This is a genomic window from Streptomyces sp. NPDC024555, from assembly GCF_055559335.1.
The window spans coordinates 57,672-114,751 of the sequence record NZ_JBVHKV010000011.1 but is presented as its reverse complement, the minus strand read 5'-3'; the positions used below and the strand labels follow the sequence as shown (position 1 = coordinate 114,751).

Annotated in this window: 48 protein-coding genes and 1 riboswitch (2 of these 49 cut by a window edge); of the genes, 18 read left to right on the top strand and 30 right to left on the bottom strand. The window is 73.6% G+C overall.

Annotated elements, in window-relative coordinates:
* Nucleotides 1–350 carry the 5' portion of a DUF2330 domain-containing protein gene (locus ACZ4FH_RS20335; protein ID WP_467306339.1) on the bottom strand. 823 nt of this gene lie to the left of the window's left edge, so the window shows 350 of its 1,173 coding nt (coding positions 1–350); the start codon lies at nt 348–350; the stop codon falls past the left edge of the window.
* A gap of 325 nt (nt 351–675) precedes the next feature.
* Between ACZ4FH_RS20335 and ACZ4FH_RS20330 the strand changes: the two genes are divergently transcribed.
* On the top strand, nt 676–2,631 hold the full coding sequence (locus tag ACZ4FH_RS20330) for a bifunctional glycosyltransferase 87/phosphatase PAP2 family protein (protein WP_467306561.1): 1,956 nt from the start codon (nt 676–678) through the stop codon (nt 2,629–2,631).
* 111 nt (nt 2,632–2,742) lie between these two features.
* On the opposite strand, the gene ACZ4FH_RS20325 is transcribed toward ACZ4FH_RS20330, so the two are convergent.
* Nucleotides 2,743–3,693, bottom strand: coding sequence for an AEC family transporter (locus ACZ4FH_RS20325; protein ID WP_467306337.1), 951 nt, complete (start codon nt 3,691–3,693; stop codon nt 2,743–2,745).
* A 71-nt stretch (nt 3,694–3,764) separates the two neighbouring features.
* Nucleotides 3,765–5,015 (bottom strand): cytochrome P450, encoded by a 1,251-nt coding sequence (locus ACZ4FH_RS20320; RefSeq protein ID WP_467306336.1) that lies wholly within the window; start codon nt 5,013–5,015, stop codon nt 3,765–3,767.
* A gap of 317 nt (nt 5,016–5,332) precedes the next feature.
* Between ACZ4FH_RS20320 and ACZ4FH_RS20315 the strand changes: the two genes are divergently transcribed.
* A complete protein-coding gene (locus ACZ4FH_RS20315; protein WP_467306334.1) occupies nt 5,333–6,502 on the top strand; it encodes a steroid 3-ketoacyl-CoA thiolase in 1,170 nt (389 codons plus the stop codon).
* A 43-nt stretch (nt 6,503–6,545) separates the two neighbouring features.
* Here the strand turns inward: ACZ4FH_RS20315 and ACZ4FH_RS20310 are convergent, their stop codons facing one another.
* On the bottom strand, nt 6,546–9,656 hold the full coding sequence (locus ACZ4FH_RS20310) for an alpha-N-acetylglucosaminidase (protein ID WP_467306333.1): 3,111 nt from the start codon (nt 9,654–9,656) through the stop codon (nt 6,546–6,548).
* A gap of 237 nt (nt 9,657–9,893) precedes the next feature.
* On the opposite strand from ACZ4FH_RS20310, the gene ACZ4FH_RS20305 reads away from it, so the two are divergent.
* Nucleotides 9,894–11,162 (top strand): alpha/beta hydrolase family protein, encoded by a 1,269-nt coding sequence (locus ACZ4FH_RS20305; RefSeq protein ID WP_467306332.1) that lies wholly within the window; start codon nt 9,894–9,896, stop codon nt 11,160–11,162.
* Nucleotides 11,163–11,237: 75 nt separating this feature from the next.
* Here ACZ4FH_RS20305 and ACZ4FH_RS20300 read toward each other — a convergent pair whose 3' ends face one another.
* From ACZ4FH_RS20300 to ACZ4FH_RS20275, 6 genes are all read right to left on the bottom strand, one after another.
* Nucleotides 11,238–11,666 carry an aggregation-promoting factor C-terminal-like domain-containing protein gene (locus ACZ4FH_RS20300; protein WP_467306330.1) on the bottom strand — a complete coding sequence of 143 codons (429 nt, stop codon included), beginning with the start codon at nt 11,664–11,666 and terminating at the stop codon, nt 11,238–11,240.
* Nucleotides 11,667–11,970: 304 nt separating this feature from the next.
* Nucleotides 11,971–12,789: an ECF transporter S component gene (locus ACZ4FH_RS20295; RefSeq protein ID WP_383632715.1), complete on the bottom strand. Its 819-nt coding sequence runs from the start codon at nt 12,787–12,789 to the stop codon at nt 11,971–11,973.
* On the bottom strand, nt 12,786–14,516 hold the full coding sequence (locus ACZ4FH_RS20290) for an ABC transporter ATP-binding protein (RefSeq protein WP_467306328.1): 1,731 nt from the start codon (nt 14,514–14,516) through the stop codon (nt 12,786–12,788). Before ACZ4FH_RS20290 ends, ACZ4FH_RS20295 begins: the two co-directional genes overlap by 4 nt.
* Nucleotides 14,513–15,685: an energy-coupling factor transporter transmembrane component T gene (locus ACZ4FH_RS20285; RefSeq protein ID WP_467306327.1), complete on the bottom strand. Its 1,173-nt coding sequence runs from the start codon at nt 15,683–15,685 to the stop codon at nt 14,513–14,515. The genes ACZ4FH_RS20290 and ACZ4FH_RS20285 overlap by 4 nt, the downstream gene beginning before the upstream one ends.
* A complete protein-coding gene (locus ACZ4FH_RS20280; RefSeq protein ID WP_467306325.1) occupies nt 15,682–16,371 on the bottom strand; it encodes an SCO2322 family protein in 690 nt (229 codons plus the stop codon). Before ACZ4FH_RS20280 ends, ACZ4FH_RS20285 begins: the two co-directional genes overlap by 4 nt.
* On the bottom strand, nt 16,368–17,624 hold the full coding sequence (locus ACZ4FH_RS20275) for a prenyltransferase/squalene oxidase repeat-containing protein (protein ID WP_467306324.1): 1,257 nt from the start codon (nt 17,622–17,624) through the stop codon (nt 16,368–16,370). The genes ACZ4FH_RS20280 and ACZ4FH_RS20275 overlap by 4 nt, the downstream gene beginning before the upstream one ends.
* A 117-nt stretch (nt 17,625–17,741) precedes the next feature.
* A riboswitch (cobalamin riboswitch) is annotated at nt 17,742–17,860 on the bottom strand.
* 357 nt (nt 17,861–18,217) lie between these two features.
* On the opposite strand from ACZ4FH_RS20275, the gene ACZ4FH_RS20270 reads away from it, so the two are divergent.
* Complete coding sequence (locus ACZ4FH_RS20270) at nt 18,218–19,243, top strand: C40 family peptidase (RefSeq protein ID WP_467306323.1); 1,026 nt, start codon at nt 18,218–18,220, stop codon at nt 19,241–19,243.
* 79 nt (nt 19,244–19,322) lie between these two features.
* On the opposite strand, the gene ACZ4FH_RS20265 is transcribed toward ACZ4FH_RS20270, so the two are convergent.
* On the bottom strand, nt 19,323–20,363 hold the full coding sequence (locus ACZ4FH_RS20265; RefSeq protein WP_467306321.1) for an MBL fold metallo-hydrolase: 1,041 nt from the start codon (nt 20,361–20,363) through the stop codon (nt 19,323–19,325).
* A 268-nt stretch (nt 20,364–20,631) separates the two neighbouring features.
* Between ACZ4FH_RS20265 and ACZ4FH_RS20260 the strand changes: the two genes are divergently transcribed.
* The gene (locus tag ACZ4FH_RS20260; RefSeq protein WP_467306320.1) at nt 20,632–22,095 is read left to right on the top strand and encodes an aldehyde dehydrogenase; all 1,464 of its coding nucleotides are present in this window, start codon (nt 20,632–20,634) and stop codon (nt 22,093–22,095) included.
* Nucleotides 22,095–22,328 (top strand): ferredoxin, encoded by a 234-nt coding sequence (locus tag ACZ4FH_RS20255; protein WP_383632691.1) that lies wholly within the window; start codon nt 22,095–22,097, stop codon nt 22,326–22,328. Before ACZ4FH_RS20260 ends, ACZ4FH_RS20255 begins: the two co-directional genes overlap by 1 nt.
* 21 nt (nt 22,329–22,349) lie before the next feature.
* On the opposite strand, the gene ACZ4FH_RS20250 is transcribed toward ACZ4FH_RS20255, so the two are convergent.
* Genes ACZ4FH_RS20250 through ACZ4FH_RS20240 form a run of 3 tightly spaced genes read right to left on the bottom strand, consistent with a single transcriptional unit; the run spans nt 22,350 to nt 26,121 of the window.
* Nucleotides 22,350–23,252, bottom strand: a complete 903-nt coding sequence (locus tag ACZ4FH_RS20250; protein ID WP_467306318.1) for a LysR family transcriptional regulator — start codon at nt 23,250–23,252, stop codon at nt 22,350–22,352.
* A 49-nt stretch (nt 23,253–23,301) separates the two neighbouring features.
* Nucleotides 23,302–25,269, bottom strand: coding sequence for a helix-turn-helix domain-containing protein (locus ACZ4FH_RS20245; RefSeq protein WP_467306316.1), 1,968 nt, complete (start codon nt 25,267–25,269; stop codon nt 23,302–23,304).
* Nucleotides 25,270–25,302: 33 nt separating this feature from the next.
* Nucleotides 25,303–26,121: a 3-hydroxybutyrate dehydrogenase gene (locus ACZ4FH_RS20240; RefSeq protein ID WP_467306315.1), complete on the bottom strand. Its 819-nt coding sequence runs from the start codon at nt 26,119–26,121 to the stop codon at nt 25,303–25,305.
* 257 nt (nt 26,122–26,378) lie between these two features.
* Here ACZ4FH_RS20240 and ACZ4FH_RS20235 point away from each other — a divergent pair, with 257 nt between their 5' ends.
* Nucleotides 26,379–27,860 (top strand): extracellular catalytic domain type 1 short-chain-length polyhydroxyalkanoate depolymerase, encoded by a 1,482-nt coding sequence (locus ACZ4FH_RS20235; RefSeq protein WP_467306314.1) that lies wholly within the window; start codon nt 26,379–26,381, stop codon nt 27,858–27,860.
* A 55-nt stretch (nt 27,861–27,915) separates the two neighbouring features.
* On the opposite strand, the gene ACZ4FH_RS20230 is transcribed toward ACZ4FH_RS20235, so the two are convergent.
* The 7 genes from ACZ4FH_RS20230 to ACZ4FH_RS20200 form a co-directional block, all read right to left on the bottom strand.
* Nucleotides 27,916–28,800 carry an alpha/beta fold hydrolase gene (locus tag ACZ4FH_RS20230; RefSeq protein WP_467306313.1) on the bottom strand — a complete coding sequence of 295 codons (885 nt, stop codon included), beginning with the start codon at nt 28,798–28,800 and terminating at the stop codon, nt 27,916–27,918.
* Entirely contained in the window at nt 28,797–29,912 is a 1,116-nt protein-coding gene (locus ACZ4FH_RS20225; RefSeq protein ID WP_467306311.1) for a branched-chain amino acid ABC transporter permease, read from the bottom strand. The genes ACZ4FH_RS20230 and ACZ4FH_RS20225 overlap by 4 nt, the downstream gene beginning before the upstream one ends.
* On the bottom strand, nt 29,909–30,796 hold the full coding sequence (locus tag ACZ4FH_RS20220) for a branched-chain amino acid ABC transporter permease (protein WP_383632670.1): 888 nt from the start codon (nt 30,794–30,796) through the stop codon (nt 29,909–29,911). Before ACZ4FH_RS20220 ends, ACZ4FH_RS20225 begins: the two co-directional genes overlap by 4 nt.
* Nucleotides 30,796–31,536 (bottom strand): ABC transporter ATP-binding protein, encoded by a 741-nt coding sequence (locus tag ACZ4FH_RS20215; RefSeq protein ID WP_467306309.1) that lies wholly within the window; start codon nt 31,534–31,536, stop codon nt 30,796–30,798. The genes ACZ4FH_RS20220 and ACZ4FH_RS20215 overlap by 1 nt, the downstream gene beginning before the upstream one ends.
* Nucleotides 31,533–32,315, bottom strand: a complete 783-nt coding sequence (locus tag ACZ4FH_RS20210; protein WP_467306559.1) for an ABC transporter ATP-binding protein — start codon at nt 32,313–32,315, stop codon at nt 31,533–31,535. Before ACZ4FH_RS20210 ends, ACZ4FH_RS20215 begins: the two co-directional genes overlap by 4 nt.
* Nucleotides 32,316–32,327: 12 nt before the next feature.
* Complete coding sequence (locus ACZ4FH_RS20205) at nt 32,328–33,566, bottom strand: substrate-binding domain-containing protein (protein WP_467306308.1); 1,239 nt, start codon at nt 33,564–33,566, stop codon at nt 32,328–32,330.
* Between the two features lie 134 nt (nt 33,567–33,700).
* A complete protein-coding gene (locus ACZ4FH_RS20200; protein ID WP_383632658.1) occupies nt 33,701–34,312 on the bottom strand; it encodes a TetR family transcriptional regulator in 612 nt (203 codons plus the stop codon).
* A gap of 257 nt (nt 34,313–34,569) precedes the next feature.
* Here ACZ4FH_RS20200 and ACZ4FH_RS20195 point away from each other — a divergent pair, with 257 nt between their 5' ends.
* The 3 genes from ACZ4FH_RS20195 (at nt 34,570) to ACZ4FH_RS20185 (ending at nt 37,809) form a co-directional block, all read left to right on the top strand.
* The gene (locus ACZ4FH_RS20195; protein WP_467306307.1) at nt 34,570–35,904 is read left to right on the top strand and encodes a glycosyltransferase family 4 protein; all 1,335 of its coding nucleotides are present in this window, start codon (nt 34,570–34,572) and stop codon (nt 35,902–35,904) included.
* Between the two features lie 79 nt (nt 35,905–35,983).
* Nucleotides 35,984–36,736, top strand: coding sequence for a class I SAM-dependent methyltransferase (locus ACZ4FH_RS20190; protein WP_467306306.1), 753 nt, complete (start codon nt 35,984–35,986; stop codon nt 36,734–36,736).
* Nucleotides 36,733–37,809 carry a prenyltransferase/squalene oxidase repeat-containing protein gene (locus ACZ4FH_RS20185; protein ID WP_467306304.1) on the top strand — a complete coding sequence of 359 codons (1,077 nt, stop codon included), beginning with the start codon at nt 36,733–36,735 and terminating at the stop codon, nt 37,807–37,809. The genes ACZ4FH_RS20190 and ACZ4FH_RS20185 overlap by 4 nt, the downstream gene beginning before the upstream one ends.
* Before the next feature lie 13 nt (nt 37,810–37,822).
* Here the strand turns inward: ACZ4FH_RS20185 and ACZ4FH_RS20180 are convergent, their stop codons facing one another.
* Nucleotides 37,823–38,113 (bottom strand): hypothetical protein, encoded by a 291-nt coding sequence (locus ACZ4FH_RS20180; protein WP_467306302.1) that lies wholly within the window; start codon nt 38,111–38,113, stop codon nt 37,823–37,825.
* A 133-nt stretch (nt 38,114–38,246) separates the two neighbouring features.
* Here ACZ4FH_RS20180 and ACZ4FH_RS20175 point away from each other — a divergent pair, with 133 nt between their 5' ends.
* The 3 genes from ACZ4FH_RS20175 (at nt 38,247) to ACZ4FH_RS20165 (ending at nt 40,738) form a co-directional block, all read left to right on the top strand.
* Nucleotides 38,247–38,804 carry a hypothetical protein gene (locus tag ACZ4FH_RS20175; protein WP_467306300.1) on the top strand — a complete coding sequence of 186 codons (558 nt, stop codon included), beginning with the start codon at nt 38,247–38,249 and terminating at the stop codon, nt 38,802–38,804.
* A gap of 40 nt (nt 38,805–38,844) precedes the next feature.
* Nucleotides 38,845–39,621: a maleylpyruvate isomerase family mycothiol-dependent enzyme gene (locus ACZ4FH_RS20170; protein WP_467306299.1), complete on the top strand. Its 777-nt coding sequence runs from the start codon at nt 38,845–38,847 to the stop codon at nt 39,619–39,621.
* An 88-nt stretch (nt 39,622–39,709) separates the two neighbouring features.
* A complete protein-coding gene (locus ACZ4FH_RS20165; protein WP_467306298.1) occupies nt 39,710–40,738 on the top strand; it encodes a PHP domain-containing protein in 1,029 nt (342 codons plus the stop codon).
* Here the strand turns inward: ACZ4FH_RS20165 and ACZ4FH_RS20160 are convergent.
* From ACZ4FH_RS20160 to ACZ4FH_RS20130, 7 genes are all read right to left on the bottom strand, one after another.
* The gene (locus tag ACZ4FH_RS20160) at nt 40,728–41,738 is read right to left on the bottom strand and encodes an LLM class F420-dependent oxidoreductase (RefSeq protein ID WP_467306296.1); all 1,011 of its coding nucleotides are present in this window, start codon (nt 41,736–41,738) and stop codon (nt 40,728–40,730) included. The two genes, ACZ4FH_RS20165 and ACZ4FH_RS20160, sit on opposite strands and share 11 nt — an antisense overlap.
* Nucleotides 41,739–41,858: 120 nt before the next feature.
* Nucleotides 41,859–42,662 carry a hypothetical protein gene (locus ACZ4FH_RS20155; RefSeq protein WP_467306294.1) on the bottom strand — a complete coding sequence of 268 codons (804 nt, stop codon included), beginning with the start codon at nt 42,660–42,662 and terminating at the stop codon, nt 41,859–41,861.
* A gap of 196 nt (nt 42,663–42,858) precedes the next feature.
* The gene (locus ACZ4FH_RS20150) at nt 42,859–43,803 is read right to left on the bottom strand and encodes an N-acetylmuramoyl-L-alanine amidase (RefSeq protein WP_467306292.1); all 945 of its coding nucleotides are present in this window, start codon (nt 43,801–43,803) and stop codon (nt 42,859–42,861) included.
* Between the two features lie 65 nt (nt 43,804–43,868).
* Nucleotides 43,869–44,456, bottom strand: a complete 588-nt coding sequence (locus ACZ4FH_RS20145) for a class I SAM-dependent methyltransferase (RefSeq protein ID WP_467306557.1) — start codon at nt 44,454–44,456, stop codon at nt 43,869–43,871.
* A gap of 205 nt (nt 44,457–44,661) precedes the next feature.
* Nucleotides 44,662–45,987 carry a M20/M25/M40 family metallo-hydrolase gene (locus ACZ4FH_RS20140; protein ID WP_467306291.1) on the bottom strand — a complete coding sequence of 442 codons (1,326 nt, stop codon included), beginning with the start codon at nt 45,985–45,987 and terminating at the stop codon, nt 44,662–44,664.
* The gene (locus tag ACZ4FH_RS20135) at nt 45,984–47,381 is read right to left on the bottom strand and encodes a cytosine permease (protein ID WP_467306289.1); all 1,398 of its coding nucleotides are present in this window, start codon (nt 47,379–47,381) and stop codon (nt 45,984–45,986) included. Before ACZ4FH_RS20135 ends, ACZ4FH_RS20140 begins: the two co-directional genes overlap by 4 nt.
* Nucleotides 47,381–48,334 carry a DUF1177 domain-containing protein gene (locus ACZ4FH_RS20130; protein ID WP_383632623.1) on the bottom strand — a complete coding sequence of 318 codons (954 nt, stop codon included), beginning with the start codon at nt 48,332–48,334 and terminating at the stop codon, nt 47,381–47,383. The genes ACZ4FH_RS20135 and ACZ4FH_RS20130 overlap by 1 nt, the downstream gene beginning before the upstream one ends.
* 151 nt (nt 48,335–48,485) lie before the next feature.
* On the opposite strand from ACZ4FH_RS20130, the gene ACZ4FH_RS20125 reads away from it, so the two are divergent.
* Nucleotides 48,486–49,313, top strand: coding sequence for an IclR family transcriptional regulator (locus ACZ4FH_RS20125; protein WP_467306286.1), 828 nt, complete (start codon nt 48,486–48,488; stop codon nt 49,311–49,313).
* A gap of 53 nt (nt 49,314–49,366) precedes the next feature.
* Nucleotides 49,367–50,095, top strand: a complete 729-nt coding sequence (gene pepE / locus ACZ4FH_RS20120) for a dipeptidase PepE (RefSeq protein WP_467306285.1) — start codon at nt 49,367–49,369, stop codon at nt 50,093–50,095.
* Here pepE and ACZ4FH_RS20115 read toward each other — a convergent pair.
* Entirely contained in the window at nt 50,058–51,869 is a 1,812-nt protein-coding gene (locus tag ACZ4FH_RS20115) for an MFS transporter (protein WP_467306283.1), read from the bottom strand. The genes pepE and ACZ4FH_RS20115 overlap by 38 nt on opposite strands.
* Nucleotides 51,870–52,140: 271 nt before the next feature.
* Between ACZ4FH_RS20115 and ACZ4FH_RS20110 the strand changes: the two genes are divergently transcribed.
* From ACZ4FH_RS20110 to ACZ4FH_RS20100, 3 genes are all read left to right on the top strand, one after another.
* Nucleotides 52,141–54,336 carry an acyl-CoA dehydrogenase gene (locus ACZ4FH_RS20110; protein WP_467306281.1) on the top strand — a complete coding sequence of 732 codons (2,196 nt, stop codon included), beginning with the start codon at nt 52,141–52,143 and terminating at the stop codon, nt 54,334–54,336.
* Between the two features lie 11 nt (nt 54,337–54,347).
* On the top strand, nt 54,348–55,544 hold the full coding sequence (locus ACZ4FH_RS20105) for a lipid-transfer protein (protein WP_467306555.1): 1,197 nt from the start codon (nt 54,348–54,350) through the stop codon (nt 55,542–55,544).
* Between the two features lie 131 nt (nt 55,545–55,675).
* Nucleotides 55,676–57,080, top strand: the 5' portion of a protein-coding gene (locus tag ACZ4FH_RS20100) for an MFS transporter (protein ID WP_467306280.1). It continues 17 nt past the right edge of the window; only the first 1,405 of its 1,422 coding nucleotides appear in the window; its start codon is at nt 55,676–55,678; the stop codon falls past the right edge of the window.

Here is a 57,080-nt window from a genome sequence, read left to right as displayed (position 1 = left end):
ACCGGGGCGGTCAGGGACTCCAGCTCGGAGAAGAGAGAAGGCTCACCCAGCTCGACCGTCGCCCGGTGCGGCACCGGCATGATCCAGGCGGCCTCGGGGGCGTCCCCGCGCACCGTCAGCCGCATCACGATCTGCTCGGTGGTCCCGTCCCAGCTCACCACGGACGTCTCCCGGCCGACCGCCACCGAGTGCGCGGGATCCACGACCATGGCCCCGCAGCCGCAGGCGTACGCCGGTGCCACCAGCGAGCCCAACTGCGCCGAGAGCACCAGCAGTACCAGCGACAGCGCCCGTGTCGCCCAGCCGCGCCGCCGGTGCCGGTCCCCGCGCCCGTTCCCCGAACCGCGCATCTCTCCTGGCCTCCCCGTGATCGCCGATCAGGGGCTCAGACGTGCCGCCGCCCTCCCCGGTTCCCGCGCGTCGGGCCCGCCCGTACGGCCCCGCGCGAGCCCGTTACACCACGGCCGGGCATTCTTTCGGACAAAAGCCGGATGACAGTCAGGCGAAGAGGGGGTTGATTGGGTCTTCCCCAGAGCGCAATGCGAAGGTTTCAGAGCATGACGGACACGCACAAACGGTGACGGATGTCGGGAGGGTCGGCGCAACGTGGCGAATGCGGAGCACAGGGTGCACGGGGACGCGGTGACGGGAGCGAGGACCGGGGCGGCCCGCGCCGTGCTCTGGCTGGTCGTGGCGGTGCTGGCGGTGCGGCAGATGGCGGTGGTGCTGCGGCAGCCGCCCGGCGAACGGCTCACCGACCTGGAGACCTGGATCGGTGACAACGGTGTGCTCCATGTGACGGGCTCCCTGTACGACACCGACCGCTTCACCGGCACCCCGTTCGCCGGGCTCGTCCTCAAGCCGCTGACCCGCCTGGCCGAACAGAACCTCGGTGTCGTCTGGACCTTCGGCTCGCTGCTCCTGGTCGCCGCGCTCGGCGTCGTCGCCGCCCGCGCGCTGCCCGCCCCCGTCGGCCGCCGCACCGCGCTGCTCGCCGCCCCCGTCGCGATCAGCCTGCTGATGCTCTCGCTGCCGGTGCGCAACGCCCTCCACCTCGGCCAGACCAGCATCCTGCCGGTCCTCCTGGTCCTCGTCGGCTGCTTCGCGGTCCGGGGCGAACGCGCCTCCGGCGTGCTCGTCGGCATCGCCGCCGCCCTCCAGCCGACCGTGCTCCTCTTCGCCGTGCTGTTCTGGCTGACCGGCAGACGGGCCGCCGCCCTCACCGGCGGCGCCGCCTTCGCCGTCTGCACGGCGCTCGCCTGGGCCGCCATGCCGCACGACTCGTGGTCGTACTGGGTGCACCACGTCGCGGGCGCCGGCCTCGGCGACCAGGCCGACAGCCTCGCCAACCAGTCCCTGCACGGCGCGCTGCTCCGCCTCGGCCTGACCGGACCGCTGGAGATCACCCTCTTCCTGGTCCTGGCCGTCGCCGTCTGCCTCCTCGGCCTGCGCCGCGCCGTGCGGTACGCGCGGGACGGGCAGCTGCTGCTCGCCGTCGCCGTGACCGGCTGCGTCGCCGTCGCCGTCTCCCCGACGGCCTGGCAGCACCAGCTGCTGTGGGTGCTGCTCGCCGTGGTGGGCCGGGTCGGGAAGCGGGCCTCCGACCGGCTGGTGTGGCCGGCCGTGGTCGTCCTCGTCCTGACGCTGCCGGGCAAGATGCTGCTGCCGAACATCGAGGCGATGTTCCCGGTCCGCGACAACGTGCTGCTGATCGCCGCGCTCGGGGCCGCCGTCGCCGCCCCCTTCCTGCCCCGCACCTCGCCGTACTGGCAGCACCCGGTCCCCACCGACTACCGGGCCCCGGTGGCCTCCCGCTGGAGCCGGGTACCGCTGCTGCCGTTCTGGCGGCGGGTGACGAGCCGGCCCAACCTGCTGCTCGAACTGCTGCTGATCCGGGTCGTCTACTCCGCGTACCAGCATGTGCGCCTCGCCGCGACGGCCGGCCGCGCCACCGCCGAGCACCACGGACGGCAGATCCACTCGCTGGAGCAGTGGCTGCACATCGACATCGAGCACTGGGTCAACCACGCGGTCGTGAAGGTGGACTGGCTGCGGGACTTCTTCGACTACTACTACTCGACGTTCCACTTCGTCGTGCCGCTCGCCATCCTCGGTGTGCTCTACGTCCGCCGCCCGGCCGACTACCGCTGGGTGCGCAGCTCCATCGGCTTCGCCACCGTGCTGGCCCTGGTCGGCTTCTGGCTCTACCCGCTCGCCCCGCCCCGGCTGATGCCGGGCCTCGGCTTCATCGACACGGTCCACGGAGTCCAGGACTTCGCCAAGCCGGACTACGGCACGCTGACCGGGGTGACCAACCAGTACGCCGCGATGCCCTCGCTGCACTTCGGCTGGTCGCTGTGGTGCGGGGTGGTCATCGTGATGCTCGCCCCGAAGCTCTGGATGAAGGCGCTGGGCGTGCTGCACCCGCTGTTCACGGTCTCCACGATCGTCGCGACCGGGAACCACTGGGTGCTCGACGCGGTGGGCGGGGCCCTGGTGGTCGCCCTCGGCTTCGGGCTCACCCATGTGCTGTGCGGCCCGCGCCGGCTGCGCGCCCCGGTGGAGCAGCCGGCGGCGAAGAAGGACCCGGACCCGCTGGCACCGCCGACACGGGTGCCCGAGAGCGCCTGAACACGGCGTGGTGAGGGGGGTGGAACGGCCGTGGCCGTCCCACCTCCCTCACCGGTGGATCGTCGCCCCTCCAGCATCCGCTCCCGGCCCCGCGACCGCCATTCGGGCGGATCAGCCCGACGGCCCCAGCGCCCAGGCGGCCAGGGACAGCGTCACCATCGACACCAGCGTGGAGACCATCACGGAGTCCCGGGCCGGGCCGGTGTCCAGACCGTATTCGCGGGCGTAGACGAAGGCGTTCTGCGCGGTCGGCAGCGCGGAGCAGATCACCACGGCCAACAGCTGGTGCGGGGGCAGACCCATCAGCGGACCGGCGACGAGGAACGCGGCCAGCGGCTGCGCCAGGGTCTTCAGCCCGACCGCCACCGCCGTCTCCGCCCGCCGGGGGGCCGGGCCCGTGCCGCCCCCGGGGCCCCGGTGCAGCGACAGCCCCAGCGCGACGAGCGCGGTGGGCACGGCGGCGGCCCCGAGCACGTCCAGGGGGCGGGTGAGCGCGGCGGGCGGACGCAGCCCCATCGCGGCGACGGCCACCCCGAGCAGCGAGGCCATGATGATCGGATTGCGGACCGGCAGGGTGACCATGCGCCGCAGCCCCTCGCGGGGCCGCCCGCCGCGCTCTCGGGTGCCCGAGTCCAGCAGGGTCAGGATCACCGGCGAGACCAGCAGCACCTGGAACAGGATGATCTGGGCGACGAACGAGGCGTCCCCCAGCACCTGCACGGCCACCGGGATGCCCAGATTGGCGGAGTTGACGTAGCCGCAGGACATGGCGCCGATCGCCGCCCCGGCCCGGTCCCGGCCGAAGCTCCGCCGGAAGACCGCGTAGCCCAGCGCGGACACGGCGGCCGTACCCGCCCCGAAGGCCACCAGCGACGGATGCGCGAACGTGCCCGGCCGCGCCCCGGACACCATCGTGAACAGGGCGGCCGGCATCGCCACATGGAAGACGAAACGGCCGAGGACGGACTCCGCCTGCTCACCCAGGAGTCCGCCCCGGCCGACCGCGTACCCGATACCGGTCAGCAGCCAGATCGGGGTGAAGGCGGAGAGCACGGCGGACATCCCGCCATGATCTCCGTACGGATGTGCGCCCTCGGCACGGGGGTGCGGGCGCGGCCCCGGGGCGGGGCCGCTCAGCCCGCCGAGGTGCTGACCCTCAGTTCCTTGATGCCGTTCAGCCAGGCCGAGCGCAGCCGGCGGGGGTCGCCGGTCAGCCGCAGGTCCGGCAGGGTGTCCGCGATGGCGTTGAAGATCAGGTTGATCTCCATCACGGCGAGGGACTTGCCCAGGCAGAAGTGCGGACCGCCGCCGCCGAAGCCGAGGTGCGGGTTGGGGTCGCGGGTGATGTCGAAGGCCTCCGGGTTCTCGAAGACCTCGGGGTCGTTGTTGGCGGAGGAGTAGAACAGCCCGACCCGGTCGCCCTTCCTGATGCGCTGTCCGCCCAGTTCCGTGTCCTGGGTCGCGGTGCGCTGGAAGGAGACCACGGGGGTCGCCCAGCGGACGATCTCCTCGGCGGTCGTCTCGGGGCGCTCGCGCTTGTACAGCTCCCACTGCTCGGGGTGGGTGAGGAAGGCGTGCATGCCGTGGCTGATGGCGTTGCGGGTGGTCTCGTTGCCGGCCACGGCGAGCAGGATCACGAAGAAGCCGAACTCGTCGGAGGAGAGGTTGCCCTCGCCCTCGGCCGCGACCAGCTGCGTCACGATGTCCTTGGCCGGGCACTCCTTGCGGGCCGCCGCGAGGTTCATGGAGTACGAGACGATCTCCATGGCCGCCTCGGCGCCGATCTCCTCGGTGATCGCGTACTCCGGGTCGTCGTACGCGGCCATCTTGTTCGACCAGTCGAAGATCCGGGCGCGGTCCTCCTGGGGGACGCCGATCAGTTCCGCGATGGCCTGGAGCGGAAGCTCCACGGCGATGTTGGTGACGAAGTCGAACGCGCCGCTGTCGTCGGCCGAGGCGAGCGCCGCGTCCACGATCGAGCGGGCGCGCCGGCGCAGGGTCTCCTCCAGGGAGCGGATGGCGCGGGGCGTGAATCCGCGCTGGATGATCTGGCGGACCCGGGTGTGTTCGGGCGGGTCCATGTTGAGCATGATGAGCTTCTGCACGTCGATCTGGTCGCGGTTGATCGACTCGTTGAAGCGGATCACGGCGGTGTTGGTGTTCGACGAGAACAGCTCGGGGTGGGTCGAGACGTACTTGACGTCGGCGTGCCGGGTCACGACCCAGTAGCCGGAGTCGTCGAAGCCGGAGATGCCGGTGGGCTGGGTGCACCACCAGACCGGGGCGGTCTCCCGCATGAGGGCGAACTCGGGGTGGGGGACGCGGGCTTGGAGCAGGTCGGGGTCGGTGAAGTCGAACCCTTCGGGCAGATGGGGGCAGGGCATCAGCGGCTCCAGGTCGAGAACTCCGGGTCGGTCCGAGAGCCGTCGGGCGTTGTCTGACGACCCATCAGAAGTTGCCGGGAAAGGTAGTAACGAGTTCTACAACTGACAAGGCCCATGGCCCGATCTGTTGCGTGAAGGCGTGGTGAACCGGACAAGTTCGCGGTGAGGAGGTGTGGTTGGCGGCGGCAAGGTCGGTGCACGACCCTTGCGTACCGGGGGTAAGGCTCATAAGACTGCTGAAAGAACTAGAACGCGTACTAGTTCCTTCCGCCGGCGCCGGGACGCCCCTGCGGAAGAGCGATGGAGAGGACGAGCTCATGGCCGCGGAACCCGTCATCGTCGAAGCCGTACGCACCCCGATCGGCAAGCGCGGAGGCGCGCTCGCCAATCTGCACCCGGCCTATCTGCTGGGTGAGACCTACCGAGAACTCCTCGGGCGCACCGGCATCCAGGCCGACTGCGTCGAGCAGATCGTCGGCGGCACCGTCACCCACGCCGGCGAACAGTCCATGAACCCGGCGCGCAACGCCTGGCTCACCGTCGGACTCCCGTACGAGACGGCCGCGACGACCGTGGACTGCCAGTGCGGCTCCTCGCAGCAGGCCTCGCACATGGTCGCCAACATGGTCGCCGCCGGGGTCATCGACGTCGGCATCAGCTGCGGGGTCGAGGCCATGTCGCGGGTCCCGCTGGGCAGCGGCTCCAAGCACGGTCCGGGCAAGCCCTGGCCCGACGAGTGGAACGTCGACCTGCCCAACCAGTTCGAGGCGGCCGAGCGCATCGCCCGCAACCGCGGCCTCACCCGGGAGAACGTCGACGCCCTCGGCCTCCTCTCGCAGCAACGGGCGGCCGCCGCCTGGGCCGAGGAGCGCTTCAAGCGCGAGACGTACGCGGTACAGGTCCCCACCACCGAGGAGGAGCAGGCCGCCGGTCAGGGGATGTGGCGGCTGGTCGACCGCGACGAGGGGCTGCGCGACACCTCCATGGAGGGCCTGGCCCGGCTCAAGCCGGTCATGCCCACCGCCGTCCACACCGCGGGCAACGCCTCGCAGATCTCCGACGGCGCCTGCGCGATCATGTGGTCCTCCAAGCGGATGGCGCGGGCGCTCAGACTCAAGCCGCGTGCCCGGATCGTCGCCCAGGCCCTGGTCGGCTCCGATCCGCACTTCCACCTCGACGGCCCCATCGACGCGACCCGCGCCGTGCTCGGCAAGGCCGGGATGTCGCTCAAGGACATCGACCTGGTGGAGATCAACGAGGCCTTCGCCTCCGTCGTCCTCAGCTGGGCCCAGGTCTTCGACCAGGACCTGGAGAAGGTCAACGTCAACGGCGGCGCGATCGCGCTCGGCCACCCGGTCGGCGCCACCGGAGCCCGGCTGATCACCACCGCCCTGCACGAACTGGAGCGCAGGGACAAGGAGTTCGCCCTGATCACCATGTGCGCCGGTGGCGCGCTGGCCACCGGCACCATCATCCAGCGCCTCTGACCCGCGGGCGGCCGGGACCCGCGGGCCCCGGCCGCACACGCGCTCAGCCGGTCAGCGACCAGCCGCTGAAATCGGCCCGGCCGCGCCGGCCCGAACCGCCGTTCGCCGCGGTCATGAAGAAGCCGACGTCCTGGACGTCCGCCGCGCCCGGCACCGTCACCGCGCCCAGGGCCCGCCAGGTGGCGCCGCCGTCCGTGGAGCAGGAGCCCGTGAACGTGCCGCCGCTCCGGGTCAGCCGCAGCAGGACGGGGCCGGTGACGCCGGGCACCGAGTCCCGCTTCTCCAGGGTGCCGTCGCCGTTGCCGTCGTAGGACAGCACCACCCCGTTCACCGGGGTCAGCGCCAGATTCAGGAAACCGCGCGAGCCCTTCGTCCCCATCGCGTTGCGGACGACCAGCCCGGCCCGCGCCCAGTTCCCGGTGTTCTCCTGCGCGTCCACCCGTACGGTCGCGCTCGCACCGTCCCGGAACGCCCCGGCCCGGAACACCGCGCCGAACTCGGCCGTCGAGCCCCACAGATCGCGCCCGGCCCCGTCGATCGCGAAACGGCCGCCGGCCTGGCCGAAGGAGGCCGCGTTGGCGTCGACGGTCGACCAGCCGGCGTCCAGCGGCCCGGCCACATAGATCCGCCCCTCGGTCACCGCCGTCACCGGGCGCTCCCCGAGCGGCCCGTAGCGCGCCCGCAGCGTGAACGGGTGCGGCTCCAGCGGCTCCTTCGGGGCGCCCGCCGGGGCGGTGACCCGCCAGCTGGTCCGGGCGCTGCCGCCCGGCGCCACCCCGGACAGCTCCACCGGCTCCAGCGCCTCGGGGTCCAGACCGGGGACGGAGAGCGAGAAACCGACGGGGCCGGTCGCGCGCAGCCCGTTGACATTGCGGAACGCGGCCTCGACCAGGGCCGAGCCGCCCGGCGCCACCGCCGCCCGGTCCGCGGCGACGGTGACCGTGCCCTGGTAGGGGGCGGCGGCCAGCACGTCGTGCACCCGCAGCGCGGTGCGGTGCACGGCGGCCGCGGTCAGCTCGCGCAGCGGATACCTCCGGCGCTCGCGCGTCCACGGCTCCTCCACCGCGTACCAGTCGAAGGTCCGCGGTGCCCGGCCGTGGGCGAGCGCGTCCGCCATCTCGTCCAGATACGTCTGCCACTGCGGCAGATGGAAGTCGCCGATCAGCCCCTGCCAGTCGCGGTTGGCGTAGTTGGCCAGCAGCCCGCCGTCGGCGGCCGGACGGTCGGCCCAGGTCGTGATCAGCGCGCGGGCGCTGTGCTCCAGCTGCGCCGCCTCCTGGGGCGAGGACGCGGCCCGCCGGGCCTCGTCCAGCCACGGGCCGAGCATGAACGCCCGGTGCCCGCCCGTCATCTCCTCGCTCAGCCGCATCAGCCTCAGCCAGAGCGCGGACAGCACCCCGAAGGCCTCGCGGTCCGCGCGGAGGTACGCGGCACGCAACTGCGGCAGCAGCTGCCGGGAGCGGTTGGCGAGCGCCTGACGGGCGAAGTCGGTCAGATCGAAGCGGTACGCCTCCGAGCGGCGCAGCGGCTCCTTCACGCCGAGCAGCGCCGCGAAGGCGGTGTCGAAACCGGCCGAGTCGAACGACAGCTGGGTGGTGCCCCAGTAGGTCGCGTTGACGGCCGCCAGATCGGGCCGGGCCGCGAACAGCGAGTCGTGCGGGCGGCCGTCGGCGCTCTGCACGTCGTACGCGGTGTCGCGCAGCGCCGCGAAGGTCTCGGTGGCCCGCGCGTCCGGACCGCCGTAGCGGAAGCGCGCGTACCGGGCGAACCAGTCGGCCCGGTCCACCGCCTCCGGACGCCAGGCCAGCTCCGTGAACAGCTCGAAGGCGGCCGGATCGCGGTCGGTGGACTCCGGCAGATACGCCGTCCCGGCCAGCGCGCTGCCCGGCTTGTCGCGCCACGCCGGGAACTTCGAGGTCCACGCCGGGGCCATCGCGCCCAGCGTGGTCCGGCCGCCGAAGTTCGGGATGGCCCCGAAGGCGTACGGGGTGTTGCCCCACTCCTTCTCCCGGTCGGTGGCCTCGTCCAGCTCCGAGCGCCCGTCCACGATCAGCACATGGGTCTTGTCCAGCGCGGCCAGCAGTTCGGGGCGCGGATTGCCGGTCCACCCCATGATCACCCAGGTCGCCCCCGGCCGGGCGGTCTGCAGTGCCCGCTCGATGCCGCGCGCCGCCTCGGGAATGTCCACCCCGCCCGCGCTGCCGCCCTCGTGCAGGATGTCCATCTTGTACGAGGGGACGTCGCCGAACAGCTCCCGCTGGTGGCGGTAGAACGCGGCGGCGACCCGGGCGAAGGCGTCCGTCCGCGGGTCCAGCCAGTCCGGGCGGCGGAATCCGGACCACTGGCCCTGCGGGACGACGGACGCGCCCGGGTTGCGCTCGGCGAAGCCCTCCGGGACCGTGCCGAAGTAGCCCGGCAGCACCGGGGACATGCCCAGCTCGCGCATCCGGTCGGCGGCCCGCCGGCCCAGCGCGGCCCGCCGGTCCATCAGCTCCGGACCCACCGGGCCCCCGTACCCGCTCATGTTCTGCAGCAGCCACCACGGCTGGTGCGTCGGCGCCGGGATCCAGGCCCTGGCCTCCGCGTCGCTGTAGCCGAACTCCCGCATCACCCGGTGGTACACGGCCTCCTGACCGACGGTCAGATAGACCTCGTTGCAGCCGTGCAGGGCCAGCACGTCCAGCGTGCGCTCCCAGCGGTCCCAGTCGGCGTACGGGGCGGTGTAGCCGTCGTAGGTGTCGTTGAACGTGAACCGGTGCGGGACCGTCGCCCGGCGCTCCAGCACCTCCCGGGGCGCCGGCAGCACGGCCGGCAGGTCCAGCTGGCTGCCCGCCCAGGAGATCACCGCGTCGCACGTGTACTTCAGATACCAGTGCACCCCGGTCAGGATCACCGCCGGCGTCGTCCCGGCGACCTCCACACGGCCCCGCCGGCCGCCCACCCGGAAGCGGTCCCCGCCCGCCGGGTCGAGGAGCGAGAGCCGGAACTGCGCGGCGTGCCCGCCCAGCAGCCGCCTCAGCGCCGCCTGCGCGGGCCCCGTGCCGGCCGTGCCGGGGGCGGGTCCGGCGACCGCCGGGATCTGCGTGCCGAGCGCGGCGGACACGCCCGCCGCTCCGGCCGAGGTCAGTAGCGTACGTCTCGACAGCTGCGTCACGACACTCCTTGGGCAGGGCCACGGATGGTGCGTCAGGTGTGAACCGGATTCTGCGGTGCGCACGTTAATGGCGGCCCGCAGGCGCGACAACGGGTCCCCAACTTCTTTCGGACAGGCCCCGGACGGCCCACCGGACGGCCGGGGGACACACCCCGTCGGCGGGGTTCACTCAGGTGCACCCCGGGCGGGTGTCCACGCCGATGGTCCGCCCGAAGGGCCCCGCCTACCGTCGTGGCCATGCAGAAGAACACGGTCAACTCCGCACCGACGCACCGCACCCGACGCCTCGTCGCCGCCGCCGCGGCCGTGGTCCTCGTCGCGCTGGGCACCCTTCCCGCCACCGCCGCGGACGCCCGGCCCGGCCCCGCGCGCCACGCCGGGGAACACACCGCCGCCCGCGGCACCCTGCTCGCGGTCACCCCCGTCGCCGCCCACGACCGGGCCGGCGTCACGGACTTCCTCGCCTCGGCCGGCATGGACACGGGCACCGTCCGCCACGGCGTGCGCGGCTACCGCCTCACCTACCGCACGGTCACCCCGCAGGGCGCCCCCACCACCGCCACCGGACTGCTGGTGCTCCCGGCCGGCGGCCCGCACCGACTGGACCTCGTCGCCGACACCCACGGCACGATGGTCCACCGCGACTACGCGCCCTCCGTCGGCGAGGACTTCGGGCGCTACGCCCCGTATCTGCACGCCTCCGCCGGACGCGCGGTGGCCGCCCCGGACTACCTGGGCCTCGGCAGGGGCCCCGGGCCCCACCCGTACATGGACACCGCCTCGTCCGTCAGCGCCTCGCTCGACATGCTGCGCGCCGCCCGCACCGCCTCCGCGCGGCTGGGCAGACCGCTGACCGGGGACGTGTACGCGAGCGGCTTCTCGCAGGGCGGCCAGGTCGCCATGGCGCTCGGCCGGGCGCTGGCGGAGGGCGCCGACCGGCGGTTCACGCTGAAGGCCCTGGCACCCGTCTCCGGCCCCTACGCCATCGAGGACGCCGAACTGCCCGCGCTCTTCGACGGGCGGGTCAACGACACCAGCGGCATCTTCTACCTCACGTACTTCCTCACCGCGCAGAACCGGCTCCACCCGATCTACCGGGACCCCGCCGAGGCGTTCCGCGCGCCGTACGCGGACGTCGTCGAGACGCTGTTCGACACCCACCACACCGAGGAGGAGATCTTCTCGGCGCTCCCCGCCACGGTGAGGGAACTGCTCACCGACCGCTTCTACGAGAAGGTCCAGCACCCGACGGGCGCGCTCCTGGAGGCGGTCCGGGCGCAGGACGGCACCTGCGCGTGGAAGCCCCGGGTGCCGGTGCGGCTGTACTCCTCGTCCGGCGACACCGACGTGCCGATCGCCAACGCCCGCGACTGCGCGGCCGATCTGGCCCGGCGCGGTGTGCGGGCCCCGGTCGTCGACCAGGGCGGCACCGACCACAACGGCACCTATCTGGCCTCCGGCCCGCAGATCGTGCGCTGGTTCGACGCGCTGGGGGCGCGCCACTGACCCCGGGAACGGCGAGGACCCCCGGCCGCGGTGCGGTCGGGGGTCCTCGGATTCACCGGTCGGTGCCGGGCCGGATCAGTACCAGCTGTTGGCCTGCCAGAACGACCAGGCGCCGCACGGGCTGCCGTAGCGGGAGTTCATGTAGTCCATGCCCCACTTGATCTGGGTGGCCGGGTTGGTCTGCCAGTCGGAGCCGGCGGAGGCCATCTTCGACCCCGGCAGCGCCTGGACCAGGCCGTAGGCGCCGGAGGAGGCGTTGGTGGCGGTCGGGTTCCAGCCGCTCTCGTGGCTGACGATGTTGCTGAAGCACTGGAACTGGGCCTCGTCACCGATCATCTGCCGGGCCGTGTCCTGCGCGCTTCCGGACGAGGACGTCGGCGCGGCGGCCGGGGTGGCCGCCATGGCCGGGGTGACGCCCAGGGCCACACCGGAGGCACCCAGGAGAAGGGCGGCACCGGCGACGGCGGACTTACGACGGGCGAGGATGTTACGGGCGAACGACACAGGGAACCTAACGTCGGGTACGGGGGAGTCGCGTGCTCCGGTCCGGATCCTGCGTGGACCAGTGCCTGTTGACCGCGTTCGTGTCCGGTGGACGCTGCGGTGCTCGGCGACGTGTCCAGTGTTAGCGGCGGCTTTCAACCATCGCAACGACCCTCGTTACGACCTCGCCTCGCACCCCGGACCGAAGGTCCCGAACCACCCCAAAATGCTCCATAGCAGGTCACAGGGGCGGTAAGGGGGGTGTACGACCCCGCTCCGGGTCTCCTAGGCCGCTTCGTACAGGACCAAAGTCCTGTGGGTGCCCTCACTCCGCGGACGGCCCGAATGTGACCTGGGCCTCGAAGGCGGCACGGCGGGTGGCCCGGCGCAGCGCCTTCAGCAGCGCGGCCCCGACGGTCAGCGTCAGCACCACGGTGAGCACCGCGCGGCCCAGGTCCCAGCCCAGCGAGGTGGCCGCGCAGTACGCCAGGAAGCGGGCCAGGTTCTCGCCCAGCGGGTCACCGGCCCGGAAGGAGACGCCCGAACCGAGCCCCGGCACGATCGTCCAGCCGTACAGATTCATGACCGTGCCGTACGCGAACGAGGCCGCCGCCCCGTACGCCGCCAGCATCAGCAGCTCGGCCCGGCCGCGCAGCCGCTCCGCACCCGGCAGCAGCCCGGCGCCCATCGTGAACCAGCCCATCGACAGCATCTGGAACGGCATCCACGGCCCGACCCCGCCGGTCAGCAGCGCCGAGGCGAACATCGTCACCGCCCCGAGCACGAAACCGAACCCCGGCCCCAGCACCCGCCCGCTCAGCACCATCAGGAAGAACATCGGCTCCAGACCGGCGGTCCCGGCCCCCAGCGGACGCAGCGCGGCCCCCACCGCCGCCAGCACCCCCAGCATCGCCACGGCCTTCGCGTCCAGACCGGAGTCCGCGATCATCGCGACCACCACCCCGACCAGCAGCGGCAGCAGCGCGGCGAACAGCCACGGCGCGTCCTCGGAGTGCGCGAGCCCCGAATCCGGCCCGGCCAGCAGCGGCCAGCCGAAGGCCGCCACCCCGATCAGGCTGATCAGCACCAGCGCGGCCACCGCGCGCGGCCCGAGCCGCACCGGCCGCGTCCCCCGCCCGCTCACACCGCACCGCCCAGCGCCGCGCGCACCTGCGCCACCGTGAGCCACCGCTGCGGGGCCAGCACCTTCGAGATCTGCGGGGCGAACGCCGGCGAGGACACCACGACCTCGGCCGTCGGCCCGTCCGCGACGACCTCCCCGTCGGCCAGGATCACCACCCGGTGCGCCAGCTCGGCGGCCAGCTCCACGTCATGGGTCGCCAGCACGATGGCGTGCCCCTCGGCGGCCAGCCCGCGCAGGACCCCCACCAGCCGGGACTTCGCCGCGTAGTCCAGCCCCCGGGTCGGCTCGTCCAGCAACAGCAGCGGCGGCCGGGCGGTCAGCACCAGGGCCAGGGCCAGCGCGAGGCGCTGCCCCTCGGACAGATCACGGGGATGGGTGGCGTCCGCCACGTCCGGCAGCAGTCGCGAGACCAGGGCCCGGCAGCTGCCGGGCTCCGCGCCCGCGTCCGCGTCGGCCGCCGCGCACTCGGCGGCGACCGTGTCCGCGTACAGCAGATCGCGGGGCTCCTGCGGGACGAGACCGACCCGGCGCACCATCTCGGGCGGCGGGGTGCGGTGCGGGGCGAGCCCGCCGACCAGCACCGTCCCGGACGTCGGGGCGACCATGCCGACCAGGGCCGAGAGCAGGGTGGACTTGCCCGCGCCGTTGCGTCCCATCAGGGCCACGGCCTCTCCGGGAACCACATCGAGCGTCACCCCGCGCAGCGCCTCGATCCGGCCGCGCCGCACCCCCAGCCGCTCGGTCCGGGCGAGCGCCCCGCCGGTGTCCCGGGGCGCGGGCGCCCCGGACGCCCCCCGGCCCAGCAGCCGGGCCAGGGCCGGGCGCCGGGGCGCGGGGCGCGGCGGGGGCGGGGCGGGAACCCCGGCCGGGGAGCCGGGCGCACCGGCCCCGCCGGACGGCCCCGGCTCGCTCCCCGCCAGCCGCTCCCGCAGCCCGGCCGCCCGCCGCCGGGCGTCCCGGACCGACAGCGGCAGCGGCTCCCAGCCGGCCGCCCGGCCCAGCGCCACCACCGGCGGATGCACCGGCGAGAGGGCCATCACCTCGGCGGGCGCGCCCGTCACCGGGGCGGCGCCCGGCGCGGGCAGCAGGACGACCTGGTCCGCGTACTGCACCACCCGCTCCAGCCGGTGCTCCGCCATCAGGACCGTCGTGCCCAGATCGTGGACCAGCCGTTGCAGCACCGCGAGGACCTCCTCGGCCGCCGCCGGGTCCAGCGCGGACGTCGGCTCGTCCAGCACCAGGACCCGGGGGTGCGGGGTGAGGACCGAGCCGATCGCGACGCGCTGCTGCTGGCCGCCGGAGAGGGTGGCGATGGGCCGGTCGCGCAGTCCGGCGAGCCCCAGCAGGTCGAGGGTCTCCTCCACCCGGCGGCGCATCACGTCCGGGGCCAGCCCCAGCGACTCCATCCCGTACGCCAGCTCGTCCTCGACCGTGTCGGTGACGAAGTGCGCGAGCGGGTCCTGGCCCACCGTGCCGACCAGATCGGCGAGCTCCCGGGGCTTGTGGGTCCGGGTGTCGCGCCCGGCCACGGTGACCCGCCCGGTCAGCCGGCCACCGGTGAAGTGCGGGACGAGCCCCGACACCGCGCCCAGCAGGGTCGACTTGCCGACCCCGGACGGCCCGACGAGGAGCACCAGCTCGCCCTCGGGCACGGTCAGGTCGATCCCCGACAGGGTGGGGCGTCCGGCCCCCTCGTACCGCACCGAAACATCGTCGAACCGGATCACAGCGCCACCTCGGAACGTGTGGGGGAGGGGGGCACGGGCGCCACGAACGCCGGCACCAGGCCGATCAGCACGGCGGCGGCCGGCCACAGCGGCAGCACGGGGGCGGTCAGCGGGACGACCCCGGGGCGCAGCGCCGCCGGATCGGCTCCGGCCGCCCAGATCATCGCCACCGCGACCGCCGCCCCGGACCCGGCGACCAGCCAGGCCCGTACCCCCCAGCGGTCGGGCCGGTAGCGGGTGCGCACCGAACGCGCCCCGCCCAGCCGCAGCCCGGCCACCGCGGCGAGGAGCCCGGCGGCCAGCAGCGGCGTCCCGTAGGCCGCGCCGTCGGCGGCGAGCAGTCCGTAGGTGCCCGCGCACACCCCGAGCAGTCCGCCCAGGGTGAGGACGTTCGTGGTGTGCCGGACGGCGTCGGGGACCCGGGCGGTGCGGCCGTAGCCGCGGGCGTCCATCGAGGCCGCCACGGCCACCGAGCGCTCCAGCGCGCCCTCCAGCACCGGCAGCCCGATCTGGAGGACGGCCCGCACCCCGCCGGTCGGCCGGCCGCGCAGCCGGCGGGCGGTGCGCAGCCGCACCACGTCGGCGACCAGGTTCGGGGCGAAGGTCATCGCGACGACGACCGCGACCCCGGCCTCGTACAGCGCGCCGGGCAGCGACTTCAGCAGCCGGGCCGGGTTGGCGAGCGAGTTCGCCGCGCCGACGCAGATCAGCAGCGCGGCCAGCTTCGCCCCGTCGTACAGCGCGAACACCAGCTGCTCGGCGGTGACCCGGCCGCCGATCCGGACGCCCTTCGCCCAGTCCGGCAGCGGCACCTCGGGCAGCGTGAACACGAGGTGCGTGCCCGGGATCGGCGAGCCGAGGAAGACGGAGAACAGCAGCCGCACCCCGATCACGAAGAGCCCGATCCGGATGAACGCCCCGTACGACCGGGCCCACGGCGCGTCGGTGCGGCGCGCGGCCACGACATAGCCGGCCACGCCGACCAACAGGCCGAGCAGCAGCGGATTCGTCGTCCGGGACGAGGCGGTGGCCAGGCCCAGCGCCCAGAGCCACCAGGCCCCGGCGGGCAGCGCGTTGCTCCGGGTGGCGGCGGGCGCCCGCCAGGCGGGCAGCCGCACCGGGGGCGCGTCCGGCCCGGCGGCGGGCGCGCCGGTCGTCCGCCCGGTCATCCGCGGCGGCGGCGGGCCTGGGCGACGGCGGCGATGCCGAGGAGCAGGACGGCGCCGATTCCGACGAGCACCCCGGCGGACGGGCCGCCGCCGGAGTCGCCGCCGCCCGCGGAGGCGTCCGCGGTGGCGGGCTCCGGGGCGGGGGCGGACTTCTCGCCGGTACTGCCGGTGCCGGAGACCTGCTCGCCGCAGCCCGAGGCCGGATAGCCGGTGATCGCGCAGAGCAGGGCGTCGCCGTTGTAGCGCAGCGGCTTGGCGACCGAGGCGAGGGCGTCGGCGGCGCTGGCGTCCCCGGGCACCCGGGCGCACGCGGTCCGCGGGGCGGGCGGGGTCTCGCCGGAGGGGGCGTCGGCGGCGGTGCCGGGGTCGATGACGAGGGCGATCCGCTTGGTGCCGTCCTTCGCGGGCGTGTCCGCGCAGATCGCCGCGAAGTCGGGGGCCCGGCGGGGCGTGGCCGCGTCCTGCGAGTCGGCGCTCACGGCGAACCGGAAGCCCGCCACCGCGCCGTCCTCCGGGCGCACCAGCGACGGTCCCTGGGTGGCGTAGGCCCATTTCTCGCCGGAGCCCTCCCAGAACGACCAGTAGCGGTAGCCGGCGGCCTGGGCCGTGCCCGTGGCGAGCCCGGCCAGGAGGGTGCCCAGGACCACCAGGAGCGCGGCGGCCCGTGCGGCGCGGCGCGCGCTCACAGCTGCTGGTTCTTGCGGCGGCCGCTGATCAGGAAGCCGGCGCCGGCGCCGACCGCGAGCCCGATCCCGACGAACCACCAGACGCCGCCGATGCCGTCGCCGTCGCCGCTGTCCTTCTTCTCCTCGTCCTTGGAGGCGGAGGACTGGGGCTGCTTGACGGCGGCCGGCTCGGGGCCGGTCGCGTTGAGCTGGGCGACGAGGTCGGCGCCGCCGAAGTCGTGGACGTCGGAGCCGGTGGCGTGGGCGGCCATGACGAGCTGGGCGTAGGCGGCGGGGCCGTTCTCCTTCGCCCAGGCGGCGGAGTTGGCCTTCAGCCACTTCAGGGCGGGCGCGGCCTTGTCCTTGTGTCCGGACGCGGAGAGCGCGACGACCGCGTCGGCCGTGTTGCCGTAGTCGGGCTGCGGGGCGCTGTCCTCGGCGCCGGGCATCGGCGGGGCGTTGAGATGGCCGGTCTTCGCGAGCGCCCCGGCCAGGTAGAACGCGCCGTTCTGCGCGGCCTGCTCGGGCTCGGTCACGGCCCCCGCGGTGCAGGTGGGCTCCTTCGCCGCGGCGTTGTTGCCGACGACGAGCCCCTTGCCGAGCGAGCCGAGCACGGCGGCGGCGGTGGCGTCGCCGTTGGCGACGAGCTTGCCGGCCTTGTCGGGCTGGTAGGCGAACGCGCCGCCGTCCTTGCCGCCGCACGGGACGGCCAGGGCCAGCAGGGCGTCGTACGGCGTCTTCCCGCCGTGCGTCGTCACATCGCCGAGCTTCTCCCCGGCGCGGGCGAGGGCGCCGATCACGATCGAGGTCGAGTTCGCGTCGCTGGGGCTGCCGGCCGTGTAGCCCCAGCCGCCGTCCTCGTTCTGCACCGACTTCAGCCAGGCGGCCCCGTGGTGCACCGCGTCCTCGTGCCCGCGCACCTCGTGCAGAGCCTGCACGGCGGCGGCCGTGGCGTTGGTGTCGATCGGCGTCTTGGCGTCGCAGGGCACGGAGGTGTCCGCCCGGTACGCGGGGAAGGCGCCGCTGTCGCACTGCTGGCCGAGCAGCCAGTCGACGGCCTTGCCGGCGGGCGTGACGCCCACGGCCCGCTGCGAGGCGAAGGCCAGGGACTGCCGCCAGACACCGTCGTACGTCGGGTCCTTGGTGCCGTAGAGACCCGAGGGCAGCGCGGCGGAGGGCGAGGGGGACGGCGCGGCGACGGCGGCCGGGGCCGCGGCCACGCAGAGCACGGCGGCGGTGGCGGCGAGCGCGGCCGCGCTGCGGCGTACGGTCATGGCGGGCGGGACCTCTCCTGGAGGAACCGGGCACGGGCGCGCACAGGCACCGGGGCTCCGGCTCCGTATACCTCGACGGTGCCGGCCACCGGGGGTTCCCGACGGCACGAGCCGGTCACGACACGGGCAGGGCATTCCGACTCCCGCCCCGGGAGGCGGTCACGGCTGCGGGTCAGTGCCGGATTCGCACCGGCTTCCCCCTGAACGGGCATGATGACGACCGGGCCACTCTACCGGGCGGGTGCCGCCTCCCCGGCGGGCCCAGGCGTGACGGTGGCCACGCGCGCAAGGCGCGTACGGGCCCGGGGGAGGGGCACCGGGCACGCGCCCCGTTCGGGGACGGACCGTCAGACGGCTGCTACGCGCGGTGTGGTGTGCGCGGATTTCATGACCGTTCCGCAGAGTTTTTGCCGCTGGGGGTTTGAAGTCATCACAGGAAGGTCACTATGGTCAGGCTTCGAACCTTCGCACGATTGATCACCCACCCGGGGTGGCGCGAAGACCCGCCGAGTCCGTGGTGTGCACGGAGCCGGGGATCCGTCCCCCTTTGAGTGTTCCCGGCAGGCGGCCGGAGGAAGAAGGAGCTCGCCTTCGTGGCGTCCCACCGTCGTCCCAAGCAGCCGAGCCGCGCTCGTGTGACCGTGCTCACCGCCACTGCCGCCGCCGCGGTGGCCCTCACCTCCCAGGCCGCCCACGCCGACCCCAAGCCGACCAAGGGCGAGGTCAAGGCGAAGGTCGACAAGCTCTACCACGAGGCGGAGGAGGCCACCGAGCAGTACAGCCTCGCCAAGGAGAAGCAGGACAAGCTCCAGAAGCAGATCGACGCCATCCAGGACAAGGTGGCGCGCGGTCAGCAGGAGCTGAACGGGATGCGGGCCGGGCTCGGCATGCTCGCCGCCGCGCAGTACCGCTCCGGGGGCCTCGACCCCTCCGTGCAGCTCTTCCTCTCCTCGGACCCGGACAGCTTCCTCGACCAGGCCTCGGCCCTGGACCAGCTGACGGCCAAGCAGGCCCAGTCGCTGACGAAGATCCAGGAGAAGCAGCGGGCCCTCGCGCAGGAGCGCAAGGAGGCCCAGGACAAGCTCAGCAATCTCGCCCAGGTCCGCAAGACTCTCGGCGAGAAGAAGAAGACGCAGCAGACCAAGCTCGCCGCGGCCCGCCAGCTGCTCAACACCCTCACCCAGGCCGAGCGTGATCAGCTGCGCGCGGACGACGTCCGCGCCAGCCGTGACGCGAGCTCCCGGGTCCAGCTGGGCAACGAGGCCCCCGCCTCCGGCCTCGGCGCCGCCGCGCTCCAGGCCGCCAAGAGCCGGATCGGCCTGCCGTACGCCCCCGGCCAGGCCGGTCCCGGCTCCTTCGACTGCTCGGGCCTGACCATGTGGGCGTACGCCCAGGCCGGTGCCAACATCACCCGTACCACGTACACCCAGATCAACCAGGGCACCCGGATCGGCCAGAGCCAGCTCAAGCCGGGCGACCTCGTCTTCTTCAACGGCAACTCGCACGTCGGCCTCTACGCGGGCAACGGCACCGTGCTGCACGCCCCGTACTCGGGCGCCTATGTGCGCTACGAGTCCATGAGCACCATCGGCAGCTTCTACGGCGCCGTGCGCATCTGAGTCCGGCCGCGGTCCGCGCACCGCAACGACTGTGGGCCCGCCGGGAGTTCCCGGCGGGCCCACAGCCGTCCGTACGGCGTCACACCGCCACGTACGCCACCGGCCCGCTGCCCGCCACCGCCTCCGCGCGCCCCAGCTTCACCAGCCGGCGCAGATGCGCCTCGGCCTCGGAGACCGCGATGTTCCGCGAACCGTAGGGGATCTGCTCCCAGGGGCGGTTCCACTCCATGCGCTCGGCCAGCTGCCACGGGGTGAGCGGCTCGGCGAGCAGGGCGAGGAGCCCGGTCAGCCGCTCCTCGTGGTGGCCGAGCAGTTCGCGCACCCGCCCGGCCGCGTCCGTGAACGCGTACTGGTGGGCCGGCAGCACCTCCGCCACCCCGAGCCGCCCGATCCGCTCCAGCGAGTCCAGGTAGTCGCCCAGGGGGTCCGTCTCCGTCGCGTCGTCCGGGTCCTCGTACAGACCGACGTGCGGGCTGATCCCCGGCAGCAGATGGTCCCCGGAGAACAGCCGCCCCCGGCCCGGCAGTCCGGCCGGATGCTCCTCCTCCAGGTGCAGGCAGACATGGCCCGGGGTGTGGCCGGGGGTCCAGACGGCGCGGAGGCTGCGCCCCGCCAGGTCGAGCAGCTCGCCCGGCACGATCTCCCGGTCCGGGACGGCGGCGCCCAGCCCCGGCAGGGTGCGCATCCGGCCGCCCCGCTCCCGGGCCGCCAGCAGCGGGGCGACGTGGTCGTCGGGCGCGCCCACGGCCGTGAGCTTGGCCGCCAGGTAGGCGAGCCAGGTGCCCGGTTCGGAGGCGCGGGTGCGGCGGACGATCGCGGTGTCCGCCGCGTGCATGGCGATCCACGCCCCGGAGGCCTCGCGGACCTGTCCGGACAGGCCGTGGTGGTCGGGGTGGTGGTGGGTGATGACCACGCCGTGGATGTCGGAGACGGCCGTGCCCAGCGAGGCGAGCCCCGCCGTGAGGGTGTCCCAGGCCGTCGGATCGTCCCAGCCGGTGTCGATCAGGACCGGTCCCCGGTCCGTGTCGAGGAGGTGGACCAGGGTGTGCCCGAGTGGATTGTCCGGGATGGGGACCTTGATGCTGTGGACGCCGCCACCGTGGTTGATCACCTGCGTCATGACTCCCCATCTCGTCGAGGCCGCGGCGACGTGCGGAGTTTCGGCCGCGGCGCACCGCGTCCACTGTAACGAGAACTTGTTTCAGTGGTAGCCCCGGTCGACCATTCATTCCCGGGTCCGTCCTTCGCGGTCCTCCCTCGGGCCCGGACGGGAGTCGTCCCGCCCGTGGACTCCTGTAACTGGAACTGGTATCAGTTCTGACACGGAGTCAGATCAAGGGGTGCGCGTCAGCAGGGCGCCCCAGGCCGCGGCGCGGGAGGCAGCAGCCATGAGCGAGCTTGTCGAACACGGAAAACTGTTCATCGGCGGGGAGTTGGTCGATCCGCTCGGGCGGGACGTCATCGAGGTCGTCTCCCCGCACACCGAGCAGGTCATCGGACGGGTGCCGCACGCCTCCGAGGGCGATGTGGACCGGGCCGTCGCCGCCGCCCGGCAGGCCTTCGACCACGGCCCCTGGTCCCGGACGACGCTCGACGAGCGGATCGCCGTCGTGACCAGGATCAAGGACGCCTTCGCGGTGCGGTACGAGGAGATCGCCCGCGTCATCAGCTCGGAGAACGGCACCCCCTACACCTCCAGCGTCATGGTCCAGGCCCTGGCCGCCATGATGGTCTGGGACGCCGCCCTCACCGTCGCCCGCAGCTTCCCGTACGAGGAGCGCCGCGACGGGGCGCTCGGGCCGCTGCTGGTGCGACGGGAGCCCGTCGGCGTCGTCGCGGCCGTCGTGCCCTGGAACGTCCCCCAGTTCACCGCCGCCGCCAAACTCGCCCCCGCCCTGCTCGCCGGCTGCTCGGCGATCCTGAAGGTGTCGCCCGAATCGCCGCTGGACGCCTACATCCTGGCCGAGATCGCCGCCGAGGCCGGGCTGCCCGAAGGGGTGCTGTCGATCCTGCCCGCCGACCGCGAGGTCAGCGAATACCTGGTCGCCCACCCCGGCGTCGACAAGGTCTCCTTCACCGGCTCCGTCGCCGCCGGCCGGCGCGTGATGGAGGTCGCCTCGCGCAACCTCACCCGCGTCACCCTGGAACTCGGCGGCAAGTCCGCCGCCGTGATCCTCCCCGACGCCGATCTGGACGCCGCCGTCGCCGGGATCGTGCCCTTCGCCTGGATGATCAACGGCCAGGCCTGCGTGGCCCAGACCCGCATCCTCGTCCCCCGCTCCCGCTACGAGGAGACCGCCGAGGCCTTCGCCGCGGCGGCCGGCGCGCTCAAGGTCGGCGACCCGCTCGACCCGGCCACCGAACTCGGCCCGCTCGTCGCCCGCCGCCAGCAGCAGCGCTCCCTCGACTACATCCGGATCGGCCAGGAGGAGGGCGCCAAGATCCTCACCGGAGGCGGCCGCCCGGCCTCCCAGGAACGCGGCTGGTACGTCGAGCCGACGCTCTTCGGCGATGTCGACAACGCCATGCGCATCGCCCGCGAGGAGATCTTCGGCCCGGTCATCTGCCTGCTGCCGTACGGCGACGAGGACGAGGCCGTGCGGATCGCCAACGACTCCGACTACGGGCTCAGCGGCAGCGTCTGGACCGCCGACACCGAGCACGGCATCGACCTCGCCCGCCGGGTCAGGACGGGCACGTACAGCGTGAACACCTTCAGCCTCGACATGCTCGGCCCGTTCGGCGGCTACAAGAACTCCGGGCTCGGCCGGGAGTTCGGACCCGAGGGGTACGGGGAGTACTTCGAGCACAAGATGATCCACCTGCCCGCCGGCTACGGGGGCGAGGCCTGATGGGCGACCGCTGGAGCGTCGAGGTCGACCGGGGCGTCTGCATCGGCTCCGGCATGTGCGTCAACCACGCGCCGGACGGCTTCCGGCTGGACACCGCGCGGCAGTCGCACCCCGTCGACCCCGAGACCGACGCCAACGAACGGGTCCTCGCCGCCGCCGAGGGCTGCCCGGTCGAGGCGATCACCCTCACCCTGGCCGACTCCGGCGAGGTGGTCTTCCCGCCCGAGGACTGACGGACGGCGGCCGGGCCCGGTTCACCCGGTCCCGGCCGCCTCCGCCTCCCGCTGCTCCTGCACCGCCCCGGCCAGCGCGCGGGCCAGCGGCGGCACCCGGTCCGTCCGCCAGACCAGGCCCCACCGGACCGGCGGGGCGTCGTGCACCGGCAGATAGACGATCCCGTCGAGGGGGTGGTAGCGCCGCCCCTCGTCCGGGACCGTGCAGACCGCGTCGCCCGTCGCCACCAGCGCCAGCACCTCGTAGAACGTGGTCACCTCCGGGCCCCTGGGCACCGGGCGCCCGGACGGGGTGCGCTCGGGCAGCACCGCCGCCTCCCAGTACGCCGGAACGCTGGTGGCGACGCGCGGCACCGGGTGCTCGGCCAGCACCTCCAGGCTCACCGACTCCCGCCCGGCCAGCGGATGGTGCGCGGCCACCATCAGCCGGAGCGGTTCCTCGCGCAGCAGCGCCCCGACCGTCAGATCCGGTTCGCGCACCGGGAGCCAGGTGGTCACCACATCGACCTCGCCCGCCCGCAGCGCCGTGAACGGATCGCTGAAGAAGACCTCGCGGAAGCGGAGTTCGGCCGAGGGATACCGGGTGCGGAACCGGTTCAGCGCCGGCACCAGCTCATGCGTCTGCGCCCCCATGACGCCCAGCGTCAACGTCCCCACCGACACCCGGGCGAAGGCCGTCGCCTCCGTGACCGCGTCCTGGATCCCCTCGTACGCCGGGCGCAGCCGCCGCTGGAGCAGCTCGCCGACCGGGGTGAGCCGCACCTGCCGGCTGGTGCGCTCGAAGAGCCGGGCGCCGATGAGCCGTTCCTGCTTCTTGATCGCCTGACTCACCCGGGCCGTGCTCACGTGCAGCCGCTCGGCGCTGCGGCCGAAGTGCAGCTCCCGGGCGACCGTCAGGAAGATCTCGATGTCCCGGAGTTCCATCCGGCCCCGCCCCCGTCGTCCACGACCGTCTGGTCCGAGCGGATTCTAGTCAGGGTTTTGCCCCCGACAGCAGGTGCAGCCGCAGCGCGAGCTGGAGCTCCAGCGCCCGGTCCGGCTCGTTCCAGTCGCGGCCCAGCAGCACCTGGATCCGGTCCAGCCGCTGGACCACCGTGTTCACATGCACATGCAGTTCGTCCTTGGCCCGGATCAGACTGCCGCCCGCACCGAAGTACGCGCCGAGGGTCCGCACCAGATGCGTGCCGCGCTGCGCGTCGTACTCCAGCAGCGGACCCAGCGTCGCCGCCACGAAACCCGCCACGTCCTGCCCGTTGCCCAGCACCACCCCCAGGAAGCCCAGCTCCTCCACACAGGCGCCCTCGCCGGTACGCCCCAGCACCCGCATCGCCCGCAGACAGCGCGCCGCCTCCCCGTACACCGCGGCCAGCTCCCGGGCACCGCGCGCCGGACCCGCCGCCGCCACGGTCACCGGGCCCTGCGCCAGCTGGCCGAGCTGCGCCGCCGCCGCGCGGGCCGCCGGGCCCGCGGCCGCCGCCCCGCCCTCGATCAGCAGCACCACCGTCCCGGCGTGCTCGGCGCTCACGCCCCGGATGTCGGACCCGAAGAGATAGCGCAGGGCCGCCGGCGCCAGCCGCTCCCGCGCCCCGGCCTCCGCCACCAGCAGCAGATGCGGGCGGTCCAGATCGATGCCCAGGCGCCGCCCCCGCTCGGCCAGCCCCGACGGATCGCGGTCCGGATCGCTCAGGAGGTCCGCGATCAGCTCGCCCCGGATCCGGTTCTCCGTCTCGGCCACCGTCCGCCGCAGCAGCAACAGCAGCCCCGTGACCACCGCCGAGCGCTCGAACAGCCGCCGGTCGGAGTCGTCCAGCCGCCGCCCCCGGTGCAGCACCAGACCGGCCAGCAGCTCCTGCCCGGCCAGCACCGCGCAGACCACCCGCCCGTCGCGGTGCACGGCCCGCGCCCCCGTACGCGACTCCTCGGCCGCCTCCGCCAGCCAGCCGGCGTCCATGCTGTCGGCCGCGAAGTCCGTCCCGTCCGGGCGGACCGCGGCCAGCGGCCGGCCCGCCGGATCGTGGATGGTCAGCGGGGAGTCCAGCAGCCCGGCGACGGCCGTCGCCACGTCCTTCACGTCCCGTCCGCGCAGCACCAGATCGGTGAGCCGGTCGTGCGACTCCTCGGCCCGCCGCATCGCCGCCGAATGCGCCCGCACCGAGGCATTGGCCTCGGCCAGCTCCGCGTTGGCCTCCGCGAGACCGGCCAGCGCCGCCGTGGTGTCGGCGAGCGCGCGGGCCGTGTCGATGGCGATCGCGGCGTGCGCGGCCAGCGAGCACAGCAGCGCCACCTCGTCCGGACCGAAGACCCGGGGCGCCCGGTCCGCCGCGAAGAGCACCCCGATCACCTTGCCGGTCCCGCCCCGGCTGGAGCCCAGCAGCAGCGGCACGCCCAGGATGGCGACCAGCCCCTCGTCCAGCACCCCGGCGTTGATGTTGCGGGTGTGGCGGAAGCGGTCGTCGGTGCGGTAGTCGGGGGTCGCGTACGGGCTCGCGGTCTGCGCCACCAGACCGCCCAGCCCCTCGCCCAGTTCCAGCCGCAGCCGCTGGAACAGCACCGAGACCGATCCGTCGGTCACCCGCATGTAGGTGTCCCCGGCCTCCTCGTCCGGGAGCGTGAGATACGCGGTGTCGGTGCCCAGCAGCATCCTGGCCCGCCGCACGATCGCCTTCAGCACGTCGTCCAGCTCCCGGGAGGCCGCCAGATCGCCCGCCGTCTCGAAGAGCGCGGTGAGCTGGAGCTCACGGCGCCGGTGCTGCCGCAGCGCGCCCCGGATCCGCAGCGCCGTCGCCGTCGCCCGCTCCACCTCCGCCAGTTCACCGGCGGCCACCCCGTCCTCGCGCGCCCCCGAGACGACCGCCCCCAGCTCCTCGGCGGGGGCGTCGTCGGCCAGCAGGTCGAACAGGCGCCGCAGATGCGCGGCGGCGGAGGGGAGCGGTTCGGTCATGGTGTCCGGGGTTCCTCGGGGATGTCGTGCCGGTCAGTGGGCGGTCCAGCCGCCGTCCATCGAGAGGGAGGTGCCCGTGATGTGCCCGGTGCGCGGACCGCACAGCCACAGGACGGCCTCGGCGACGTCCGCCGGCTCGATCAGCTTCTTCACCGCGCTGCGCTCCAGCATCACCCGCCCCACCACCTCCTCCTCGGAGATGCCGTGGGTCCGCGCCTGGTCGGCGATCTGGTTCTCGACCAGCGGGGTGCGGACATAGCCGGGGCAGACGCAGTTGCTCGTCACCCCGTGCTCCGCCGCCTCCAGCGCGACCACCTTGCTCAGTCCCTCCAACGCGTGCTTGGCCGTCACATAGGCCGATTTGTACGGGCTCGCGCGCAGCCCGTGCACCGACGAGATGTTGACCACGCGCCCCCAGCCGCGTTCGTACATGCCCGGCAGGGTCCGGCGCAAGATGCGGAACGGGGTCTCCACCATCACCCGCTGGATCAGCGCGAAGCGGTCCGGCGGAAAGGTGTGCACCGGGGCCACGTGCTGGAGCCCCGCGTTGTTCACCACCACGTCCGCGTCGGCCGGCAGCGTCTCGACCACCGAGGGATCGGCCAGGTCCACCACCCAGGCGGTGCCCCCGATCTCCTCCGCCAGCCGCTCCGCCGCCCCGGCCGCCCGGTCCACCACGTGCACCCGGGCACCCGCCTCGGCCAGGGCCAGCGCACAGGCCCGCCCGATGCCGCTCGCCGCCCCCGTCACCAGCGCGGTGCGCCCGTCGAGCACACGGGCCGCGGGCGGGCCGGGGGCGCCGTCCGGGGCGGGGGCGGCGGGGGTGTGACCGGGTCTGCGGGAAGTCTCCATGGCCGTCACCGTAGGTACGCGGCGGCCCCCGTCACACGGCGCCGGTGCACACACCCTCCCGGCCCGCCATGGTGCCGGCGTACATGGTGCGCCCGGAGCGCGCACCGCCCCCGCACCGCCCCCGCGCCGCGCAAGGGACCCGCCGCACACACCCGCCACCGCCCGGTGTCCGCCCGGCACATGGGCGCGGGGCCGTGCCCCTCATAGGTTCCGGCAGCAGTCCGTTCCCCCCGCACGCACCGACCAGGGAGGCACTCGTGCGCCCACCGATCCTCGGACGTCTCGCCCGCCGCTTCGCATCGGCGGCCGCCCTCGGCCTGCTCGCGGCGACGCTGAGCACCACGGCCGCCGCCCCGCCCGCCGCCGCGGCCGGCGGCCTCCAGCAGGTCACCGGCTTCGGCACCAACCCCGGCAACCTCCAGATGTACGCCTACACGCCCGCCGGCCTCCCGGCGGGCGCACCGCTCGTCGTGGCCCTGCACGGCTGCGTCCAGTCCGCCGACGCGTACTACAGCAACTCCGGCTGGCGGGAGCTGGCCGACGCCTGGGGCTTCGCCGTCGTCTTCCCGCAGACCACCTCCGCCAACAACGCGCTCTCCTGCTTCGGCTGGTTCGACCCGGCCGAGTCCACCCGGGGCAGGGGCGAGGCCGCGTCCGTCGTGCAGATGGTCGAGCACGCCGAGAAGACCTACGGCTCCGACGCCGGCCGGGTCTACGTCACCGGGCTCTCGGCCGGCGGCGGCATGACCGCCGATCTGCTGGCCGCCTACCCGGACGTGTTCGCCGGCGGCTCCGTCGCCTCCGGGCTGCCCGCCCAGTGCGCCACCAGCCAGGCCGCCGCGTCCGGCTGCCAGACGGGCCCGCAGAAGCTGACGCCCGCGCAGTGGGGCGACAAGGTCAGGGCCGGCTACCCGGGCTACCACGGCCCCTGGCCCCGGGTGGCGATCTGGCAGGGCAGTGCCGACTACACGGTCTACCCCGCCAACGCCACCGCCCTGCGCGACCAGTGGACCGACGTCTGGGGCATCGGCCAGACCCCCTCGTCCACCGACACCCTGCCGGGCGGCACCACCCGCACCCAGTACGACGACGCCTCCGGGCAGCCGGCCGTGCAGCTGTACTCCGTCGCCGGGATGGGCCACGGACTGCCCGTCGACCCGGGCACCGGTGACCAGCAGTGCGGCTCGACCGCCGCGTACTTCCTCGACACGATCTGCTCGTCGTACCACACCGGCCTCTTCTGGGGCCTGGACGGCGCCACCGGCCCCGGGGACGGCGACGGCGACCCGCTCCCGGCGCCCGGCGCGCCGACCGTCACCGGCACCACCGACACCACCGTGTCCCTGTCCTGGAACGCCGTCGAGGGCGCCGTCTCGTACGCCGTCCACCGCGACGGCGCGAAGGTCGCCTCGCCCACCGCCACCACCTACACGGACACCGGTCTCACCGCCGGCACCGCCTACCGCTACACCGTCACCGCGGTCGACGCCGACGGCGCGGCCGGGACCGCGTCCGCGCAGACCACCGCCACGACGACCGGCGGGGCCGCCCCCGCCACCTGCCACACCGCGACCAACTACGCCCACGTCGCCGCGGGCCGGGCCCGCACCAGCGGCGGATACGTCTACGCCAACGGCTCCGGCCAGAACATGGGCCTCTACAACGTCTTCGTCACCCACACCCTCCGGGAGTCGCCCGCCGGGTACTTCGTGCTCGCCGACACCGGCTGCACCGCCTGACGCGCACACGGGACCGGCCCGGCGGAATCGTCCGCCGGGCCGGTCCGCGTACCGCTCAGACGCCCGCGTACGCCACCAGACGGTCCGCGACCTCCCGGGCGCCCCGCTCGCCCGTGAGGACCGTGTAGTGGTTGACGTCCGGGACCGCGACGGGCTCCAGCCGGGTGCCGCCCAGCTCCGCGGCGGCCAGCCGCCCTTCGTCGTACAGGCCCTGCTCCTCGTCCATCAGCCCGCGCGCCGCCCACAGCAGCGTCGCCTCGACGGGCAGCTTCCGGACCGCCGAGAGGACCTCCGCGTCGAACAGGCCGACACCGTCCGTGCGGATGGCCTCCAGCCGGCACGACGAGCGCAGCGCGGGCTCCTCGCCGGTCAGATCGCGCTGGACGTAGGCGTCCACCTCCGGCGACCAGCCGGCCGCGAACGCCGGGTGCGCCTGCCAGAACGCCCGGTAGGCGCCCCGGTCCGGAAAGGTCATCGACAGCCGGTCCATCGCCGGACCGATCACCGCGGTCAGCAGTTCGTCCGGGGTCAGATGCGTCGGCGCGGGGAACCCCACCCCGCCGTCGACCAGCAGCAGCGGGCCGAAGCGGTCCGGATGGCGCACCGCCGCGAGCGCCGCCGTGAACGCCCCCATCGAGTGGCCGGCCAGCACCACCCGCCCCGGGGACAGCGAGGCGGCCAGGGCGGCGGCGTCGTCCGCGTGCGCGGCGATGCCGTACGGACCGGGCAGATGGGCGCTGCCCGCCCGGCCGCGCAGGTCCGGGGCGACCAGGGTGACCCGGCCGGCCAGCGCGCGGGCCACGGCGGCCCAGGAGAGCGCGTTGGCCGTGATGCCGTGCAGCGCCACCACCGTCGGGGCGTCCGGGCGGTCGGCGGGCCACCGCAGCGCGGTCAGGGAGCCCCCGCGCACGGCGACTTCGGTCTCCTCGTACGGAATCACTGGTCTCCGGTCTCCTTCCGGTGCAGGGCGGCCCGCAGCCTGGACGGCAGCCGGGCCAGACCGCCGGGCAGCAGATGTACCACGGCCACGAACACGACGCCCAGCAGGAACAACGGCTGCGAGAGCGGCACCCGGAGCACCGCCGGCAGGTCCGCGACCGCGCCGGAGCCGGCCAGATCGCCGAGCCGGTGGTCCGCCCAGGTGTAGAGGATGCCGCCGACCATCGGCCCCCAGCGGGTCCCGGAGCCGCCGAGCACCACCATCACCAGCAGCGACAGGGTGAAGTCGGAGGTGGTCGTCTGCGGGGTCGAACCGCCGGTCAGCAGCAGATGCACGATGCCGCCGAGCGCGGCGAGCGAGCCCGCCAGGACGAACGCCACGAGCTTGAAGCCGTACGGCCTCAGCCCCAGCACCTCCACCCGGCGCTCGTTCTCCTTGATGCCCTCCCAGACCCGGCCGGTGGGGGAGCGGACCGCCCAGTGGACGACGCCCAGGGTGAGGACGAGATAGGCGAGGGCGACCCAGTAGAGGTTCGCCGTGTGGTCGATGCCCACGAGCCAGGAGGGCAGCAGATCGGCGGGGGCCGCCCGGCCCTCCTCGCCGCCGGTGACGCCGCCGGGGTTGCGGGACACCAGGATCGAGCCCGCCTGGGCGAAGGCCAGCGTCACCATGGAGAAGCCGATCCCCGTGACGCGCAGGCTCACCGAACCCAGCGCCACCGCCAGCGCGGTCCCGAAGAGGAGACCGAGCACCGCGGCGAGCCCGAACGGCAGCCCCGCGTCCAGCAGGAACAGATTGGTGGCGTAGCTGCCCGCCGCGAAGTACAGGGCATGGCCGAACGAGAGCAGCCCGGTGCGCCCGAGCAGCAGGTCGTACCCGGTGGCCAGCGCCCCGAACAGCAGGCAGGTGGCCAGCAGTTGGAGGCTGCCCGCGCTGCCGAGCGGGCCGTCCAGCAGCCCCGGCACCGGAACGGCGCTGAACGGGGCGACGGCCAGCACCAGCAGCACGGCGGCCGGCCACCAGCGCAGCATCCGGGGCGTCCCGCGGCCGGCCGAAGGACCCGCCGCGGGTCCGGCTGCGGTGCGGTCGTGTGTCTCGGTGGCGGTGCTCACGCGAGCCTCCCCGTCAGTCCGCGCGGGCGGATCAGCAGCAGCGCGGCGAGCAGGACGACGACCGCGAGATCGCCGAGCCCCGCCGCGGTGTAGTAGTTGGCGAACTGCTGGACCAGGCCGATGACGACGGACGCCGCGGCGGCCCCGGTCACCGACCCCATGCCGCCGGTGACCACGACGACGAAGGCGAAGATCAGCAGCGAGGTGCCCTGGCGGGGGTCGACCGAGCCGAAGTACAGCCCGCCCAGCGCCCCGCCGAGGGCCGCCGCGCACCCCCCGATCGCGAAGACCAGGGTGAACGCCCTGCGGACGTCGATGCCGAGCGCGGTGACCATGGCCCGGTCCTCGACCCCGGCCCGGACGACCAGCCCGTGCCGGGTCCGGCCGAGGAAGAGCCGCAGCGCCACCAGGACCACGACGGCCGCCGCCACCAGCACCAGCCGGTTGACGGGGACCTGCGCGCCCAGCAGTCCGAAGGTGCCGGACAGCGCCTTCGGGCCGGGGAAGGTCCGGGCGTCCGAGCCCCAGATGCCCGACAGCAGCGCGGGGACGGCGAGCCCCACCCCGACGGTGGCGAGCACCTGTTCGCGGGGGCGGGTGTAGAGCGGGCGGACCACGGCGAGTTCGAGGAGTACGGCGGCGGCGGTGCCCACCGCCGTGCCGAACAGCACCGCGAGCACGAAGCCGGCGCCGCCGGGGCCCGCGCCGGGCAGATTCCCGGACGCGGCCCACCAGGTGCCGTACGCGCCGATGGAGAGGAGCGCCCCGTGCGCGAAGTTGAGGACGTCCATCAGGCCGAAGATCAGCGAGAGTCCGGACGCGATGAGGAAGTAGAGGGCTCCCAGACCGAGTCCGGTCATGGTGAGCAGCACGAACGTGGACATCAGGAATCCGCCTCCGCGGTGGGTGTCAGCGGGCCGTGGCCCACGCCGAGCAGCCGGCGGGCCGCCTCCGCGTCGCCGAGCAGTGCGTCGGCGGGGCCCCGGTGGGCGGTCCGGCCGTCGGCCAGCACCACGCAGTGCCGGGCCAGCCGGCGGACGACGGCGAGGTTCTGCTCCACGAGCAGCACCGGGACCGCCTCGGCGGCCCGTTCCAGCACCTGTGCGACCTCGGTGACCACCTTCGGGGCGAGGCCCTTGGTGGGCTCGTCCGCGATGATCAGCCGGTTGGCGTTGAGCAGGGTCCGGCCGATGGCGACCATCTGCTGCTGGCCGCCCGACAGCGTGCCCGCCAACTGCCGTGCCCGTGCCTTGAGTTCCGGGAACAGCTCATGGACCAGCGGATAGTCGGGCTCGCCCGCCCCGCGCCGTTCGGCCAGCCGCAGGTTCTCCGCCACGGTCAGCCCGGCGAAGATCCCCCGGTCCTCGGGGGCGTAGCCGATACCGCGCCGGACCAGCGCGTGGGTGGGCAGTCCCGCGGTCTCCTCGCCGTCGAACCGGACGCTGCCGGTGCGCGGGACGAGGCCGAGGACGCCCCGGACGGTGGTGGTCTTCCCGGCGCCGTTGCGGCCGAGCAGCGCGGTGACGCCATGGGCGCGGACGTCCAGGTCGACGCCGTGCAGGATGTGCCGGCCGCCGATGAGGACCCGCAGGTCCCGCACGTCCAGCAGGGGGTGCTCCGTCACAGCCCCTCCCCGAGGTAGGCCTGCTGCACGGTCGCGTCGGCGGTGACCGCCTCCGGGGTGTCCAGGGCGAGCAGCCGCCCGTGGTGCATCACGGCGAGCCGGTCGGCGAGACCGAGCAGGACGTCCATGTGGTGTTCGACCATCAGGACCGTGCGTCCCTCGTCGCGGTGCAGGGTGCGGATCAGTTCGGTGAGCGCGGGGACCTCCTCGGCGCTCACCCCGGCCATCGGCTCGTCGAGCAGCATCAGCCGGGGTTCGCCCACCAGCAGCACGGCCAGCTCCAGCTTCCGCTTCTCGCCGTGCGAGAGTTCGGCGGCGGTCGCGGCGGCCCGGTGGGCCAGCCCGGTGCGTTCCAGGACGCCGTCGACCTCGGCGGTGAAGCGTGCGGCCCGCCGCCAGACGCGGTACGAGCCGCCCCGGGCGGCCTGCGCGGCCAGCCGGACGTGGTCGGCGACCGACATCGCGGGCCAGAGGCTGGAGGTCTGGAAGGTGCGGCCGAGGCCGCGGCGGGCGCGTTCGTGCGCGGGCCGGTCCGTCAGGTCCGCGCCGTCCAGGGCGAGGGTCCCGGCGGTGGGCAGGGTGACCCCGCTGATCAGGTTGAACAGCGAGGTCTTGCCCGCCCCGTTGGGGCCGATGAAGGCGAGGAACTCGCCCTCGCGGACCTCGAAGGAGACGTCCTGGACGATGGTGGCGCCGCCGACGCTCCAGCCGATCCCGTTCAGCCGGAGCACCGGGACGGCGGCCGTCGCCGGACCGTCCCGGTGGTCCGGTGCGTGCAGTGCGGTCACCGGTCAGCCCGCCGAGGGCTTCACGGGCGGGGTGACGGTCTCCATCGGCTCGGTCTTCACCAGCTCCGGCTCGAGGGCGGTGCCCTTGCCGGTCAGCCGGGCCGTGAACATCGGCTGGAGCAGGGCGTGGTCCTCGGCCCGCACCTGAGTCTTCCCCTTGGCCCCGTCGAAGCTCCAGCCCTCCAGGGCCTTCACCATCGCGGCCGGGTCGGTGGCGCCCGCCTCGACGGCGTGCACGATCATCTGCGCGGCGGTGAAGCCGTCCGGGGTGAACAGGTCGGGGGTGCCGCCCGCCTTCGTCACCGCGTCGAGCATGGCCTTCTCCACCGGGTTGCCGCCGCCGGCGCCCGGGAAGTAGTGCGCCAGGAACGACACCTTGGAGCCCGCCGCCCCGAACACCGGGTAGGAGGCGGTGCCCGCGAGACCGGTGACGACCTTGCCGCCGCCCAGCACGCCCTGCTGGTCCAGCGCGGTCCACAGCGCGGGGGCGGTGGAGCCGGCCCAGGCGACGAAGACGAGGTCGGGGCCGCCCGCCTTGACCTGGCGGGCGAAGGGGGTGAGGTCCGTGGCGCTGGGCGGGGCGAGGACCGAGCCGACCTTCGCGCCCTTGGCGCCGAGCACCGCCTTGACGGCGGCCACGTTGGCCTGGCCGAAGGTGGAGTCCTGGGCGAGCACGGTGACCTTCTTGCCCGTGGCGTCGCCCAGCATCGTCCCGGCCGTCAGGATGTCCTGGTAGGACTGGCGGCCCGAGCGGAAGGTGTAGTCGTTGATGCCGGTCACCGCGTCGGTGGCCGCCGGGCCGCTGACGTAGAGGACCTTGTTCTGCGCGGCGAGCGGGGCCATCTGGAGCGCGACGCCGGAGTCGGTGGTGCCGGCCAGCACCTTGTAGCCCTTGCCGATCAGGTTCTTGGCGGCGGCGACGGCCTTGCCCGGGTCGCCCGCGTCGTCCTGCTCGGTGACCTCGATGCGGTGGCCGGCGGCCTTGCCGGTGCCCTTGGTCGCGTAGTCCAGGCCCGCCATGAAGCCGTCGCGGTACTGCTTGCCGTAGTCCGCGAGGAGCCCGGTGCGGGAGTAGACCAGACCGACCTTGACGGCGGCGTCGTCGGCGGACTTCCCCGTACCGGAGTCGCCCGCCTTGCCGGCGGCGGTGCAGCCGGTCAGCAGCAGTCCGGCTGCGGCCAGGACGGCGACGGTACGGAGGTCCGTGCGGGGTCTGCGGGATCTGCTGGCTGTGCGGGGCATGGTGACCGGCTCCTCGGCGTGTTCCTGTGATGTCGCCGAACCGTATGAACACCGCGCCGTCGTCGATATGGTGCAGGCCACCCCACCTGGCCCCCGCCACGTGTGGGCGCCGCACATGGGCGGCGCCCGGGGGATCAGCCGGCCGGATCGGGGGCGGTCAGATCGATCAGCCGGCAGACCGTCTCGATGTCGATCTTCACCTGGGCGATGGAGGCCCGGCCGGAGAGCCAGGTGATCAGCGCCGAGTGCCAGGTGTGCTCGATCACCCGGACGGCCGAGAGCTGCTCGGGCGTCGGCCGGTCCAGCCCCATGGCGTCCAGGATGATCGCCGTGGTCAGCCGCGAGACGGTGTCCACCTCGGGGCTGACGCTGCGGTCCGCGAAGGTCAGGGCGCGCACCATGGCGTCCGCCAGATGCGGTTCGCGCTGCATCGCGCGGAAGGCCCGCATGAGGGTGTCGGCGACCCGGTCCGCCGCGTTGTCGCCGGTCGGGGGCCGTTTGCGCAGCGTGCCGTGCATGTGCTGGAGCTGGTCCTGCATGGTGGCGACCAGGAGGTGGACCTTGGACGGGAAGTAGCGGTAGAGGGTGCCCAGGGCGACCCCGGCGGCCTCGGCGACCTCACGCATCTGGACGGCCTCGAAGCCGCCCCGGCTGGCGAGCTGGGCGCTGGCGTGCAGGATGCGGCGGCGGCGGGCCTCCTGGCGTTCCGTCAGGGGCGGCGATGCCGGTCTGGCTTCCGCTGTCATGTCTTCCATCCCCGTGCTTCTCCCCGCGGCCGCGGGGCCCGGCGGCCGGTGCGGCGGCGCACAGCATGCCAGGGTGTGTGCCGTGGCGCGAATCACCTGATCCGGCCGTTGCACCGTTGCTACTTGCCGGTAGATTCGTAGCCCGTTAAACGATCCGCTCCGGTGCCGCCCTTCGTTCGCCGTCGGACTGTAACTTGTTCTAGATTAGCGCGAGCGGTTACGCTCCGGCGAACACGCCAGCGAGAAGGGGGCCGAGTGTGACCGCAGAGGCCATAGAGTCGGGCCCCCGCGCGGGCGCCGCCGCGCACGCCGCCGACGCCGGCGGTGACCGGCCCCTGCGCATCGCCCTCCTCACCTACAAGGGCAACCCCTTCTGCGGCGGCCAGGGCGTCTACGTCCGCCACCTCTCCCGCGAACTGGCCCGGCTCGGCCACAGCGTCGAGGTGATCGGCGCCCAGCCCTACCCGGTCCTCGACGAGGGCGTCCCGCTCACCGAACTGCCGAGCCTGGACCTCTACCGCCAGCCCGACCCCTTCCGCACCCCCAAGCGCGAGGAGTACCGGGACTGGATCGACGCCACCGAGGTCGCCACCATGTGGACCGGCGGCTTCCCCGAACCGCTCACCTTCTCGCTCCGCGCCCGCCGCCATCTCGCCGCCCGGCGCGGCGAGTTCGACGTCGTCCACGACAACCAGACGCTGGGCTACGGGCTCCTCGCCGACCTCGGCGCCCCCCTCGTCACCACGATCCACCACCCCATCACCGTGGACCGGCAGCTCGACCTGGACGCCGCCCCGAACCGCCGCCGCCGCGCCTCCGTACGCCGCTGGTACGCCTTCACCCGCATGCAGAAGCGCGTCGCCCGCCGGCTGCCGTCCGTGCTCACCGTGTCCGGCTCCTCCAAGCAGGAGATCGTCGACCACCTCGGGGTCGACGCCCGCCGCGTCCGGGTCGTCCACATCGGCGCCGACACCGACCTCTGGTCGCCCGACCCCGCCGTCCCCGAGGTCCCCGGCCGCATCGTCACCACCTCCAGCGCCGACGTGCCGCTCAAGGGCCTGGTCCACCTCGTCGAAGCCCTCGCCAAACTGCGGACGAGCCATCCGGCCGCCCACCTCGTGGTCGTCGGCCGCCGCGCCGAGGACGGGCCCGTCGCCCGCGCCATCGAACGCCACGGGCTCGGCGACGCCGTCGAGTTCGTCAAGGGCATCAGCGACACCGAACTCGTCGACCTGGTCCGCGGCGCACAGATCGCCTGCGTCCCCTCCCTGTACGAGGGCTTCTCGCTGCCCGCCGCCGAGGCCATGGCCACCGGCACCCCGCTCGTCGCCACCACCGGCGGCGCGATCCCCGAGGTGGCGGGGCCCGACGGCGAGACCTGTCTGGCCGTGCCGCCCGCCGACCCCGGCGCCCTCGCCGACGCGCTCGGCCGGCTGCTCGCCGACCCGGAGCTGCGCACCAGGCTCGGCGCGGCCGGCCGTGAACGGGTCCTCGCCCGGTTCACCTGGAAGCAGGCGGCGATCGGCACCGCCGCGCTCTACCGCGAGGCGATCGCCGCCCGCGCCGCCACCGGCCCCGGCGGCCGGCGGTGACCCCGCCAGGGCCCGTCCGGGCATCCTGACCCGTACCGCACTCCGAACCGAACCCCCTCGACCGCGAAAGCAGGCATTCGTGCTGACCGTGGACTTCACCCGCTTCCCGCTCGCCGCAGGCGACCGAGTGCTCGACCTGGGCTGCGGCGGCGGACGCCACGCCTTCGAGTGCTACCGGCGCGGCGCCCAGGTGGTGGCGCTCGACCGGAACGGCGAGGAGATCCGCGAGGTCGCGAAGTGGTTCGCCGCGATGAAGGAGGCCGGTGAGGCCCCCGAGGGCGCCACCGCCACCGCGATGGAGGGCGACGCGCTCAACCTGCCCTTCCCCGACGCCTCCTTCGACGTCGTGATCATCTCCGAGGTCATGGAGCACATCCCCGACGACAAGGGCGTCCTCGCCGAGATGGTCCGGGTGCTGCGGCCCGGCGGCCGGATCGCGGTCACCGTGCCGCGCTACGGCCCCGAGAAGGTCTGCTGGGCGCTCTCCGACGCGTACCACGAGGTCGAGGGCGGCCACATCCGCATCTACAAGGCCGACGAACTGCTCGGCAGGATGCGCGAGGCCGGACTCAAGCCGTACGGCACCCACCACGCCCACGCCCTGCACGCCCCGTACTGGTGGTTGAAGTGCGCCTTTGGAGTCGGCCGCGACGGCGAGGACGCAGCGCTGCCGGTGAAGGCGTACCACAAGCTCCTGGTCTGGGACATCATGAAGAAGCCCGCCCTGACCCGGATCACCGAGCAGTTGCTCAACCCGGTCGTCGGCAAGAGCTTCGTGGCCTACGCGACCAAGCCGCACCTGCCCGCGGCGGCCGCCGAGGCCGAGGCGTGAGTCTTCCCGAGCGGACCGAACACCTCGTCCTGCCCGGGGTCCTCACCGCCGCGCAGGCCGCCGAGACCGTCGCCGCCCTGCTGGCCGTGCAGCGCGAGGACGGCGCCCTGCCGTGGTTCCGCGGCCACCACCTCGACCCGTGGGACCACACCGAGGCCGCCATGGCCCTGGACGCGGCCGGCGAGCACGCCGCCGCCGAACGCGCCTACGCCTGGCTCGCCCGCCACCAGAACGAGGACGGCTCCTGGTACGCCGCCTACCACGACGGCGATCCCGGACGCCCCACCGACCGCGGCCGGGAGACCAACTTCTGCGCGTACGTGGCCGTCGGCGTCTGGCACCACTACCTCGCCACCGGCGACGACGCCTTCGTCGACCGCATGTGGCCGACGGTCTACGCCGCCGTCGAATTCGTCCTGCGGCTCCAGCAGCCCGGCGGCCAGATCGGCTGGAAGCGCGAGGACGACGGCACCCCGGTGACCGACGCCCTGCTCACCGGCTCCTCCTCGGTCTACCAGGCCCTGCGCTGCGCGCTGGCCCTCGCCGAACGCCGCGAGGAGCCCCAGCCCGACTGGGAGCTGGCCACCGGGCAGCTCGGCCACGCCATCCGCAGCCACCCCGAACGCTTCCTCGACAAGAGCCGCTACTCGATGGACTGGTACTACCCGGTCCTCGGCGGCGCCGTCACCGGCCCCCAGGCCGCCCGCCGCATCGAGGAGGGCTGGGACCGCTTCGTCGTCCCCGGCCTCGGGGTGCGCTGTGTGCTCCCCAACCCCTGGGTCACCGGCGGCGAGAGCTGCGAACTGGCCCTGGCCCTCTGGGCGGTCGGCGAGTCCGACCGGGCCCTGGACATCCTCCAGTCCATCCAGCACCTGCGCCACGAGGGCGGCCTCTACTGGACGGGCTACGTCTTCGAGGGCAACCGCGCGTTCTGGCCCGAGGAGCAGACCTCCTGGACGGCGGGCGCCTTGCTGCTGGCCGTGGCCGCGCTCGGCGGGGACGAGGCGACCACGGCGGTCTTCGGCGGCGAACGGCTGCCGAGGGGCCTGGAGGCGGACTGCTGCGGCGGCTGAGGGCCGGCCGCCCTCAGCGCCGGATACGTCCGGCCACCGCGTGACCGATGAACAGGTACACGACGGCGGCGAGGCCGTATCCGCAGACCACCCGGGCCCAGGCCGCGTCGAAGGTGAACAGGTCGTACGACCAGCCCGCCAGCCACCGGGCGCTGTGCCGCACGAACTCCACCAGTTCGTTGCCCCGGTTGGCGTCGAGCAGGTACATCAGGATCCACAGGCCGATGATGAAGGCCATGACGTCGGCGACCGCGACGATGACGCGTGCCGCGGTGCCGCTTCCGTTGCCTCGTCTGTAGGTCATGTGTTCCGGGTTGCCCGGTCCGGCCGGACGAAACCCGGACGGCGCCCCCGGGTGGCGGGCCCGCCGCGGCGCGGCCAGCCTGACGGGGAGTGCCGCGACCGGCACCCGGACGCCCCGGCCAGGGAGGCCAGCCGTGCCCCGTTCCACGCCGTCCCGCCGCCCCCTCGTGGCGCTGGCCCTGAGCTGTGCGCTGGTGGCGGGCGCCGCCGCGTGCGGGAGCGACGACGGCGGCGGCGGTGACGCGAGCAGCACGGTCTCGCCCACCGGCACGTCCTCGGCCCAGGCGCAGAAGTTCGCCAAGACCCGGTTCGTCGCCAACGCGGGGCTCGCGGCGGGTGCCACGTACCAGTGGATCGTCAAGCCGTACCGCGCGGGCACGTTCAAGAAGGGCGCCGACGGGCGGACCTTCGCCCTGGTCAAGGCGGGCCTCGCGGGCGCCTTCGCCTACAACCGCCTCAAGGCCGCCTCCGACAACGCCAAGGGCGACCCGCTCCTGTCGAAGGCCGTCGCCCCGCTGACGGCCGGCATCGAGTCGCTGAAGGGCCTGGGCACCAAGCTCCGCAAGGGCGAGGCGGGCGCGGACGACATCGGGCTCTTCGAGGGCGTCATCAACAGCGTCAAGGACGCCGGGAGGAGCGCGGGCGCCGAGGTGAAGGACAAGGTGCCCTCCACCGCGCAACTGGGCGGATAACCACATGTGCGCCGGGCCGCAGTCGCACTAGGGTGCGACAATGGATCTTCTTTCACATGAGCACTACTGCGCCACGATTGAGCGGCTGACGGACGAGCTGCGCCGGACGCTGAACGGCGCCGACCTCGACGCCCGCGTGCCCACGTGCCCCGAGTGGACCCTGCGCGACCTCGCCGTCCACGTGGGCGGCGCCCACCGCTGGGCCGGCGAGATCGTCCGCACCCGGGCCGCCGACGAGCTCCCGGACGAGAAGGTGCCCGACTTCACCCCCGGCGGCGACGACCCCGCCGTCCTCGACGCCTGGCTCGCGGCCGGTGCGGCCGGCACCGCGGAGGCCCTGCGCGAGGCCGGCGCCGACGCGCAGGTCTGGTCCTGGTACACCGACCGCACCGCCGGGTTCTGGGCCCGCCGCATGGCCCTGGAAACCGTCGTCCACCTCGCCGACGCCGCCCTCGCCGCGAAGGTGCCGTACACGGTCTCGCCCGAGCTGGCCGCGGACACCATCGACGAATGGCTGCAGATCGTCTCCTTCGCCCAGGCCGAGGGCGACGAGGAGGCCGCCGAACTCCGCGGCGCCGGCCGCTCCCTCCACCTCCACGCCACCGACGCCCCCGACGCGGAATGGCTCATCGAGTTCACCGACGACGGCTTCACCTGGCGCCGCGCCCACGCCAAGGCCACGGTCGCCCTCCGCGGCACGGTCACCGACCTGATGCTCGTCTTCAACCGCCGCCTGGCCCCCGGCAGCGACCGCGTCGAGGTGCTGGGGGACGCGGAACTGCTGGACTTCTGGCTGGAGCGGTCCTCGTTCGGCTGACGGGTCCGGCCGGGCCGCCCGTGTGCGGCCCGCGCGCCCCTGCGCCAAGCTGGACGGGCAGCCCGCCCCGCCCGCCCAGGAGGTGCCCGTGGACCCCGTCGAGGCCCTGGAGCGCGTCGCCTTCCTGCTGGAGCGGGGGCGGGCGGATACGTACCGTGTCCAGGCGTTCCGGACCGCCGCCCGGACCGTTGCCGCGATGGGGGACGGGGAAGCGGTGCGGCGGGTCACGGACGGGTCGCTGCAGCGGGTGAAGGGGATCGGGCCCCGTACCGCGCAGGTGGTGCGGGAGGCGGTGGCGGGGGAGGTGCCCGGGTATCTGGCGGATCTGGAGGCGGATCCGGCGTACAGCGGGCCACTCGCCGAGGGCGGCGAAGAACTGCGCGCGGCGTTGCGCGGGGACTGCCATCTGCATTCCGACTGGTCGGACGGGGGCAGCACGATCGAGGAGATGGGGCGGGCCGCCGCCGCGCTGGGCCACGACTGGGCGGTGCTCACCGACCACTCGCCGCGGCTGAAGGTGGCGCGCGGCCTGTCGCCCGAGCGGCTGCGGCGGCAGCTCGACGAGGTGGCCGGACTCAACGCCCGCTGGGCGCCGTTCCGGCTGCTGACCGGCATCGAGTGCGACATCAATCCGGACGGCAGCCTCGATCAGGAGGACGAGTTGCTGGAACGGCTCGACCTCGTGGTGGTGTCGGTCCACTCCAAGCTGCGGATGGATCCCGCCCCGATGACGCGTCGGCTGCTTGCCGCCGTACGCCACCCCCGGGCCGACGTCCTCGGTCACTGCACCGGGCGCCTGGTCAGCGGCCGGGGCCGGCCGGAATCCCGGTTCGACGCGGAGGCGGTCTTCGCCGCCTGCGCGGAGTCCGGCACCGCCGTGGAGATCAACAGCAGGCCCGAACGGCTGGACCCGCCCCGGCGGTTGCTGCGCGAGGCGGTCGCCGCCGGGTGCCTCTTCGCCATCGACACGGACGCCCACGCCCCCGGGCAGCTCGACTGGCAGGTCTACGGGTGCGCCCGCGCGGAGGAGTGCGGCGTTCCGGCGGAGCGTGTGGTCACGACGTGGACGGCGGACCGGGTGCTGGAGTGGGCGCGGGGAGCCGGGCCTACGCGTTGAGTTCCGCCAGCACCCGCAAGGTGTGCGGGTCGGGGGCCGTCACCAGGAGGTCGGTGACCGGGCCGGAGCGCCAGGCGGTCAGTCGCTCCGCGATGCGCTCGCGCGGGCCGACGAGGGAGATCTCGTCGGCGAACGCGTCCGGGACGGCCAGGACCGCCTCCTGCTTGCGGCCCTCCAGGAAGAGTTTCTGGATGCGCCGGGCCTCGTCCTCGTAGCCCATGCGGGCCATCAGGTCGGCGTGGAAGTTGCGGGCGGCGGCCCCCATGCCGCCGATGTAGAAGCCGAGCATCGCCTTCACCGGCAGCAGGCCCTCGGCGACGTCGTCGCAGACGTGGGCCCGGACCATGGGGGCGATCATGAAGTCCTCGGGGAGTCCGGTGAGCGAGGCCTCGTAGACGTCGGTGCGGGTCGGGGACCAGTACAGGGGGAGCCAGCCGTCGGCGATCCGGGTGGTCTGGGCGATGTTCTTGGGGCCCTCGGCGCCCAGGAGGAGGGGGAGTTCGGCGCGCAGGGGGTGGGTGATGGGCTTCAGGGCCTTGCCGAGGCCGGTGGCGTCGGGGCCGGTGTACGGGTGGGTGTGGAAGCGGCCGTCCAGGGTCACCGGGGCCTCGCGGCGCAGGACTTGGCGGACCACGTCCACGTACTCGCGGGTCGCGGTGAGGGGGCTGCGGGGGAAGGGGCGGCCGTACCAGCCCTCCACGACCTGCGGGCCGGAGAGTCCGAGGCCGAGCATCATCCGGCCGCCGGAGAGGTGGTCGAGGGTGAGGGCGTGCATGGCGGTGGCGGTCGGGGTGCGGGCCGCCATCTGCGCGATCGCGGTGCCCAGCCGGATCCGGGAGGTGTGGGCGGCGATCCAGGTCAGCGGGGTGAAGGCGTCCGAGCCCCAGGCCTCGGCCGTCCATACGGAGGCGTAGCCCAGCTCCTCGGCCTCGCGGGCCAGGTCCAGATGGGCCGGGTTCGGGCCGCGGCCCCAGTATCCGAGAGCGAGTCCTAGCCGCATTCCCCCGCCTTCCATAGGGTCTGACGGTGCATCAGGTGAAGGTGTGTGCGGAGCGTACGACAGCGGCCCCCCGCCCGGAAGGGGCGGGGGGCCGCTGTCGGTGGGACGTCGCGCCCGGCGTCAGCCGCGCTGGATGCCCGAGGTGTCCTGGAGCACACCGCGTCGGCCGTCCTGCGTCTGGGCGATCAGGTTCGGACCCTGCTGGTCGACCGCGAGGTACCAGGTGCCCGGCGCCAGTTCGGCGATCGGGGACGGCGAACCGTCCTCGCCGAAGAGCGGACGGGCCACCGGCACCGCGAACCAGAACGGGGTGAAGTCCCCGGCGGGCGCGGCCTGCTGGGCCGGGGCGTGCTGCTGCGGGTCGGGCTGGCCCGGCTGCGGCTGGCCGCCGTAGGACGGGGCCTGCGGCTGACCGCCGTAGGGCTGCTGCTGGGCGCCCGGGTAGCCGTACCCCTGGCCCGGCTGCGGCTGGCCGCCGTACGGCGGCTGCACGGCCTGCGGCTTCGGGCCGGAGGACAGCGGCGCCTTCAGCGCGGGGACCAGCGGCGAGGCCACCGCGGCACCGGCCAGGACCAGCGCGGCGATCAGGCCGAGGATCAGACCCGAGCCGGCGTCGATCTGACCGAGGTCGATGATCGTCCAGAACATGTTCCAGGCGGTGAACACCGTGGCGGCGACACCGAACGCACCGAGGTCGAGACCGGCGACCTTGCGCTGCGGCTGCGAACGGGAGAGCACGATCAGCACGGCGCCGATCACACCCACCATGTAGACACCGATGCCGTTGCCCAGGGAGTCCCAGGAGTTGGGGCCGTCGATGTTGGAGTTTCCGTAGTCGAAGTAGTCGAGGAACGAGGCGATGAACAGCACCACCGCTGCTCCGATCACTACGCCATCGCCTCGTGTGAGGGAGCGGATATTCACGTGTAGGTCCTTAGTCGGTCGTCTCGTCGGGGCGGTCGTCGCTGCCACCGGTACGGCGCACGGCGCGAAGCTCGGGAACGGCTCCCCATCGTACGGATGAATCTATCGTCTGCCCGGACGGGTTGGGTCCCTGCGCGGATCATCGACGGGGATCCCCCCGAATTCCTCGCGGAACCACCTCGCGGGTGAGGCCGTTCTACCCGTTCAGGTAGCTGCTGATGCCGTCCGCGATGCCCTGGGCCGCCTTCTGGCGCCATCCCGCGCTGGTGAGCAGGGCGGCGTCCTTCGGATCACGCATATTGCCGCATTCGATGAAGACTTTGGGCACGGTCGACAGATTCAGTCCGCCCAGATCCTCGCGGGTGTCCAGCCCCGTGCCGCCGCCGATGTAATTGGAGGGAGAGCTTCCGGTAGCGCGGACGAAAAGTCCCGCAATACGGGTTCCGAGATCGCGCGAGGGGCCGGTGATCTTCGAGGTGTCCGCGCCGCCGCCGCGTACCGATGCGGGAAGAATCACATGGAAGCCGCGGTTCCCCGCGGCGGATCCGTCGGCGTGCACCGAGACGACGGCGTCGGCCTTCGCCCGGTTCCCGATCCGCGCCCGCTCGTCGACGCACGGGCCGTACGGCCGGTCCCCGTCGTGCGTCAGGACCACCGTCGCGCCCTGCGCCCGCAGCAGCGTCCGCAGCCGGCGCGAGACGTCCAGGGTGAACGAGGCCTCCGCGTAACCCGAGTTGGTGGCGGTTCCGGTGGTGTCGCACTCCTTGTGCGTGGTGCCGATGTCCACCTGGCGGTTGATCTCCGCGGTGTGCAGCCGGTTGTCCGGGTTGTGTCCCGGGTCGATGACCACCGTCCGGCCGGACAGCGGTCCCCGGGGCGCCTTCGACGCGGACGCGGCGGGCGTCTTCGACGGCGACGCCGACGGACCGGTGCGCGACGGCGACGGGGACGGGGAGGCCGGTGCGGACGGGGCCGCCGACGACGGGGCCGTGTCACCGCCCTTGCCGGTTCCGGCCCCCACGAGCCCGCCCCCGTCGCCGCCGCACCCGGTCAGGCCCACCCCCAGCACCGCCACCGCCGCGACGGCGGTCAGCGACGGACGGCGGCGGGGCATGGGGGGAACGCTCTCGTCGTGGAACACCCGGCGATGCTATCCGGGAGCCCGCGCGCTGTCCGGGGATCGGGTGCGGGGCACGGGCCCCGGGGTCAGATGCCCGCCCCGGTGCGCCGCAGCACGCGCAGCGAGTCCGTGACGGAGATCTCGGTGAACGCGCCGGACTCCAGGGCGCGCAGATAGATCCGGTACGGGGCCTGGCCGCCGTGCGCCGGATCGGGGAAGACGTCGTGGATCACCAGGAGCCCGCCCTCGGCGACATGCGGGGCCCAGCCCTCGTAGTCGCCGTTCGCGTGCTCGTCGGTGTGGCCGCCGTCGATGAAGACGAGACCGAGCCGGCCGCCCCAGACCGCCGCGACCTGCGGGGAGCGGCCCACCAGCGCCACCACGTGCTCCTCCAGACCGGCCGCGTGCAGGGTGCGGCGGAAGGTCGGCAGCGTGTCCATCCGGCCCACCTCGGGGTCCACCACCGTCGGGTCGTGGTACTCCCAGCCCGGCTGCTGCTCCTCGCTGCCCCGGTGGTGGTCGACGGTGAGGGCCGTCACCCCGGCCGCCCGCGCGGCGTCGGCGAGCAGGATGGTGGAGCGCCCGCAGTAGGTGCCCACCTCCAGCAGCGGCAGTCCGAGCGCGGCGGCCTCGGCGGCGGCCGCGTACAGCGCCAGCCCCTCGCCCACCGGCATGAAGCCCTTGGCGGCCTGGAAGGCGGCGAGAATCTCCGGCTGGGGCTCGGCGGCCACGGGGTTCCTCCTGGTGGGGTGGGGGCTGCGGGGACGGGGGTGCGACGGCGCCATCGTGCCGTACGCCCCCGCCGGAGGAACCGGCGGGGGCGTACGGAGGGGTGAGCCCGGGTCGGGGCGGGCCCCCGGCGGAGCGGAGACGGGTGTCTCAGCAGCTCTGCCAGAGTCGGGTCATGACGCGGACGCCGAAGCGCAGTCCCTCCAGCGGGACGCGCTCGTCCACGCCGTGGAAGAGCCGGCCGTAGTCCAGGTCGTGCGGCAGCTTCAGGCCCTTGAAGCCGAAGCAGCGGATGCCGAGGTGGGTGAAGGCCTTGGCGTCCGTGCCGCCCGGGTTGCAGTACGGCACCGGGTGGCCGTCCGGGTCCTCGGCGCGCACCGCCGCGCACATGGCGTCGACGAGCGGGCCGTCGAACGTGGTCTCCATCGCGATGTCGTGGTTGACCCACTTCCGGTCGACCGAGGGCAGCAGCAGCCGGTCGATGGTGTCGATCAGCTCCTGCTCGTGGCCGGGCAGGAAGCGGCCGTCGACGCGGGCGGTGGCCTTCCCGGGGATCACGTTGGTCTGGTAGCCGGCGCTGAACATGGTGGGGTTCGCGGAGTTGCGGAGCACCACCTGCATGAAGTCGGCGACCGGGCCGAGCTTGGCGAGGCTGCCCTCGATGTCGTCCTCGTCGAAGTCGACTCCGTAGAGCCGGGCGGCCTCCTCCAGCAGCGCGCGGACCGGCTCGATCAGCCGGATCGGGAAGGTCTCGCGGCCGATCCGGGTCAGCGACTCGGCGAGGTCGGTGACCGCGTTCTCGTCGTTGGGGGAGGAGCCGTGACCGGCCCGGCCGGTGGCGGTCAGCTCCATCCAGGCCATGCCGCGCTGGGCGTTCTCGATCGGGTAGAGGCGCCGGGTGTCGTCCAGGGCGAAGGAGAACCCGCCGCCCTCGCCGATCGCCTCGGTGACCCCGGCGAACAGCTCCGGGCGGTGCTCGACGAGCCAGTGGGCGCCGAACTTCCCGCCCGCCTCCTCGTCCGCGAGGAAGGCCAGGACCAGATCGCGCGAGGGCCGCGTACCGGTACGGGCCAGATGCCGCGCGGTGGCCAGCATCACGGCCACCGTGTCCTTCATGTCGATCGCGCCCCGGCCCCAGAGGTAGCCGTCGCGGATTTCGCCGGAGAACGGCGGTACCTGCCACTCGGAGGCGTCGGCCGGGACCACGTCGAGGTGGCCGTGGACCAGCAGGGCGCCGCGTTCCGGGTCGCGGCCGGCGATCCGGGCGATGACGCTGGCCCGGCCGGGGGCCGACTCGATCAGTTCGGAGGCGATGCCCACCTCGGCGAGGCGGCCCACCACCCACTCGGCGCTCGCGCGCTCGTCGCTCGTCGGATTGGAGGTGTCGAACCTGATCAGCTCGGCGCAGAGGTCGACGACCTCCGCCTGGGCCTCGTCGGAGGCCGGGACCAGGGCGGTGCCGGATGCGGTGCTCATGCTGCTCCCACGGGGGTGGTGGTGCGGGCGGCCGGGGCGGGGGCGGTGCCGTCCTGCTCGTCGGCGAGGACGGAGGTGCCGTAGGGCTTGATCCAGCCCAGCAGGCCCAGCACGCTGTACAGGACGAAGGCGGTGGCCAGCGAGTTCAGGGCGGGGATGCCGCCGTCGTAGAACTTGCCGACGCAGAACGCGGCGATCCAGATGGCGATCGACATCGGGACCCAGGTCGGGGAGTGCGCCGGAAGGGTCTCGGCCTCGCGGGTGTCGTCCAGCGGCTTGCGCATCCGCTTCACGACCCAGTACTCGGCCACGATGATCCCGCCGATCGGCGGGATGGCCACACCGAGGATGGTCAGGAACTCGGTGAAGTGGCCCATGATCCCGACGGCGGACAGGACGGTGCCGGCGATGCCCAGGACGATGGTGACCGCGCCGCGGTGGACGCGCTTGTTGAAGACGACCTGGAAGAAGTTGACGACGCCCAGCGAGGAGCCGTACAGGTTCCAGTCGTTGATCTTCGCGGTGGACATCAGGACGACGAGCACGCCGAAGGCGCCGGAGGTGGAGAGCACGATGTGCGAGACCTCGTTGCTCTTGACCAGATGGCCCAGGAGCACTCCGGTCAGGCCGACGATGTACTCGGAGAGGATCATCGACGAGGCGCTCTGCAGGAAGACGTGCGAGCCCTTGCGGTTGTAGCGGGTCATCTCGGGGGAGACGATCGCGCCCGTCATGTATCCGCCCGCGATGGCGGTGGCGGCGACGGCCAGCGGGATCGTGTCGCCCGGCGGCGGGGAGTGGACCAGGTCGCTGAAGGAGTGGTCGTTCAGGGTCCGGATCACGGAGAAGGCGACCATGGCGAAGAAGAGCGGGGTGACGATCTTCGCGAAGTTGGCCATGTACCGGAAGCCGAAGATCACCAGGGCGGTGATGGCGATGCCCGCGAGCACGCACCACATCCAGGACGGTCCGCCGACCAGCGCCGAGACGCTGTCGCCGAAGATCTTGTTCTGGACGCCGAACCAGCCGACCAGGCTGACCGCGATGACGAAGCTCACCAGAGCCGAGCCGTTGCGCCCGAAGCCGACCCAGCGGGTCAGCATCGGGGTCGCCAGACCTTCGCGCATCCCGGCCAGACCGATCGCGAAGATCACCACCTCCAGGATCACCGCGCCCAGCGTGAACGCGAGGAAGGCGTCGCCGAAGGTCATGCCGACGCCGATGGTGGCGCCCAGGGTGAACTGCGAGATCGAACCGGACTGGGCCAGCCACTGGAGCAGCATCGACCAGAATCCGAAGCGCTTGTCGCGCGGGACGCGCGAGAGCGCGTAGTCGTCGCTGCCGATGCTCTTGGTCGCGGGGACCGCGGCGTCGGCCTGCGGGGCGGCTGCCATCAGGACTCCTGGGGGGTACGGCCGAAGGTCTGCAGGTGAGCCAGCGACCCGTAGCGGTTGACGAGGTTGTCGAACTCCACCGCGTCGTGGAAGTCCAGGTGACCGCCGCCGAAGGCCTTGGCGACCTCGACGGCGTAGCGGGCGGCGGAGGCGATGTCGCCCTCGTGGCTCGCGCCGGTCCCGCAGCCCGGCACCGCGGCGGCCGAGGTGATGGCCAGACCGACGACCGGGGCGGCCGTCGCCGTGGCGGGCTGAAGGATCGAATTGATGTGGTGTGCCCCATTACCGTACGGGGTGATGTCCTGGGTGGTCACGGGATACGTGACCAGGGGCTCACCCGTCACCACGGCCAGCAGCTCGCCGAGGGCCTCGGAGACGCGGAGCACCCAGCCCTCCTTGACGGTGGGCGACAGGGCGAGGCCCTTGTGGTTGATGATGCGGTTGCCCTTGGTGGTGTCGATGGAGAGCACCGCCTCCATCTCGCCGGTCACCTCGTGCCGGTTCATGGTCGCGATGTCCACCGGCGAGCCCATGAACGGCACCGGGTCGTGCGGTTCGGTCGGGGCGTCCGGGCAGATGTGGGTGGCGACGATCACATCGCCGGGCAGGACGTCGCCCCGGCGGCGCATGTCGAGGAGCTTGGCCGCGGCGGCGAGCGCCGAGGCGGCGCCGTCGGCGTCGGAGACCATGCCGGTCACCTCGGGCCGGGCGCCGATGCCGCCGAGCCGGCCGACGACGCCGAGCGTCCGGGCGTCGCCACCGGCGGTACGGCCCCGGGAGCCCGGGATCCGGACCATCACGAAGTCCGTCGAACCGCGCTCACCGGCGACCGTGGTGACCGTCGCGGACGAGCCCTCGGCCCCCGCCACCGTGTCGAGGTACTCGACGACCGTCTTGCCATTGACCTGGGGGTCGTCGAGGAGATCGACGACATCCAGCACGTACTTCAACATGGGGGCCTTTCTCGCGCATCCGTCGCACCCGTCCGGCGCCCGGCAGGGAGAGGGGAGCCGGACGGGGTGCCAGGAGCAGATTCGGGATCCGATAGCGTTGAACGCAACCGTTTCCCGTTATTTGCAATTCAGGTCTGAATGGTGAGATGACATGGCGGACTTTGATCTGGACCGGCGGACGCCCCCCGGCGCCCTCCAGACCGTCGACCGGGCGCTCCTCGTCCTGCTCGCGTTCGAGCGCTCCCGGCCCGACTGGGGCGTCACCGAGGTCGCCGAGGAGTTCGGCTGGGACACCTCGGTGGCCCAGCGGCTGCTCGCCACCCTCGCCGGACGCGGCTTCCTGGTCTCCGACCCGGTCACCCGCCGCTACCGCATCGGCCCCGCCGTGCTCCGCCTGGGCCGGCTCTGGGAGCGCTCGGGATCGCTGGAGCTGCTGGCCGGACCGGTCCTGGAGGAGCTGCGCCGGGTGACCGGCGACACCGTGCTGTTCTGCCTCCCGGACAGCTTCCACATGCGGTGCGTCGCGGCGGAGGAGGGCGAGACCGGGCCGCTGCGCTACTACCCCCTGGTCGGCGAGCTCTATCCGGCGCACGCCGGGGCGACCAGCAAGTCCTTCTACGCCTATCTGCCCGACGAGCAGCGCCACCGGCTCTTCCGGGGCCGCCCGATGGCCCGCTTCACCGACCGGACCGTCACCGACCCGGACCTGCTGGAGCAGGAGTTCCTGAGGATCCGCGCCCAGGGGTACGCCTGGACCGTCGGCGAGTACGACACCGGCGTCGCGACCGTCGCCGTGCCGGTCTTCCTGGGCCGCGAGCCCTACGGAAGCCTCAGCCTGGGCGGCGACAGGGAACGGTTCCAGGGGGCGCCGGAGAACCGGCTGGACGCCCTGCGGCAGGCCGCCGAACTCCTGGAGCGGCGCCTGACCCATCCGCCGCAGCGCCCCAAGTCCCGCCCCCGCCGCCCCCGTACGGCCTGACTCCGCCCCCGTACCGACCGCACCGCCCGCCCGCGCGAACCGACGAGGACCCCATGAATCTGCTGCTGCTCTCCAACTCCACCCAGTACGGCCGCGGTTATCTGGAACACGCCCTGGACACCGTGACCGCCTTCCTGCCCTCCGGCGGCCGGCTCGCCTTCGTGCCGTACGCGCTCGCCGACCACGACGGGTACACCGCACGCGTCCGCGCGGCCCTGGAACCGGCCGGGATCAGCGTGCGCGGCGTCCACGAGGGCGCCGACCCGGTCGACGGACTCGCCGCCTGCGACGCGGTGTTCATCGGCGGCGGCAACTCCTTCCGGCTGCTGAGCGCGCTGTACCGCACCGGACTGCGCGAGGCCGTCACCGACGCGGTGCGCGGCGGACTGCCGTACATGGGCGCCAGCGCCGGGACGAACATGGCGGCGCCCACCCTGCGCACCACCAACGACATGCCGATCGTGTGCCCGCCCTCCTTCGAGACGCTCGGCCTCGTCCCGTTCCAGATCAACCCGCACTACCTCGACCCGGACCCGGCCAGCACCCACAAGGGCGAGACCCGCGAGGAGCGGCTGACCGAGTTCCTGGAGGAGAACGACGTGCCCGTGCTCGGGCTGCGCGAGGGCGGCTGGCTGCGCGTGGAGGGCGGCCGGGCCCGCGTCCTGGGCGCCCGCCCCGCCCGGCTGCTCGCCCGCGGCGCCGAGCCGCGCGAACTGCCGTCCGGGACGGACGTCTCTCAACTCCTCACGACCGTGCCGCGGTTCGACGCTCCGGTGCGCTGAGCGTCAGCACCAGATCGGTCTCGGCCGGGCCGCCGTCCGCCGGATACGCGGCGGGCCGGGCCCGGGGGGCGTAGCCGGCGGCCGAACCGGCCAGCACGAAGCTGCCGCTGCCCGGGGCGGCCAGCGCGTAGCGGCCCTCCGCGTCCGTGGTGGTGAGCCCGGCCTGCCGGCCGTGCCGGTCGATCAGGGTCACGTTGGCCCCGGCGACCGGGGTGCCGTCCGCCTCCCGGACCCGGCCGCGGAAGGCGGGCGGGCCGTCGAACGGGTGCGGCACGGCGGGCAGCGGCTCGCCGGCCTCCCGGGCGGCGGCGTCGGCCGCGCTGCTCGCCAGCAGGACCGGCGCGGTGGACGGGCGCTGCGAGGGCAGGAACGAGGCCAGCACCAGACCCACCACCACCGCACCCGTCGCGATCATGAACGAGGTCCGGAACCCCTCCATGGTGGGCACGGTCACCGGGCCCATTCGCACCGAGGTGTGCGCCAGGACCATGCCGATCACGGCGCTGGAGACCGAGGTGCCGATCGACCGCATCAGCGTGTTCAGCCCGTTGGCCGCGCCGGTCTCCGAGGCGTCGACCGCTCCGATGATCAGGGCGGGCAGCGAGGAGTACGCGAGGCCGATCCCGGCGCCGAGCAGGACCGCGATCACCACGGTCTGCCAGGCGGCGCTCATCAGCCCGAGCCCCGCCCCGTACCCGGCGGCGATGACCAGCAGGCCGAGCATCAGCGAGACCTTGGGGCCCCGGCGGGCCGAGATCCGGGCGTACAGCGGGGCGACGAACATCATCGTCAGGCCCAGCGGGGCCACGCAGAGCCCGGCCACGACCATCGACTGGCCGAGGCCGTACCCGGTGGAGGTGGGCAGCTGGAGCAGTTGCGGCAGCACGAGCGAGACGGCGTAGAAGGCGACGCCGACCATGATCGAGGCCAGGTTGGTGAGCAGCACCTCGCGGCGGGCGGTGGTCCGCAGGTCCACGAGCGGGGTGGGGCTGCGCAGTTCGAACACCCCCCACAGGACCAGCACCGCGACCGAGGCGGCGAGCAGTCCGAGCGTGGTGGCGGAGGTCCAGCCCCAGTCGCTCCCCTTGGTGACGGGCAGCAGCAGGAGGACCAGGCCGAGCGAGAGGCCGAGCGCGCCGACGAGGTCGAAGCGGCCGGGGGCGCGGAGCGAGGTCTCCGGCACGGCCGCCACGGTCAGGGCCATGGCCAGCACCCCGAGGCCGGCCGAGCCGAGGAACAGGGCGTGCCAGTCGGTGTGCTGGGCGACCAGCGCGGCGGCGGGCAGCGCGAGTCCGCCGCCCACGCCGATCGACGAACTCATCAGGGCCATCGCCGAACCGAGCTTCTCGCGGGGCAGCTCGTCGCGCATGATGCCGATGCCCAGCGGGATGGCGCCCATGGCGAAGCCCTGGAGCGCGCGGCCGGTGATCATGATCACGAGGTTGTCGGTGAACGCGCATATCAGCGAGCCGACGACCATCACGGCGAGACTGGCGAGCAGCATCCGCCGCTTGCCGTAGAGGTCTCCGAGCCGTCCCATGATCGGGGTGGCGACGGCCCCGGCGAGCAGGGTCGCGGTCATCACCCAGGTGGCGTTGGCCGGATCGGTGTGCAGAAGAGCGGGCAGATCCTTGATGACGGGGACGAGCAGGGTCTGCATCACCGCGACGGTGATGCCCGCGAAGGCGAGAACGGGGACGATCCCCCGGCCCGTCCCCGAGGGCCGCGGATCAGGAAGCTCCGCGGCGGGCTGATCGTGCGTCGTCTGTGGCATGCGTGCGGCCTCCCGGCAGCGTACGGAGGAGTGGTGGAGGGGAGGGCACGGCAGCCCGGTCACGGCGGCGGACCCCCCTCGGCCACCAAGTGCGTGCACGGTGAAACCTTCCGTACGTCCCCGGTATTCCGGTGAACGGGACCGGAACCGGACACATCGCGGGACCGCCCTTCCGGTACGGACGTGATTGGGGTGTCATCTGACCTTCCGTCAGATTGGAACGTGTTCTACTCTTGCGCCGTTCCAGTGGCTGCGACCGGCGAGGATCCGCATGGGCATCGGAATCACCGAAGAACACCGGGCACTCGCACACTCCGTGCGGGGATGGCTGACACGCGCCGTCCCGCCCGCCGAGATCCGCAAACTCCTCGACGCGGACGCCCCCGCCGCCCCCGGCGCACGCCCCGCCCACTGGGACGCGCTCGCCGAACAGGGCCTCCTCGGCATCCACCTCCCCGAGGACGCGGGCGGAAGCGGCGGCGACCTCCTCGATCTCGCCGTCGTCCTGGAAGAGGCCGGACGCGCCGCCCTTCCCGGCCCCTTCCTGGCGAACGCCCTCGCCTCCGCCGTCCTCCACGCCTGCGGCGCCGGGGACCCGGTCCGCGAGCTGGCGTCCGGCACCCGCACCGGAGCCGTCGCCCTCGGACCCGTCACCCTCGAAGCCTCGGAACAGCCGGACGGCTACCGCCTGGACGGCGTGCTCCCCCCGGTCCTCTCCGGCGCCGAGGCCGGCCTGCTGATCCTCCCGGCGGCCACGACGACCGGCGTCCGCTGGTTCGCCGTCGACACCGACAGCCCCGGACTGCACGTGCGCCCGCACCGGGGCGCCGACCCGACCCGGCCCACCGCCGAGGTCCGCGCCGACGGCGTCACCGTCCCCGCGCACCGGCTGCTCGACGCCGATCCGGACCTCGTCCGCGACCTCGCCGCCGTCCTGTTCGCCGCCGAGGCCTGCGGCACCGCCTCCCGCTGCCTGGACACGGCCACCGCACACGCCAAGGTCCGCGAACAGTTCGGCCGCCCCATCGGCCGGTTCCAGGCCGTCAAACACCTCTGCGCCGACATGCTCGTACGCCTCGAACAGGCCCGCGCCCTCACCTGGGACGCCGCCCGCGCGGCCGCCGGGGAGTCCTCCGCGACCCCGGGGGACCACGGCCCCCGGGGGCTCGGTACCGCGCTCGCCGCCGCGACCGCCCTGGACGCCGCGTACGGCTGCGCCAAGGACACCATCCAGATCCTCGGCGGCATCGGCTTCACCTGGGAGCACGACGCCCATCTGTATCTGCGCCGCGCCCTGGTCGCCCGCCAGCTGCTCGGCCCCGGCGATGCCCACCGGCAGCGGGCCGTCCGGCTGGCCGCGGGCGGCGCCCGCCGCGAACTCGTCCTGGAACTGCCCGCGGAGGCCGACGCCCACCGCGCCGCCGCCCGCGAGGCCGTCGCCGCCGTCCGCGGCCTCGACCCGAGGGCCGCCCGCCGCGCCCTCGCCCCCACCGGCTACGCCGCCCCGCATCTGCCCGCCCCCTACGGACTGGACGCCGGCCCCGTCCACCAGCTCGTCGTCCAGCGGGAACTGCGCGACCAGGGCGTCCGGCTCAGCGACCTCTCCATCGCCACCTGGGTCGTGCCCTCCCTCATCGCCCACGGAACCGCCGCCCAGCAGGAGCGCTACCTCCTGCCGACCCTGCGCGGCGACCTCCAGTGGTGCCAGCTCTTCTCCGAACCCGGCGCGGGATCCGACCTCGCCTCGCTGCGCACGAAGGCCGAACGCACCCCCGAGGGCTGGCGGATCAACGGCCAGAAGGTGTGGACGAGCTCCGCCCGAGGCGCCGACCACGGCATCCTGCTGGCCCGGACCGATCCGGACGCCCCCAAGCACCAGGGCCTCGGCTACTTCGTCGTCGACATGAAGCACACCGAGGGCATCGACATCCGCCCCCTCAAGGAGATCACCGGCGACTCCCTCTTCAACGAGGTGTACTTCGACGACGTCCTGCTGCCCCCGGACGCCCTCGTCGGCGAGGCGGGCGGCGGCTGGAAGGTCGCCCGCCACACCCTGGGCAACGAACGCGTCCACATGGCCGACCAGATGGCCTTCGACACCGGCCTGGAGGCGCTGATCGCCCGCGCCGACGGCCTCGACGCCGCCTGCCGCACCCGGATCGGCGCCCTCGCCGCCGAGGCGCACGCCCTGGCCTGCATCACCCTGCGCACCACCCTCCAGCAGGTCTCCGGCCTGGAACCGGGCGCGGGCGCCTCCGTACGCAAACTCGTCCAGACCGTCCACCAGCAGAAGGTCGCCGAACTCGCCCTCGAACTCCTCGGCCCGGACGGGGCGGTGAACGAGGGGCCGGGGGAGCGGGCGGTGCACGGCTTCCTGATGTCCCGCTGCCTGACCATCGCCGGCGGCACCACCCAGGTGCAGCTCAACGTCGTCGCCGAACGCATCCTCGGCCTGCCGAGGGACTGAGAGGACACATGATGAAGGCCTACATCGTCGGCGTCGGGATGACGAGGTTCGAGAAGCCCGAGACCCGCGACTGGCAGTACTGGGACATGGTCGAGGAGGCCGGCACCGCCGCGCTCGCCGACGCCTCCCTCACGTACCGGGACATCGAGCAGGCCGTCGTCGGCTACTGCTTCCAGCCCTCCACCGCCGGACAGCGGGCCGTCTACACGCTCGGCCTCACCGGCATCCCCGTCTACAACGTCAACAACAACTGCGCCACCGGCTCCACCGCGCTGATGACGGCCCGCCAGTTCGTCCAGGGCGGCGCCGCCGACTGCGTCCTGGCCACCGGCTTCGAGAAGATGGCGCGCGGCTCGCTCGGCGGCGGCGGGGCCGACGGCGGGGCGGCCGACTTCAAGACCTCGCCGGTGGCCCGGCACTACGGGATCATGGCCGCCGCCCACGGCTTCGAGATGACCCCGCCCACCGCGCAGATCTTCGGCAACGCGGCCCGCGAGCACATGGCGAAATACGGCACCACCGAGGCCCAGCTCGCCGCCGTCGCCGCCAAGAACCACCGCCACTCCGCCGGCAACCCGTACGCCCAGTTCCAGGACCCGTACACGGTCGAGGAGGTCCTGGCCGCCAAACCCGTCCACCGCCCCCTCACCCGGCTCCAGTGCTCCCCGACCTCCGACGGGGCGGCGGCCGCCGTCGTCGTCTCCGAACGCTTCGTCGAGGAGCGCGGCCTCGGGGAGCGGGCCGTGGAGATCGCCGCCCAGGCCATGACCACCGACACCGAGGACACCTTCGCCTCCGGCACCTGCATCGACGCGGTCGGACTCCCCGTGTCGCGGGAGGCCGCCCGCCGGGTGTACGAGGCCGCCGGGATCTCGGCCGACGACCTGGACGTCATCGAACTCCACGACTGCTTCTCCATCAACGAACTCCTCACCTACGAGGCGCTGGGCCTGTGCGGCGAGGGCGAGTCCGGGGCCCTCGTCGAGTCCGGTGCCACCACCCACGGCGGCCGCTGGGTGGTCAACCCGTCCGGCGGGCTGATCTCCAAGGGGCACCCGCTCGGCGCCACCGGGATCGCCCAGGCCGCCGAACTCACCTGGCAGCTCCGCGGCGAGGCCGGCGCCCGCCAGGTCCCGGGCGCGCGCACCGCCCTCGCCCACAACATCGGACTCGGCGGCGCCGCCGTGGTGACCCTGCTGCGCCGCTGACGCCCGCGCCCCGGGCCCGTGGAACGGGGCCCGCGCCCGGGGCCGGGACCCCGGTCGTAGGCCCCGGGACCGAGGACGCCACGGTCCGGAAACCGATGTACGGGGTACGGGGCGGCTGCGAGTATGACGCCATGGTTGACGTCTCGACGCCCACACGCCGTACCACCCGGACCCGCGCCCGCACCTGGGCGGTCGTCCTCGCCGCCTGCACCGGACAGTTCCTCGTCGTCCTCGACGTGTCCGTCGTCAATGTCGCCCTGCCGTCCATGCGCACCGACCTGGGGCTCAGCGCCGCCGGTCTGCAATGGGTGCTCAACGCCTACTCGATCGCCTTCGCCGGCTTCATGCTCCTCGGCGGACGTGCCGCCGACCTCTACGGCCGCAAGCGGATGTTCCTCGTCGGCCTCGGCCTGTTCACCGCCGCCTCGCTCGCCGGCGGACTCGCCCAGGAGGGCTGGCAGCTCCTGGCCGCACGCGCCGGACAGGGGCTCGGCGCCGCCGTCCTCGCCCCGGCCACCCTGACCCTGCTCACCGCCGCCGTCCCCGAGGGCCCCGCCCGCGCCCGTGCCATCGGCACCTGGATGGCCGTCGGCGCGGGCGGCGGCGCGGCCGGCGGACTCATCGGCGGGGTGCTCACCGACACCCTCTCCTGGCGGTGGGTCCTGCTCATCAACGTGCCCATCGGGGTCCTCGTGCTGATCGGCGCCGCCCTCGTCCTCGCCGAGGGCCGGGCCGCGGAGCGCAGCCGCGTCGACCTGCTCGGCGCGGTGCTCGTCACGGCGGGCCTGGCCCTGGTCGCCTACGGCATCGTCCAGACCGAGGAATCCGGCTGGACCGCGCCGGCCACCCTGCTGCCGCTGCTCGGCGGGGCCGCCCTGCTCGCCCTGTTCGTCCTCGTCGAGGCCCGCACCGCCCGCCCGCTGATGCCCCTGCGGGTCCTGGGCGCCCGCGCCGTGGCCTCGGCGAACACCGCGATGCTCATCATCGGCTCCGCCACCTTCTCCATGTGGTACTTCATGACGGTGTACGCGCAGAACGTCCTCGGGTACTCTGCGCTCGACGCCGGACTCGCCCTGATGCCGACCTCGGTGGCCATCGTCGTCTTCTCCAAGATCGCGCCCCGGCTCATGGCGTTCACCGGCGCGAAGAACCTCGCCCTGATCGGCACGGCCGTCGCCGCGGCGGGCTTCGGCTGGCAGTCCACGATGACCGCCGACGGCTCCTACCTCACCTCCATCTGCCTGCCCGGCATCCTCATGATGGCCGGTACGGGCCTGGCGGCCACCCCGCTCGCCGCCCTCGCCACCTCCGGCGCCGCCCCCGGCGAGGCGGGCCTGGTCTCCGGCCTCGTCAACACCTCCCGCACCATGGGCGGCGCCCTCGGCCTCGCCGTCCTCTCCACCGTCGCCGCCGCCCGCACCGCCGGCTCCACCACCCCGGCCGGCCTCACCGCCGGCTACGCGATCGCCTTCCGCACGGCCGGCTGCGTCCTGGTCGGCGGACTGCTGCTGATGGCGTTCTGGCTGCCGCGACGGG

Bases quoted from the DNA above. Each gene is read 5' to 3' on its own strand.
- pepE (WP_467306285.1), top strand. From the start codon at position 49,367: ATGAATCTGCTGCTGCTCTCCAACTCCACCCAGTACGGCCGCGGTTAT.
- ACZ4FH_RS20265 (WP_467306321.1), bottom strand. From the start codon at position 20,363: ATGACGCAGGTGATCAACCACGGTGGCGGCGTCCACAGCATCAAGGTC.
- ACZ4FH_RS20245 (WP_467306316.1), bottom strand. From the start codon at position 25,269: ATGACCGAACCGCTCCCCTCCGCCGCCGCGCATCTGCGGCGCCTGTTC.
- ACZ4FH_RS20325 (WP_467306337.1), bottom strand. From the start codon at position 3,693: ATGTCCGCCGTGCTCTCCGCCTTCACCCCGATCTGGCTGCTGACCGGT.
- ACZ4FH_RS20130 (WP_383632623.1), bottom strand. From the start codon at position 48,334: ATGTTGAAGTACGTGCTGGATGTCGTCGATCTCCTCGACGACCCCCAG.
- ACZ4FH_RS20110 (WP_467306281.1), top strand. From the start codon at position 52,141: ATGGGCATCGGAATCACCGAAGAACACCGGGCACTCGCACACTCCGTG.
- ACZ4FH_RS20170 (WP_467306299.1), top strand. From the start codon at position 38,845: ATGGATCTTCTTTCACATGAGCACTACTGCGCCACGATTGAGCGGCTG.
- ACZ4FH_RS20160 (WP_467306296.1), bottom strand. From the start codon at position 41,738: ATGCGGCTAGGACTCGCTCTCGGATACTGGGGCCGCGGCCCGAACCCG.
- ACZ4FH_RS20105 (WP_467306555.1), top strand. From the start codon at position 54,348: ATGAAGGCCTACATCGTCGGCGTCGGGATGACGAGGTTCGAGAAGCCC.
- ACZ4FH_RS20220 (WP_383632670.1), bottom strand. From the start codon at position 30,796: ATGTCCACGTTCGTGCTGCTCACCATGACCGGACTCGGTCTGGGAGCC.
- ACZ4FH_RS20315 (WP_467306334.1), top strand. From the start codon at position 5,333: ATGGCCGCGGAACCCGTCATCGTCGAAGCCGTACGCACCCCGATCGGC.
- ACZ4FH_RS20145 (WP_467306557.1), bottom strand. From the start codon at position 44,456: ATGCCGGTGGGCGAGGGGCTGGCGCTGTACGCGGCCGCCGCCGAGGCC.
- ACZ4FH_RS20255 (WP_383632691.1), top strand. From the start codon at position 22,095: ATGGGCGACCGCTGGAGCGTCGAGGTCGACCGGGGCGTCTGCATCGGC.
- ACZ4FH_RS20125 (WP_467306286.1), top strand. From the start codon at position 48,486: ATGGCGGACTTTGATCTGGACCGGCGGACGCCCCCCGGCGCCCTCCAG.
- ACZ4FH_RS20205 (WP_467306308.1), bottom strand. From the start codon at position 33,566: ATGCCCCGCACAGCCAGCAGATCCCGCAGACCCCGCACGGACCTCCGT.
- ACZ4FH_RS20200 (WP_383632658.1), bottom strand. From the start codon at position 34,312: ATGACAGCGGAAGCCAGACCGGCATCGCCGCCCCTGACGGAACGCCAG.
- ACZ4FH_RS20250 (WP_467306318.1), bottom strand. From the start codon at position 23,252: ATGGAACTCCGGGACATCGAGATCTTCCTGACGGTCGCCCGGGAGCTG.
- ACZ4FH_RS20285 (WP_467306327.1), bottom strand. From the start codon at position 15,685: ATGACCGGGCGGACGACCGGCGCGCCCGCCGCCGGGCCGGACGCGCCC.
- ACZ4FH_RS20115 (WP_467306283.1), bottom strand. From the start codon at position 51,869: ATGCCACAGACGACGCACGATCAGCCCGCCGCGGAGCTTCCTGATCCG.
- ACZ4FH_RS20135 (WP_467306289.1), bottom strand. From the start codon at position 47,381: ATGGCAGCCGCCCCGCAGGCCGACGCCGCGGTCCCCGCGACCAAGAGC.
- ACZ4FH_RS20305 (WP_467306332.1), top strand. From the start codon at position 9,894: ATGCAGAAGAACACGGTCAACTCCGCACCGACGCACCGCACCCGACGC.
- ACZ4FH_RS20180 (WP_467306302.1), bottom strand. From the start codon at position 38,113: ATGACCTACAGACGAGGCAACGGAAGCGGCACCGCGGCACGCGTCATC.
- ACZ4FH_RS20275 (WP_467306324.1), bottom strand. From the start codon at position 17,624: ATGACCGTACGCCGCAGCGCGGCCGCGCTCGCCGCCACCGCCGCCGTG.
- ACZ4FH_RS20260 (WP_467306320.1), top strand. From the start codon at position 20,632: ATGAGCGAGCTTGTCGAACACGGAAAACTGTTCATCGGCGGGGAGTTG.
- ACZ4FH_RS20140 (WP_467306291.1), bottom strand. From the start codon at position 45,987: ATGAGCACCGCATCCGGCACCGCCCTGGTCCCGGCCTCCGACGAGGCC.
- ACZ4FH_RS20240 (WP_467306315.1), bottom strand. From the start codon at position 26,121: ATGGAGACTTCCCGCAGACCCGGTCACACCCCCGCCGCCCCCGCCCCG.
- ACZ4FH_RS20320 (WP_467306336.1), bottom strand. From the start codon at position 5,015: ATGCCCTGCCCCCATCTGCCCGAAGGGTTCGACTTCACCGACCCCGAC.